This is a genomic window from Roseburia sp. AF25-13LB (assembly GCF_003478915.1).
Classification (GTDB): Bacteria; Bacillota; Clostridia; order Lachnospirales; family Lachnospiraceae; genus Roseburia_C; species Roseburia_C amylophila.
Window position 1 is genome coordinate 57,672 of the sequence record NZ_QUFO01000005.1, and the last position, 57,671, is coordinate 115,342.

Below are 57,671 nucleotides of genomic sequence, written 5' to 3' on the forward strand. Positions count from 1 at the left end.
CGAGAAAAATCTGGGAGAAAAGAAGGAGCCAAGCTCGCTTTGGCGAACTTCTTTTCTGTTCAGATTTGGCGAGCACCGCGATAACTCGAGAAACTCGCTAAGCGTGTTTCCCGTAGTTACGCGAGTAGAAGGTAAGGAGAATTACATGGAACAGACCAATGACAGAACATTTTTAGAAACAGAACTGGTAGGAAAGCTGTTATTAAAGCTGGCATTGCCTACCGTTGCAGCCCAGTTGATTAATATGATGTATAACATAGTAGACCGTATGTACATCGGCCATATTCCGGGGGATGGTGCAATGGCACTGACCGGAGTCGGTGTATGCATGCCGCTTATTATGGTAGTATCTGCGTTTGCAGCACTGATTAGCAATGGTGGTGCTCCACGGGCAACCATATTTATGGGAAAAGGAGAGAAGGACAAGGCGGAAAAAACGCTGGGGAACTGTTTTTGCACCCAGATTATTGTATCGCTGATACTGACTGCATTTCTGCTGGCTGGAAACAGAGGCTTTCTTCTGGCATTTGGAGCCAGCGAAAATACGATTTCTTTTGCTGCTGATTATATGAATATTTATGCTATAGGAACGATTTTTGTGCAGTTGACCCTGGGGATGAATGCATTTATTACAGCGCAGGGATTTGCCAGAACCAGTATGCTGTCGGTACTGATTGGTGCAGTGATTAACATTGTGCTGGATCCGGTATTTATCTTTGGATTTGGAATGGGTGTAAAAGGAGCAGCGCTGGCAACGGTTCTTTCCCAGGCATGTTCCTGTATCTGGGTGCTGGCTTTTTTATGCGGAAAGAAAACGCATCTTCGCCTGAAAGGAAAAAATATGGTTTTGCAGGCAAATATTGTTTGGCCGAGTATTGCACTTGGAACAGCAATGTTTATTATGCAGGCAAGCGAGAGTGTGATTTCGGTCTGCTTTAATTCTTCGTTATTACGATATGGCGGAGATATGGCAGTAGGAGCCATGACCATATTAACCAGTGTCATGCAGTTTGCACTACTTCCGTTACAGGGATTGGGTCAGGGAGCGCAGCCGATTATCAGCTATAATTATGGAGCCAAAAGAGCAGACAGGGTAAAAGAAGCCTATTTCTTATTATTGAAAATTGATGTTGGATTTTCCTTTGTTTTGTGGGCACTGGTGATGGCATTTCCAAGAGCATTTGCAGCCATGTTTACCTCAGATGCGGCACTGATTGCGTATACTGGAAATGCACTCCGGATTTATCTTATGGCAATTATGATATTCGGAATCCAGATGGCGTGTCAGATGGCATTTACATCACTGGGAAAAGCAGTATCTTCTATTATTGTAGCGGTCATGCGTAAATTCGTATTATTACTGCCGCTTATTTATATTATGCCACACATTTTTACCGGCAATCAGGCAATGGCAGTTTATATGGCAGAGCCGGTAGCGGATGTGCTGGCGGTAAGCTTTACGTCTGTACTGTTCTATTTCCAGTTCCGCAAGGTGCTGCGTCAGATAGAAGAATAGTTCAAAAAGAGCCTTTTGAGGCTCTTTTTCGTTGACAATAAGTTATCATATATGATAACATAGAGACAGTTGTTGAGGTGAGAAATGGAGAAGAATAAGAGCAGGGAGCAGTCGACGCGTTCGGATGTGGTGCGTCAGTTGAAGGCGGTGCGCAAGGAACAGCATATTACCCAGGAAGTGCTTGCAGAGCGGGCAGGCACGAAGAAATCCAATATTTCCAGATTGGAGAGCGGAAGATATAATCCAAGTCTGGATTTTCTGGTGAAGGTAGCAGGCTGTCTGGGGAAGACCGTAGAGATTCAGATTATGGACAAATAGAAGGAGACAGGGTATTATTATGAAGAAGAACAAACCGAAGACCATGGGGAAAAATATTGACCGGGATGTGGAATTATGCAGAACTACCAATGCCAGAGTCAGCAGTCAGATGATGCGGACACTGGTAAGCCATGAGATTCCGTTTACACAGAACTGGGTGAGAGTTCCATTTTATAAGAGAGTTGCTTATAATGGGGCGAAGGAAGTCTGCGTTATCAGCACACATTATAACCAGTATCAGCGGGCGAGAAGAGTATTAGACCATATGGAAGTGGTATATCGGGAACGCATGATTTTGCATGCGGTATAAGACAGGAGGAAAAAGAGATGGAGAGCTTAACAAAGCAGTTTCCGGATAAGGAGACCTTTGACAAATTCTTTGTAGAGAATTTCAAGACCATGACTTACGAAGATGTAAAAGAAGGCTTAGAGGAATTAGTCAAGGCAGAAGGATTAAATATATTTCAGGATGATTATGTGAAAAATGTACGGAAAGAGGATTTTAAAGAGCATCTTTCCAAGGGCGCACGATTTGAATTTGAAAATGCCATGACAGAAGCATTTTACGATAAGAATCCGGAAGTATATGAGGCGGCATTTGGACTTTACGAAGAAGTACCAAAGCAGGCAATGGCAATTACTGAGACTTTTCACCGCACGTATCAGGAGATATATGAAGAAAGTTTAAATTGTATGTTTGATGCAGTGATAGCTCCGTTGTTATAAGAAAAAATTTTTCGGATATTTGAATGTATAATCCACTTTTTTAGAATAGCAGATTCTGACTGTGATTCTAAGAAAGTGGATTTTTTCGTTGTCAGGCATTCATAAGAAAATGCTGGTGGCAGGTTTTGTAGGTGTAATTTGGAAAGCGTACTTCCTGACTTTAGAAAAATTTAATTTCAAAAAGTGAAAAGATTGTGCTACCATTACAATAAGCAGGTAACAGGTGATTGTGAAGGGGATAGATTTTGTCCTGAAAATATTACGGGATGCACAGAGGGATTATCTTTATTCGATATGAAATGCCAATCGTTCTTAGAATGCGTGTTTTTCTTGTTTGTAAACTGTCTTTCCGGTTGCTTTGGCGGAATAGCTGCACTGTCCGTCGAAGGCAGATGCCACATAATGCCTGCAAGGGACACTGGGAATTTCGATATTATATGTAATCGCATCTGGCAACCGGCACAAATTCACATCCTTGTTCAGTTGTGCCTCGCTGGTGCATCCGTGCACCAGCGTTGCCTGTTGCCAGACGAAATTCCAAGTGTCCCTAAACAGCCCTTATCAGGCATCTGTATTTCGACGAACCGTGTAGCTCTTCTGACAAACATTGGAAAGACGGTTTTTATAACAACAAGGAAAACACGTATTTTAGAACCATGGCATTTCATAGCGGAAGATAATCCCCTGCGCATCAGCGTAATATAATTGGAACAAAGTTCGCTATCCCGTTTGCACAATCACCTGAATAACCAGAATAAAAGGAGGAAGCTATCAAATGGCATTTGTATCCTTTCAGAATGTAAGTAAAGTATATAAAACCGGAGAAGTTACGATAGAAGCATTACATGATGTGAATTTTGAAATAGAAAAGGGAGAATTCTGCGTTATCGTAGGAGCGTCCGGAGCAGGAAAGACAACAATATTAAATATATTGGGAGGAATGGATTATCTGACCACCGGAAAAGTATATCTGGATGGAGAAGAAGTCTCAGCATATAATAAGCGGCAGCTTACCAGTTACCGGAGATATGATGTGGGATTTGTATTCCAGTTTTATAATCTGGTGCAGAATCTTACAGCATTGGAAAATGTTGAACTTGCAGCACAGATTTGCAAGGAACCGTTAGATGCAGCAACAGTTTTAGAAGAGGTGGGCTTAAGTGAACGGAAAGCCAATTTCCCGGCACAGCTATCCGGTGGAGAACAGCAGAGAGTGGCAATTGCGAGAGCACTGGCAAAGAATCCGAAGGTGCTGCTTTGTGATGAACCGACAGGCGCACTGGATTATAATACCGGAAAAGCCGTTTTAAAACTGCTGCAGAACACCTGCAGAAAACAGGGCAAAACCGTCATTGTAATTACACATAATCAGGCACTGACTGCAATGGCAGACCGTGTCATTACCGTAAAGAGCGGAACCATTCAAAAGATAGAGAAAAATGAACATATCGTGGATGTCGATGAGATTGAATGGTAGTCCATGTGGAAAAGAAAGGGTTTGAAATATGAAATCCATGATGAAGAGAAATACATTTCGTGAGATAAAGAAAAGCTTTGGAAGATATTTTGCTATCCTTGCCATTATTGCACTGGGTGTTGCATTTTTTTCCGGCCTTAAGATTACCCAGTCGGTCATGGTGCATTCTGCGGATGTCTATTTAAAGGATTTGCAATTCTATGATTATCGTCTGGTATCCACACTTGGCTTTACAGAAGAAAATGTAGAAGCACTGGCAGAAAAAGAAGATGTCCGGGCGGCAGAGGGTGCCATATCGGCAGAGGTTCTTTATAAGGATGCCGGAGAAAATGAGCGCGTTATCAAGATGCATTCCATCACAGAGAAGGTCAATAAACTGAAGCTGATTGCCGGAGAAATGCCGCAGTCCGCTGATGAATGTGTGGTAGATTCCGCACTTTTTTCAGAAGATGCCATTGGAAGCAAGCTGGTTCTTTCGGAAAATAATACAACAGATGATTTAGATAAATTTGCATACAAAGAATATACGATTACCGGACTGGTACAGTCACCGTGCTATATCCAGTTTGAACGTGGCAATACATCCATTGGAAATGGCAGAATCAGCGGATTTGCCTATATATTAAAAGATGGATTTGCAGTAGATTATGACACAGAAATCTATATTAAATTTGATGAAGATTATGACATCTATTCCGATGAGTATGATTCCTATATGGACGCAAAGGAAGCAGACTGGGAGGCCTATACAAAGGAACAGGCAGATATCCGTTATGAAAAGATTGTAAAAGACGCACAGGACGAACTGGATGAGAAGAAGGAAGAGTTAGAGGAAAAGCGGGCAGAAGCGGAAGTGGAATTAGAATCGGCAAAGCAGCAGCTTACGGATGGAGAAACAGAGATCTCCGATGGAAAAAATCAGATTGCTTCTGCAAAGACCGAGCTTTCTGCTAAAGCATCGGAGTTGCAGTCCGGGAAGGATGCATTGTCTTCTAAGGCGGCAGAATTAGAGAGCGCATCGCAGCAGATTTCCGGGCAGGAAAGTGCACTGGCAGCAAAAAAGGCAGAGTATGAGCAGGGATTGAATGCTTATTTGGCAGCAAAGCAGCAGGTGACAGATCAGAGAAACAGCCTTGAGGCTGCAAAAGCACAGTTGACGGAAAATACTCCGGGCTATGAAGAGATGCTGGCACAGATTGAAGCTGGTTTAACGGAGGTTGCCGGTGCAGAAGCAGAATTAAATGCAAAGAATGCGGAATTAGAAGCAGCCGCAGGTCAGCTTTCTTCTGCGGAAAGCCAGCTGGCAGCCGCAAAGCAGCAGATAGAAGATGGAAAAAATGCACTGGCAGCTGCCGAGGCAGAGCTTACGGATGGGGAGAAGCAGCTTGCGGCAGCAAAAGAACAGATAGAAGAAAAAGAAGATCAGCTTGAGGCTGCAGAAACAGAGCTGGCAGACGGCTTATTGCAGTATCAGGAGAATCAGAGTGAATTTGATGAGCAGATGCAGGATGCGGATGACCAGATAGCAGATGCACAGAGTAAGATAGATGAAATCGAGAAACCAGAGACTTATGTACTGGACCGGAATACCAATGTGGGTTATGTGTGCCTGAAAAATGATTCCGGTGTAGTAAAAGGAATTGCCAATGTATTTCCTGTATTCTTCTTTCTGGTGGCAGCGTTAATCTGCATGACGACCATGAATCGTATGGTAGAAGAACAGCGGACACAGATTGGAGTATTAAAGGCACTGGGTTTTAGTGAAGGAAAGATAATGGGAAAATATCTTTTCTATTCCGGCTCTGCAGCCATCAGCGGAACGTTAATCGGCTATGTGCTGGGAATCCATTTCTTCCCGTTAGTCATCATAACCGCCTATGGAATTGTCTATAAAATGGGTGGGATTTATTATGTGTCTGACCTGCCGCTGGCACTGGTTTCACTTACCGTTGCAGTACTTTGCTCCGTTGGGACGACCTGGCTGTCCTGCCATAAAGAGTTAAAAGAAGTGGCGGCAGATTTGATGCGGCCGAAAGCACCAAAAGCCGGAAAACGTGTATTCTTAGAGCATGTACCATTTATCTGGAAGAGACTTAAATTCTTGCAGAAGGTATCCGTAAGAAATATTGTCCGCTATAAGAAGCGTTTCTTTATGATGGTAATCGGAATCAGCGGCTGTACGGCATTGTTGGTGATGGGCTTTGGTGTAAGGGATTCTGTAGTGGCAGTGGCAGACCAGCAGTATGAAGAAATCCAGCTTTACGACATCGGAGTTACATTAAAAGATGGAAAGATGCCGGGAGAGACCGGTCTTAAATCTTTAGATTCTGTATTGGAAAAGGAAAATGCAGCAGGCATGTATGCCATGGAAAAGACCATTGACCTGGTGACAGATAAAGGAACTAAGTCGATTCATATGGTGGCAGTGGAAAATCCGGATGAAGTAGGAGACTTTATTTCACTGCATACAAAGAAACAGGAGCCGATTGCTTATCCAAAAGAAGGAGAAGCAGTACTTTCAAAGAAAGTAGCAGAAACCTATGCAGTCAAAAAAGGCGATACGATTCTGCTGCGTGACAGTGACAACAATGAGATGCACTTAAAAGTCACCGGAATCTGTGAGAATCATATTTATAATTATGTATACATTGCACCGGAATCCTATGAAAAACAGATTGGGGATGTGGTATTTAAAAATGTGTATGTGAGACTGCCGGATGCGTCAGATATTCATGAAGTGAGTGCGGCACTGATGAAAGCAGATGGTGTGACGGCAGTAACCGTTAATTCCGATATGTTAAGCCGGATTTCACAGATGATGTCCTGTATGAATTATATTGTCATTATCATTATTATCTGTGCCGGAGCACTGGCATTTATCGTATTATATAATCTTAATAATATCAATATTACGGAACGGGTGAGGGAGATAGCTACCATTAAAGTATTAGGCTTCTATCCAAAGGAAACGGCATCTTATGTGTTTCGGGAGAATATGGTCTTAACTGCTATCGGCTGCGGACTGGGACTGATTTTAGGAAAATGGTTCCATCGTTTTGTAATGGGTGAGATACAGATTGATATGGTATCCTTTAATGTACAGATTAATGCAGTAAGTTATCTCTTTAGTGTTTTGCTGACGATGGGCTTTGCATGGATTGTAAACTGTATGATGACAGGCAAATTAGAACGTATCAACATGGCAGAATCCTTAAAATCAATAGACTAAAGCAGACTGTTTTTTTGCGATTTTTTTCTGGTAAACCGAAGGAGCGCAAGAAAGGATAAAAAAGTAGTCAGCAGTTCGCCTGCAAGCATGCCATAGAGGTAGCAGCGGATGCCATATGTTGGAATCAGTGCATAGATAAAGAAAATGCGTAAAGTGCAGCCGCTCATATTAATGTAGAACGCACGCCCCGGTTTCCCTAGACCGTGAAGAACGGAAGTAAGGGTGGTGGACAGATAGAGGAAAGGGCAGATCCAGCTTAATATGAGTATGAAACTGCCGGCTAATGTGTTCTGGAAAATGAATTGTCCAATCCATTTTCCGGTCAGAAGAAAACCGAAGGTACAGGAAAAGCCAAGAAGCAGACAATAAAACACCGTTTTTTTAATAGTAAGGCGGATTAAGTGAAAATCCTTTCTTGCATAGGCTTCTGAAATAGCAGGCATCAGCAGCACCGAGACAGAATTTACAAGGACATTGGGAAAAAGAATCATTGGCATTGCCATTCCGGTAAAAATGCCGAAGACGCTCAAGGCATCCTGATTGCTGTAGCCATATTTTTTTAAGCAGATGGGAATCAGAATGGCTTCGATACTGGAAAATAAGTGATATGCTACATGATTGGTGGTAAGGGGCAGCGCAAAGAGGGAAAGTTCCTTAAAAATTCTTTTTATATGCCTGCTGCACTTTTTGAAATGAAGGCAGCTTACGGAAAAGAGTGAAGAAGCCAGTTCACCGCAGACAATACCCCAGACAGCAATGGATGGCGTGATGGGATAACTTTTTTCCAGGCAGATAAGATAAAGTGTATAGACACTTAAGACCCGGACAACCTGCTCCATAAGCTGGCTTACGGATGGCACCAGAGTTTTCTTCTTCCCATAATAATAACCATTGATACAGGCATGGACACTGGCAGGAATCAGGCAGTAGGAAAGAATAACAAGGAGTGGAGCACAACGGGCTTCATCTAAAATATGAATAGCAATAAAATCAGAATAAGAAATCAGAATAACAGTAAGTGAGAGTGCAATTCCCACAGAAAGAACCAGACCGGCATAGAGGTAACTCATGCCGGTATTTTTATGGTCGGCTGCAGCAACAAAGCGGGAGACAGCGGTCTGGATGCCTGAGGAACTGAAGGCAATACAGAGGGCAAAAACCGGAAAAATAAGCTGATAAATTCCAAGACCTTCTGCACCAATTATGCGGGAGAGGAATATTCTATAGAAGAAACCGATTACTCTGCTGGAAAGTCCGGTCACAGTAAGCAGGAGAGTACCGGCAATCAGTGGATTTGAAATGGATTTCAACGGTTTCAATTGGAGCCTCCATGAAAAAGCAGATTTGTCAAAAGTATATGATAAATCAGAGGCAGAAAGAACTATTCTCAGAGGGAAAGAAGCATGAAGAAAATGATTTATCTTGATAATGCAGCAACAACACCGACAGCACCGGAAGTAATCGAAGCAATGCTGCCCTTTTATGAGCGTCGTTATGGAAACCCATCTGCCCTGTATGATCTGGGGCAAAAAAGTCATGATGCCATAGAAGAAAGCCGGCAGATCATTGCGCAGAGCATCGGGGCGCAGCCGGAGGAAATATATTTCACAGCCGGAGGAAGTGAATCTGATAACTGGGCATTGAAATGTACCGCAGAAAGTATGGTTATGCGAGGCCGGCATATCATTACCACGAAAATAGAGCATCATGCCATTTTAAGAACCTGCGGATATCTGGAACAGAATGGTTATGAGATTACTTACCTTCCGGTAGATGACAAGGGAACGGTTTCCTTGGAGCAGGTGCGGCGGGCAATCCGGCCGGATACCATATTGATTTCTGTTATGATGGCAAATAATGAAATTGGCACCATAGAACCTATAACAAGAATCGGTATGCTTGCCAGGAGATATGGAATCTGTTTTCATACGGATGCCGTACAGGCATATGGACATATTCCCATTGATGTCAACAGAATGAATATTGATATGATGAGTGCCAGCGCACATAAATTCAACGGACCTAAGGGAACCGGATTTTTATATGTGCGAAAGAAAAAGAGGATACCTCCTTTTATCCATGGAGGAGGCCAGGAAAGCGGTGTCCGGGCAGGAACTGAGAATGTGCCGGGAATTGTAGGCATGGGAAAAGCGGCAGCCATGGCAATGGAAAGCTTAAAAGAGCGGATGGAAATCGAGACAAGGATGCGGGATTACTTGATTTATTCAGTATTAAAGCAGGTGCCGAAGGTAAGGCTGAATGGGGAATGGAACAACCGCCTTCCGAATAATGTGGACTTTTGTTTTGATGAGTTAGAAGGTGGGAATCTTTTGGTTATGCTGGATATGGATGGAATCTGTGCATCGGCAGGTTCAGCGTGTTCTTCCGGAGAACATGAGCCATCCCATGTGTTAACAGCCATCGGTGTACCGCCGGAAATTGCAAGGGGAGCATTGCGGCTTACTTTAAATGAAAAAATTACGGCAGAGCAGATTGATTATGTGACTGCCTGCATCAAAAAGAATGTCACAATCCTAAGGGGACAGAAGGAAACCGTAAAATTCACTTGACGGATGCTGACAGTGTGGGTAAACTGTGAGTGCAGCTAAAAATTTGCCTGTAGGATAGGATTAAATATATGAAGGAAAAAGTAGTAGTTGGAATGTCCGGCGGAGTGGATTCTTCCGTTGCGGCATATCTTTTAAAGGAACAGGGCTATGATGTGATTGGTGTAACCATGCAGATCTGGCAGGATGAGGAAGAGACACAGCAGCAGGAAAATGGTGGCTGCTGTGGCCTAAGTGCCGTGGATGATGCCAGAAGAGTGGCTGACCGGTTGGAAATACCATATTATGTGATGAACTTTAAACAGGAATTTAAACAGTATGTAATGGATTATTTTGTGGCAGAATATTTGGCAGGAAGAACGCCGAATCCATGCATTGCCTGTAACCGTTATGTGAAATGGGAGTCACTTCTTGCCAGAAGCTTAAGCATCGGAGCAGATTATATTGCAACCGGACATTATGCAAGAATTGCAAAATGTGACAACGGACGTTTCGCAGTGGCAAAATCTGTAACAGCAGCCAAGGATCAGACCTATGCATTATATAACCTGACACAGGAGCAGTTATCCCATACATTGATGCCGGTAGGTGCTTATCATAAAGATGAAATCCGCAAAATTGCAGAAGAGGTGGGACTTCCGGTGGCTCATAAGAGAGACAGCCAGGAAATCTGCTTTATCCCGGATAATGACTATGCAGGTTTTATTGACCGTGAGGTTGGAGATGCAGTTCCGGGAGAGGGAAACTTTGTGACAAAAGATGGTGAAATTATCGGACGGCACAAAGGAATTACCCACTATACCGTAGGACAGCGCCGTGGCTTGAATATACCATATGGCAAACGGATTTTTGTAACAGAAATAAGACCGGAAACCAATGAAGTAGTGGTAGGTTCGCCAGAGGATGTATTTACGGATACACTGGTTGCAGACCATGTCAATTATATGGGACTTACCGATTTTGATGGCAGACGTCTCTTAGGTAAAATCCGTTATGGACATGCAGGAGCCATGTGTACCGTGGAAAATATCGGAGAGGGCAGGATCCGCTGTCATTTTGAAGAACCGGTCCGTGCTGTGACACCGGGTCAGGCGGTGGTATTTTATGATGGGGAATTTGTCGCAGGCGGTGGAATCATTATAGGAAAATAGTGAATTGTGCACAAAAATGAAATGATAAAATTATATATTATATACGAAGTTTACATTCCGGACTTGACGTTTCTGATAAAATATAGTACATTTGTAATGTAATAAGCAGGGACGCAAACCGGATTGTTACTAGAGATAGGCAAGACTGGATTGCACTTTAAGATAATTGTTAGGTCGGATTATTTAGAGTGTAATGCAGCTTTTTTTATATCATAAACAGGTGAAACGTAATGCAGATTATCAAAGTAATTAACAATAATGTAATCAGTTCCGAGGACGATAAAGGTAAAGAAATCATCGTTATGGGAAAGGGCATAGGCTTCGGAAAGAAAGCCGGAGAAGAAATAGATGAGACAAAGATAGAAAAAGTATTCTCCCTTCCGGACGAAAGTACCAGCCAGTTCATGCAGGTGGTAAAGGACATGCCGTATGAATATATCCGGACAGCCGAGCTGGTTATCGCATATGCCAGAGAAACATTAGGTTATCATTTAAGTAAAAATATTTATGTGACATTAACAGACCACTTGGGATACGCCATAGAGAGAAAGCAGCAGGGCATCGTTGTTGCGAATGAGCTTTCCTGGGAGATGAAGAAATTCTACAATGCAGAATTTCAGGTGGGATTGAAAGCCTTAGATATTGTAAAACAGGAACTAGACGTGGAGCTGCCGGAGGATGAAGCTGGATTTATTGCGATGCATCTGGTAAATGCACAGATGGGCGGTCAGATGAATCAGTCCAGGAACATGCCGGCAATGATAAAGGATATACTCAATATAGTCAGATATACCTTTCAGGTGGAATTGGATGAAAAGAGCCTGTCCTATGAGCGTTTTGTAACGCATTTAAGATTCTTTGTACAGCGGGTAATCAGTCGGGAAGACAGTGAACGTAATGATGAAGAATTTGACCAGTTGATTGCGGATCGTTTCCCGCGTTCCTACGAATGTGCACAGAAGATAAAGAGTTACATGAAGAAGAAGCTTGATTATGAAGTCTCGGATGTAGAGATTTCCTATCTGGCAGTACACATTCATCGTGTGATTCACAGTATGAATAAGTAAATACCCTTTCGGCAAGGGATTGTTACGTTAAGACGGCAAAACCCAGACGAATAAGACTCATAGGAAGAGTTTTATTTGTTTGGGCTTTTTTAATTTACAGGAAATTGCTTTCCTGTAAATTAAAAAACGCTCCGCGAGGATGCACACTGCGGCGTATAAGGTAGATGTCGCAAGCGACCGCCGCAGGCGCGAGAATGTGCCAAGGCACATTCGTTGTTTTTAACAAAATGAATAAAACACAAGAGTGTTTTAGATAAAAATGAACATGCTATAAAAAATAAAAATGGAGGGATTGTTATGGCAAGTAAGTATGATGGACTGGCAAGAATTATTATCCAGAACGTAGGCGGCAGGGAGAATATCATAAGCCTTGCGCACTGTGTTACCAGACTTCGTTTTAAATTAAAAGACGAGTCCAAGGCTAACACCGAAGTATTAAAAGCAACGGAAGGAATTGTGACAGTAATGAAATCCGGCGGACAGTATCAGATAGTAATCGGAAATCATGTACCGGATGTCTATGATGTGGTTTGTGAACATGCACATCTGGCCGGAAACGGAGCTGTTTCCGAGGATGCAGAAGACAGCGGAGAGAAGATGGGGCTTGGTGCAAGACTCATTGATTTGATTTCCGGTGTATTCCAGCCATTCCTTGGTGTGCTTTGTGCAGCAGGTATTATCAAAGGTCTTTTGGCGCTGTGGTCTTTTATCGCAAGTCAGTCAGGAATTGATGTTACCACAAGCGGAGCATATCAGCTCTGGTATTCCATTGGAGACGGATTCTTCTATTTCCTGCCGATTATCTTAGGATATACTGCAGCAAAGAAATTTAAGATGAATGAATTTATCGGAATGGCACTTGGTATATCACTTACCTATCCGGCACTGGTTAATCTGACTTCAGGAGAACTGATAGGTTCCCTGTTTGCAGGAACTTCCTTTGAAATGAATTATTATACAACCTTTTTTGGAATTCCTGTTATTATGCCATCCAGTGGTTATACTTCTTCAGTAGTACCAATTGTTATTGCAGTGGCTTGTGCTGCCTGGCTGGAAAAGAGATTAAAGAAAGTAATTCCGGACGTTATTAAAACATTTATCGTTCCGGTTGTAACTTTGGCAGTAATGGTTCCACTTACCTATCTGGTAATCGGACCGGTATCTACTTTCCTTTGCAACATTATCGGTATTATTTTCGGAGCAATCTATAACCTTCCGGTTGTAGGAGGTCTTGTAGCAGGTATCTTAGTCGGAGCATTCTGGCAGGTACTGGTAATCTTCGGATTACATTGGGGACTTGTTCCACTGGCAATGATTAATTATGGAACTTTAGGATATGACTTCATCCTTTCTCCATATTTCGCAGCATCTTTTGCGCAGTCCATGGTTGTACTGGCAATTGTATTAAAGACAAAAGATAAGAAACTTAGAAATATTGCATTACCGGCGTTTATCTCAGGACTCTTTGGTGTAACAGAGCCATGTATTTATGGTATTACACTTCCAAAGAAAAAACCATTCGTAATTTCCTGTATTGCATCCGCTATTGGTGGTGGAATCATAGGATTTGCCGGAGTTAAAACTTATATGATGGGGGGTCTTGGATTCTTCGGACTTCCGGCATTCATCGATGGTGAGTCAAAGAGCGTTTACAGTTTGATCTGGGTATTAATCGGTATGGCAGTAGCTATGGTAGTTGCATTCGTAGCAACTTACATTACCTATCATGATGATGCTCCACAGAATGATGAAGCAAAAATAGAAAAGAAAGGCACAAAAACCGCAGCAAACCAGGTAATTGCATCTCCTCTTACCGGAGAAGTAAAAGCCTTGGAAGAAGTAGAAGATGAAGCATTTTCAAGCGGAGCATTAGGTCAGGGTGTTGCTATTCTCCCGTCCGAAGGCAAATTATATGCACCATGTGATGGCGAAGTAGTAACCTTCTTCCCAACCGGTCATGCCATTGGAATAGTATCCGATGGCGGAGCAGAAATCCTGATTCATGTGGGCATGGATACCGTGAAATTAGATGGAGAAGGATTTACACCGAAGGTAGCACAGGGAGCCAAAGTAAAGAAAGGTGACCTTTTATTGGAATTTGATATTGCAAAGATTACAGGAGCAGGATATTCCGTTCTGACTCCGGTTATCATCAGCAACACAGCAGATTACGCAGATGTAGTTCCGACAGATGCAAAGAAAGTTGCAGCGTTGGACGCATTGATTACCGTTTTATAAATTAGTTTTCCATAGTTTTTTATACCTAAGGGTGCGGGCTCTGATAAAGGGCTCGTGCTCTATCCAACAAAATCAGAAGCCTTATTGCAGGGCAGAATGAGAAAAGAAAAATATAAAAACAGAAATTATAAATTTTTACAAATAAAAATAATAAGAAGCAGGAGGAAAAAGCAATGAAGACATTTCGTAAAGATTTTCTCTGGGGCGGTGCAACCGCAGCCAATCAGTTTGAGGGAGCATGGGATGTAGATGGAAAAGGAGCATCTGTTTCTGATATGTGTACGAATGGTTCCCATACCGAGCCGAAAAAGGTAACAAGAACCATTCATCCGGAATATCTCTATCCGAGCCACGAAGCAATTGATTTCTATCATCATTACAAAGAGGATATTGCATTATTTGCAGAAATGGGATTTAAAGTATTCCGTTTATCCATTGCATGGACAAGAATTTTCCCGACCGGAATGGAGAATGAACCAAACGAAGCAGGACTGGCATTCTACGATAAAGTATTTGATGAGTGTTTAAAATATGGCATTGAGCCGCTGGTAACCATTTCCCATTATGAAATGCCATATGCACTGATTGAAAAATACAATGGCTGGGAAGCCAGAGAATGTATTGATTATTTTTTGAATTACTGCAAGGCAATTTTCGAAAGATATCAGGGCAAAGTAAAATACTGGCTGACCTTCAATGAAATCAATGGTGGAACCACACCGCTTGGCAACCTGCTTTCCCTTGGAACCGTAAAAGGCTATGAGGGAAAAATTACTGAGATTCCGGATGACCCGAAGGTTCGTTTCCAGGCATTACATCATCAGTTTGTTGCCAGCGCAAAAGCAGTAAAATTAGCACATGAAAAATATCCGGAATATCTTATCGGTGATATGAATGTCTTTATGACCAAGTATCCATTTACCTGCAATCCGGAGGATGTGTTAGCAACACAGAAGGAAATGCGGATTATGAACTGGTTCTGTTCCGATGTGCAGGTAAGAGGAGAATATCCGGCGTATATGGAGCGGTATTTTGAAGAAAATAATATTCATGTTAAAATGGAACCGGGCGATGAAGAAATTCTGCGGGAAGGCTGTGTGGATTTCTATACCCTCAGCTATTATATGAGCAGTTGTGTATCAAAAGATCCAAATGGCGAGCAGACGGATGGAAACCTGATTGCCGGTCTTAAGAATCCATATCTTAAGGCAAGTGACTGGGGCTGGCAGATTGACCCACAGGGCTTACATTATTCCTTAAATGAAATTTATGACCGTTATCAGATTCCGGTTATGGTAGTAGAAAATGGCCTTGGCGCTTATGACAAATTAGAAGAAGATGGAAGCATTCAGGATGATTACCGTATCGACTATCTGCGGGATCATATCAAAGAGATGAAAGAAGCGGTAAAAGATGGCGTTGACCTGATGGGATATACACCATGGGGATGCATTGATTTAGTAAGTGCATCCACCGGAGAAATGGCAAAGAGATATGGCTTCATCTATGTAGAAAAATATGATGATGGAACCGGAACTCTTGCAAGAAGAAAGAAAAAATCCTTCGACTGGTATAAAGAAGTAATTGCTTCAAATGGAGAAAACTTATAAAAGAAAGAAGGTATGGACTATGGAAAAGTTTAATGGAAAAAAGGTATTCAGCGGTATTGCAATCGGAAAGGTAAAACTCCTTTTAAAAGCTGAAAATCAGGTGGTAAGAAAGAGAATAGAAGACCCGGCAGCAGAGATTGCCCGCTATGAAGCAGCAAAGCAGACTGCAATTGAACAGCTCCACAAGCTTTACAAGAAAGCATTAAAAGAAGTGGGTGAAGTAAATGCACAGATTTTTGATGTGCATGCCATGATGTTAGAGGATGGAGATTATAATGATTCCGTTCACAATCTTATTGAGAGTCAGAGCGTAAATGCAGAGTATGCGGTAGGTGTTACCGGAGATAACTTTGCAGAAGTATTTGCAAATATGGATGACGAGTATTTCAAAGCCCGTTCCATTGATATGAAGGATATTTCTGAGCGTGTCATCAATGTATTATGTGGAAATGATATGGGAAGCGACCTTGGGGATGAGCCGGTTATTATCGTAGCAAAGGATTTAGCTCCGAGTGAAACCGTACAGATGGATAAAAGTAAGCTGCTGGCATTTGTAACACAGCTTGGCTCTACGAATTCCCATACTGCAATTTTAGCAAGAACTATGGGCATCCCGGCACTGATTGGTGTGGAAATCAAGGAAGAGTGGAACGGAAAACAGGCAATTGTGGATGGCTATACCGGAACTCTTATCATTGAACCGGATGAAGCAACTTTGGCAGAATATAAGAAAAAAGCAGAAGAGGATGCAAAACAGAAGGAATTACTGCTGACTTTAAAGGGAAAAGAAAATGTGACAAAGAGTGGTCAGAAAATCAATCTGTATGCCAACATCGGAAATGTCTCTGACTTAGCGGCAGTACTTAAAAATGATGCCGGTGGAATCGGACTTTTCCGTAGTGAATTTCTTTATCTTGAAAAAGATACCTTTCCAACAGAAGAAGAACAGTTTGCAGCTTATAAGCAGGTCGCAGAGACCATGGCAGGAAAGAAGGTTATTATCCGTACCCTGGATATCGGAGCCGATAAGCAGGTGGACTACTTTAACCTCGACAAAGAAGACAATCCGGCAATGGGATATCGTGCCATCCGGATCTGCCTGACCCGGCCGGAAATTTTTAAGACCCAGCTCCGTGCTTTATTCCGCGCAAGCAATTACGGAAATATTGCAATTATGTATCCGATGATTATTTCGGTAGATGAAGTGCGTAAGATTAAAGCAATTTCAGAAGAAGTGAAAGAAGAACTTACAAAGGAAGGGATTCCTTTTGGAAATGTGGAGCAGGGTATCATGATTGAAACTCCTGCAGCAGCAGTAATGAGTGATGAACTGGCAAAAGAGGTTGATTTCTTCAGTATCGGAACCAACGACCTGACCCAGTATACACTGGCAATTGACCGTCAGAATGCAAAGCTTGACAGCTTCTATAATCCGCATCATGAAGCAGTGCTCCGGCTGATTCAGATGACCGTGGAAAATGCACACAAGGCAGGCATCTGGGCAGGAATATGTGGAGAACTTGGGGCAGATACAACTCTGACCCAGCGTTTCTTAGAGATGGGGGTAGATGAATTATCTGTTTCTCCTGGCTGTGTTCTTCCGGTTCGAAAAGCGATTCGGGACGCAGAATAATGAGCCGTAAACTGATTTTTTTGGATGTAGACGGAACCCTGGTGGATTTCACCATGCACATGCCGGAATCTGCCAGGGAAGCATTAAGCATGGCCAGAAAGCGGGGACATCTGATTTCGTTATGTACCGGAAGAACTGTAACGAATGTGTATCCATGGCTTTTAGAGTTTGGATTTGATGCCATTGTGGCTTCGGCAGGTGCTTATGTGTCTGCAAATGATAAGGTGATTTACCATAGCGTTCTGGCAAATGATAAGGTGCAGGATATGGTAGAGGTGCTGAAGGAGCACGGTGCATGCTTTATGCTGCAGGGAATCAACGGACGTTATGTGGATGAAGAGAATGCAAAGAAAATGAGAGAACGCTGTATGCGGCTTGGACTTGATATTGACGGTGCTCTAAACGGATTGACGCTTGTTGAACATCCGGAACAGATGCCGGCTCTTGAAAGTGGAATGTATTTTGATGCCGATATTCCGGTGGATGTGATGCAGAAGGAAGTCGGAAATTATATCAAGATAACCGGAGCAAGCTTTGGCAAGGATCGTCAGATGTCCGGTGAAATGACGAAGATGGGAGTCAACAAGGCAACCGGAATGCAGCGGCTTATGGATGAGTTAAAGATAGGCAGGGAAGATACCATTGCTTTTGGTGATGGACCAAATGATGTGGAAATGCTGCAATTTGCAGGAACAGGAGTGGCAATGGGAAATGCGATTCCGGTAGTAAAACAGTATGCGGATATGGTTACAGATAAGATTGATGAAGACGGACTGTATCATGCATTCGAACGGCTGCATCTGCTGGGGTAGGATTTGAAGTAAAAACAATTTTCTTATGATAGAAAAGGCGGCGTGGTTCGTCAACTTAGGAGACATGATAAGTGCCCTTTACTGTATTTATGTTGTTTCCGCAGTTGACGAACCGCGCCGTTACTTTTGCATACACAGGAAAAATCGCGTGCCTGCATACAGATTTGGTGAACACCGCAATAAGAAGAGAAATTCGTAAAGCGTGATTCCCATAGTTTACAACGGAAGAAAAGCCGGTTTTCTCTTTTCGAATACAGTAAAATACTGAAAGCCTGCGGCCTTTAAAATATCCGGTACTTTTGCAAAATCAAATGCAACATGCTCCGGTTTGTGGGCATCGGCACCGATGGTAATGATTTCACCGCCTAGTTCGTGATAACGTTTTATAATATCTTCTGTTGGATTCGGATGTCCCAGACCATATTTGAAACCACCGGTATTGATTTCAATTCCTTTTCCCATATCAATGAGCTTTTCTAAAATCGCATCAATGACATCGGCATATTTCTGATAAGAATATTTAAGGTTCCGGTTTGGACCGTAGCGTACCACATAATCGATATGTCCATATACATCAAAATTATCAAATACCGCAAGATTTTCCAGGATAGATTCAAAATATTCCAGATAAGCCTGCTGTTCGGTTTTTCCTTCAAAAAAGCGGGAGTAGTAAGGGTCTTTGCCGTGGATTACATGGGAAGAGCCGATGACAAAATCAAAGTCATACCGGCTTATCAGTTCCTGATGTTTCGCTGCAAGATGAGGCTGCAATCCAAGCTCAATGCCGGTCAGCACTTTTATTTTATCTTTGTATTGCTGTCCCAGCTTCTGGATAGTTGGGAAGTAGACCGGAGTGTCTAAGATAAATTCCGGTTCATCCTCCGGATGTTCTTTTGGATAATCATAATCCATATGGTCGGTAATGCAGATTCCGCCAAGTCCCAGTTCAATAGATGCTTCAATCATGGATTCCGGTGAGGCCTCACTGTCGGTAGAAAAAGCAGTGTGCATATGTGTGTCCCAAAGCATAGTGTACTCCTTTCTGTGGGGTGTATGGCGGGTAAGGTTGTGCAGGTGGGGAACTGGATGAGAAAGCTTCTTCCCAAAAGCACCGGAACGCTTTTATGTAAGAAGCCGGCACTTCAACCTGCAGTATTTTTCTTTCTTTTATAATAAGCAGTCTTTCCAATGTTTGACAGTATACTGCATTTTGTCTGCCAGCGTGCGGATACCGTGAACAGCGTCTGTTAGGGACTCTTAGAATTCCCTTTGCAACCCGGCAACGCTGGTACATGGATGTACCAGCGAGGCACAATCTGAATATGGATATGAATTTGTGCCGGTTGCCGCAAATCAAATATCTTTGCAGGAATTCTTAGAGTCCCTTCAGACAAAGTGTGGTATCCGCTGCTGGCAGACAAAAGCAGTATCCGGTCAAAGCAGCCGGAAAGACAGCCTAATTTCAAGAAAAATACTGCCCGTAAAGTGCTGCGGATTCTCACATCATAACTGTTCCAGTGTTTTCGGGAAGAAGCTTTCCCATTCCTTTCGCCTACATATTGCACAAACCTTACCCGGTGTTTACACATTTCTACTAAGAAAAATGTTACATTTTCACAAGTATAGTAAAATCTTTGTATATAATACACAGAATACTATAATAGAAATTTGACAATCTGTCAAAAGACAGTATGAAAAATGGAAAAGCTATTGTAACATTTGTTTGAAAATGAGAAAGAAGAAATAAAAATAGTGAAAAAATTAACAAAGTGATGGGAACTACTTGAACTTTCGACAAAAATTGGTTAGAATAATACCAGATTGGGTACAATCCCAAATAAAGATATTTTATATTAAATTTCTAGGAGGAATTAATAATGGCAGTAAGAGTAGCAATTAATGGATTCGGCCGTATTGGTCGTCTGGCATTCAGACAGATGTTTGGTGCTGAAGGATACGAAGTAGTAGCAATCAACGATTTAACAAGCCCTAAAATGTTAGCACACTTGTTAAAATATGATTCTTCTCAGGGTAAATATGAGCATGCTGATGAAGTATCCTGCACAGATGATTCTATCATCGTATGTGGAAAAGAAATCAAAATCTATGCATTCCCAGATGCAAACAACTGCCCATGGGGTGAATTAAAAGTTGACGTTGTATTAGAGTGTTCAGGTTTCTATACAAGCAAAGAGAAAGCACAGGCACACATCAATGCAGGTGCTCGTAAAGTTGTTATTTCTGCTCCAGCAGGTAATGACCTTCCTACAATCGTATACAACACAAACCATGAGACATTAAAAGCATCTGATACAATCATTTCAGCAGCTTCTTGTACAACAAACTGCTTAGCTCCTATGGCTGATGCATTAAATAAATATGCTCCAATCCAGTCTGGTATCATGGTAACAATCCATGCTTACACAGGTGATCAGATGACTCTTGATGGACCACAGAGAAAAGGTGATTTAAGAAGATCTCGTGCAGCAGCAGTTAACATCGTTCCAAACAGCACTGGTGCAGCAAAAGCTATCGGACTTGTTATCCCAGAACTGAACGGAAAATTAATCGGATCTGCTCAGCGTGTTCCAACCCCTACAGGATCTACAACAATCTTAACAGCAGTTGTTAAGAAAGCTGGCGTTACAAAAGAAGATATCAATGCAGCTATGAAAGCAGCAGCTAACGAGTCCTTCGGATACAATGAAGACGAAATCGTATCTTCTGATATCGTTGGAATGAGATTCGGTTCTCTGTTCGATGCAACACAGACCATGGTTAACCAGGTATCTGATGATCTGTACGAAGTACAGGTTGTTTCTTGGTATGATAACGAGAACAGCTACACATCTCAGATGGTTCGTACAATCAAATACTTCAGCGAGTTAGCATAATTTACGAGAGAAACCCGCAAAGCGTGTTTCCCGTAGTTTAACGAACAATCACTGCACGGTAGACTACTTTTTTAAGCGACAGGCTGCCAGAGTGCAGATAAGACTCAGGAAAAGGGTCCGGTCTTTTGGGACCGGGCTCTTTCTTGCTATTAGAAATAAAATTTAAAGGAGACTACTTAATATGTCATTAAATAAAAAATCTATAGATGATATTAATGTAAAAGGACTTCGCGTTCTTTGCAGATGTGATTTCAACGTACCATTAAAAGAAGGAAAGATTACAGACGAGAACCGTCTGGTTGCAGCACTTCCTACAATCAAGAAATTAATCGCTGATGGTGGAAAGGTTATCCTTTGCTCCCATTTAGGAAAAGTAAAAACAGAAGAAGATAAACAGACCAAAACTCTTGCACCAGTAGCAGCAAGACTTACAGAGTTATTAGGACAGGAAGTTAAATTCGTTGTTGACCCTGAAGTTGTTGGTGAGAACGTAAGAGCAGCAGTAGCAGCTATGAACGATGGCGATGTTATCTTGCTTGAGAATACACGTTTCAGACCAGAAGAGACAAAGAACGGAGAAGCTTTCTCTAAAGACCTTGCTTCTATCTGTGATGTATTTGTAAATGATGCATTCGGAACAGCTCACAGAGCACATTGTTCTAACGTAGGTGTTGCACAGTTAGTTGACACTGCAGTAGTTGGATACTTAATGCAGAAAGAAATCGACTTCCTTGGAAATGCAGTAGAGAATCCGGTAAGACCATTCGTTGCAATTCTTGGTGGTGCAAAAGTTGCTGATAAATTAAATGTAATCAACAACTTACTTGAGAAATGTGATACCTTAATCATCGGTGGTGGTATGGCTTACACATTCTTAAAAGCAAAAGGATATGAAATCGGAATCTCTTTAGTAGATGATACTAAGATCGATTATTGTAAAGAAATGATGGCAAAGGCAGAGAAACTTGGAAAGAAACTTCTTCTTCCGGTAGATGCTGTAACGATCAAAGATTTCCCAAATCCTATCGATGCTCCAGTTGAAGTAGAAACTTATGATGCAGACAAGATGCCGGCAGACAGAGAAGGCTGTGATATCGGACCTAAGACACAGACACTTTTCGCAGATGCTGTTAAGACTGCTAAGACTGTTGTTTGGAACGGACCTATGGGTGTATTCGAGAACCCAACTCTTGCAGCAGGTACTATCGCTGTAGCAAAAGCTTTAGCAGATACAGATGCAACAACCATCATCGGTGGTGGAGATTCTGCAGCAGCAGTTAACCAGCTTGGATTCGGTGACAAGATGAGCCACATCTCAACAGGTGGTGGAGCATCCTTAGAGTTCTTAGAGGGTAAAGAGCTTCCAGGCGTTGCAGCAGCAAACGATAAATAAGTAATCAAAGCACATGCCTGTATGCAGGCAAAAGCTTATATATTTAAGAAAGAAGGACATTTTAAAATGGCAAGAAAGAAAATTATTGCCGGCAACTGGAAAATGAATAAAACTCCTAGCGAGGCAGTTGCACTGGTAAATGAATTAAAACCATTAGTAGCAAATGAAGACGTAGATGTAGTATTCTGCGTACCAGCAATTGATATTATTCCAGCAATGGAAGCAGCAAAAGGTTCTAACATCTGCATCGGTGCAGAGAACATGTATTTTGAAGAGAGCGGAGCATACACAGGAGAAATCTCTCCGGCAATGCTTACAGATGCTGGCGTAAAATACGTTGTATTAGGACATTCTGAGAGAAGAGAGTACTTCGCAGAGACAGATGAAACTGTAAATAAGAAAGTATTAAAAGCTTTCGAACATGGTATTACACCAATCATCTGCTGTGGAGAGACTTTAACACAGAGAAAACAGGGTATCTACCTTGACTGGATCCGTATGCAGATTAAGATTGCATTCCAGAACGTAACAGCAGAGCAGGCTGCAACAGCAGTTATTGCATACGAGCCAATCTGGGCAATCGGAACTGGTGAAACAGCTACTTCTGATCAGGCAGAAGAAGTTTGTGGCGCAATCCGTGCATGCATCCGTGAAGTATATGATGAAGCAACAGCTGAGTCTATCCGTATCCAGTACGGCGGATCTGTAAATGCAGGAAATGCAGCAGAGCTGTTCGCAAAAGCTGATATCGATGGTGGTCTGGTAGGAGGAGCTTCCTTAAAGGCTGACTTCGGAAAAATTGTAAATTACAATAAATAAGCTTTTCGGAAAATAGAATATTTTCATAAGAAATAAGAAACGTCACGAAATGCATTATGACATTGGTAGTATTTACCGGTGAAATGCATTTGGTGGCGTTTTTTTGTTCCCCGAAAAGAACAAACGAAAACCGATTCGCCCATTGACATAGTAGGCGAATGGGTATATGATGCGAATGAACCAGAAAAGGAGGAATGCAGAGCATGATTTCAACTAAAGGAAGGTATGCATTAAAGGTTATGGTCGAGCTGGCGGAGCATGATGCGGAAGAATATATTCCGTTAAAAGGAATTGCCGAGAAACTGAATATTTCCCAGAAATATTTAGAGAGTATTTCGACCATTCTTTCCAAGGGACATATGATAGAAGGAGTCAGCGGCAAGAAGGGCGGTTATCGTCTGAATCGGAAACCGGAAGAATACAGGGTTGGTGATATCCTGCGGCTGACAGAAGGAACGCTTGCACCGGTATCCTGCTTAAGAGAAGACCAGGAGCCATGTGAAAAATCAGATTCCTGCTGTACACTTCCAATCTGGAAGGGACTGGCAGATTTGATAGATAAATATTTTGATGAAATGACGCTGGCGGATGTTCTGCAGTCGAAGCAGGAAGCGGAGAAGAAAGCAGCGAAGAAGAAACAATAGATGCAGGAGGAAGAAAAATGAGCAAAGAATTACTTTTAGAGGTTAAAAATCTGAATGTCAGTGTAGAAGAAAAACATATTTTACATGACGTAAATCTTGAAATAGGAAGACATGAGACACACGTACTGATGGGACCAAACGGAACCGGTAAATCCACACTGGGTTATACACTGGTTGGTAATCCACGTTATCAGGTAGAGAGCGGAGAAATCTTTTTCCAGGGAAAAAATATTACCGGAGAGCCGGTGAATGAACGCGCAAAGAGCGGCATGTTCTTATCTTTCCAGAACCCACTGGAAGTACCGGGCGTTACCTTAAGTTCCTTTATCCGTAGTGCATTGGAACAGAAGACTGGAAAGAGAGTCCGTTTCTATGATTTTAAGAAAGAACTGGCAGAGAAAATGGAACTTTTACAGATGGATCCGTCTTATGCAGAACGTGATTTGAATGTAGGATTTTCCGGCGGCGAAAAAAAGAAAGCTGAAATTTTACAGATGTTGATGTTAAAGCCGGAGCTTGCGATTCTGGATGAAACCGATTCCGGACTGGATGTAGATGCAGTAAGAACCGTATCAAAGGGAATCGAAGAATACCAGAAGAGCAGTAAGGGAAGCCTTTTGATTATTACACACAGCACCAAGATTTTAGAGGCATTACACGTAGATTTCACGCACATCATGGTGGAAGGACACATTGTTAAGACCGCAGATGCATCCCTGATTGATGAAGTAAACGAGAATGGTTTTGCAAAATACGAGTAAGGAGTGTAAGGAATGGAAGAGAAAAGCTATGTAGAAGATATCGACAGAAGCATATATGATATCCGGGATGATGAGAAGGATGCTTATAAGCTGAAAGAAGGTCTTACTTCTGAAATCGTAGAGCAGATATCAAAAGAGAAAAATGACCCCGTCTGGATGCAGAATTTCCGTTTACAGTCTTTACAGATTTACAATGAAATGGAAGTGCCAGACTGGGGACCATCGATTGAAGGACTGGATATGGAGCATATCGTAACCTATGTCCGCCCAAACACAAGGATGAAGGGAAAATGGTCTGAGGTGCCAAAGGACATTAAAGATACCTTTGAACGTCTTGGAATTCCACAGGCAGAGAGAAAGTCACTGGCAGGTGTTGGCGCACAGTATGATTCCGAACTGGTTTATCATAATGTAAGAGAAGAAGTTGCCGCACAGGGCGTTATTTATACGGATTTGGAAAGTGCAATGCATGGTGAATATGCAGATATGATACAGAAGCACTTTATGAAGCTGGTAAAACCAAATGACCACAAATTTGCAGCATTGCACGGTGCAGTCTGGTCCGGCGGTTCTTTCGTTTATGTGCCAAAGGGTGTGGACGTAGAGATTCCGCTGCAGTCCTATTTCCGACTGAATGCAAAAGGTGCCGGACAGTTTGAACACACATTGATTATCGTAGATGAGGGAGCATCTCTTCATTTCATCGAAGGATGTTCTGCACCAAAATATAATGTGGCCAATCTGCATGCAGGATGCGTGGAATTGTATGTTGGCAAGAATGCAAAACTTCGTTATTCCACCATCGAGAACTGGTCAAAGAATATGTATAACTTAAATACCAAGCGGGCACTGGTAGAAGAGGGCGGAACCATTGAATGGGTATCCGGTTCCTTCGGTTCCCATGTATCTTATCTGTATCCGATGAGTGTCTTAAAAGGAAAGGGTGCCCGCATGGAATTTACCGGTGTAACTTTTGCAGGAAAAGGACAGAACCTTGATACCGGAGCCAAAGTGGTACACTGCGCACCGGACACCAGCTCCTATATGAATACCCGTTCCATTTCCAAGGATGGTGGTATCAGTACTTTCCGTAGTTCCGTTGTGGTAACGAAGGAAGCGAAAGGCACGAAGTCAGCAGTATCCTGTCAGTCTCTGATGTTAGATTCTGAGTCCCGTTCCGATACCATTCCGGCAATGGACATCCGTACCAAGGATGCTAATGTGGGACATGAAGCCCAGATTGGAAGCATCAGTGATGAAGCAATTTTTTATCTTATGTCAAGAGGCATGAGCGAAGAGGACGCAAGAGCCTGCATCGTCAGCGGATTTGCGGATAATGTTTCCAAGGAACTGCCTTTAGAGTACGCACTGGAAATGAACAATTTGATTCGCCTTGAGATGAAGGGCAGCATAGGATAGCAGAAGGGATGTGGAAAGAGCATGGAACAAAATGTAAGTATGAAAATCAATGAATTGCCTTCTCCTACCTGGAACTGGCTGAAGGTAAATGAAACTCCGATAAAATGGAGCAATAAGATAGAACCTTGTGAGATTGCAGCAGAGGGAGATGTAGTAGCTACTGAAACAGAGCAGCTTTCGGACATTGAAACCGGTGCCGGAAGAGAAGCAGATGCAATCTTTACAACAGAAAATACTGCAAAATATCAGATTCTTGCAGATAATGCAGGACAGGATAAAACCGTAAGACTGCACATTTCCGGCAAAAAAGATGCACATACGGCAGGCTGTGTAGAGATAGTTGCAAAAGAAAACAGTACACTTACTGTTGTGATGGACAGCCGTGTGGCTCCGGATGCCACAAAAGAGGAAGACAGTACCGCAGAAGCATCTCTGGCAGTCCGTGTCAGAATGAAAGTCGAGAGCGGTGCATCTGTAAGATTAGTTCAGGTTCAGATGCCGCAGGAGCATGAGACTTTATTAAGTGATATAGGCGGCAATTTAATTGGCGAAGGAGCAAAGGTGGAATATATCCAGTTGTTCCTTGGAAAAGGAAATCTCTATTCCGGATGCCGCATGGATTTGAATGGAAAAGAAAGTAATTTTGCCACAGAGACCGGATATCTTGGTCAGGCACAGCAGATTTTAGACTATAATATGGTAGCCAATCATTTTGGCGAGAAAACCATGAGCTATATTAATTCTGACGGAGCTCTTCGCGGACAGGCACATAAGGTTTTCCGCGGAACCATTGATTTCAAACGTGGTTCCTCCGGCGCAGAAGGACAGGAAGAGGAAAGCGTACTTCTGCTGGGTGATGATGTGGAAAATAAGACCATTCCGCTGATTTTATGTGCACAGGAAGACGTAAAAGGAAATCACGGAGCAACCATTGGAGAATTAGATGAAGATACCATGTTCTATTTTGGGGCAAGAGGTATTGATAAGGAAGCTGCAGAACGTATTGTGACAGGTGCAAAATTGGAGCATATCTGTGATTTGATGAAGGATGAAGTAACAGAAAAAATTGCGAAGGAAGCGCTGGAAGAGGTGATTTAGGATGTACGATTTTAAGAAGGATTTTCCTCTTTTTAAAGACCGGGATGTCATCTATCTTGACAATGCGGCAACCGCACAGAAGCCGGCATGCGTCATTGAGGCGGAAAAGGAATTTTATGAAAAACATAATGCCAATCCGCTGCGTGGATTCTATCCTTTGAGCCTGGAAGCAACCGATGCCTATGAGGCAGCGAGAAAAACAGTTCAGCAGTTTATCCATGCTGCATCTGAGACAGAAATTATATTTACCAGAAATACCACAGAGAGCCTGAATTTAGTAGCGTACAGCTATGGCTTAAATAATCTTTGTCCGGAGGACGAAATTGTGGTTTCCATTATGGAACATCACAGCAATATGCTGCCGTGGCAGATGGTGGCAAAACAGACCGGCGCAAAGCTTATTTATCTGGAATGTGAAAAGGACGGTAGTTTAAGCGAAGCAAAGCTAGACGAAGCTTTCTCCGATAAAACAAGACTGGTGGCAATCACACAGGTGTCCAATGTGCTGGGACGTCCAACACCGGTAGAGGAAATTGTGCGAAGAGCAAGAAAGAGCAATGCGGTAGTCGTGCTGGATGCCGCCCAGAGCTCCCCACATATGCCGATTGATGTGCAGAAGTTGGATGTGGATTTTCTGGCATTTTCCGGTCACAAGTTAATGGGACCGATGGGAATCGGTGTCTTATATGGAAAGAAAAAACTTTTAAAGGCAATGCCGCCATTCCTTACCGGAGGAGAAATGATAGATTCTGTAACAAGAGACGGTGCAAAATATGCAGAGCTTCCGCACAAGTTTGAGGCAGGAACCGTCAATGCAGCAGGCGCAGTGGGACTGGCTGCCGCCATTGATTATATTAACAAAATCGGTTTTGAAACCATGCAGGAGCGTGAACTTGCACTTACGAAAAAAGCCTTGGAAGGACTGAAAGCAATTCCGAAGGTTCATGTGCTGGGTTCGGAACTGGCAGAAGAACATACCGGAATCCTGACATTTACCATTGAAGACGTGCATCCGCATGATGTCAGTGCGGTATTGGAATCCGACGGTGTGGCTGTCCGTGCAGGACATCATTGTGCACAGCCGCTGTTAGAGTATCTGGGCGTCCGCTCCGCTACAAGAGCAAGCCTGATGTTTTACAATACAGAAGAAGAAGTCGATGCGCTGGTGAAAAGCGTAGCAGGAGTCAGAAGGAGAATGGGATATGGAGAGTAGAAGTTTTTATAATGAAATCCTTACCGAACACAATATTCACCCGGAGTTCAAGCATGACCTTCCAGATGCCGACCTGGTGTTGGAAGGCGTGAATCCAAACTGCGGGGATGACATTTTTTTAAAATTAAAATTAGATGGTGATGAAATCGTAGACGGTGCATTTGTAGGAGATGGCTGTGCTATTTCCCAGGCATCTGCCGATATTATGCTGGGCATGATTGTCGGAAAGAAGAAAGAGGAAGCGCTGCATTTAGGAGAATTATTCTTAAAAATGATAAAAGGAGAAGCTTCGGATGAAGAAATTGACGAGCTGGAAGAAGCTTCGGCATTAAAGGATATTTCCCATATGCCGGCAAGAGTAAAGTGCGCCGTATTAGGCTGGCATACCTTAGAAGAAATGTTAAATGATGAAGCTTGACAAAATGGTTAGTCTATACTAACATAACGAGTGTTATGGGTGAGAATGAAAGAAATAGAGAACAGACAAGATTACGTTTCATCAAAGCAGGAAAAGCAGAATTTTTAGAAAAGGGTTATACGCAGGCGTGTCTTAGGGACATCTGCAAGCGGGCAAATGTGACCACCGGAGCCTTTTACTTTTCCTTTGCCAATAAGGAAGCATTGCTTCATGCAATCTTAGGACCGGCAGTGGAACAGTATCAGAAGCTGATGCAGGAATTATATGTAAGAGAGGCAGCAAATCCTGAGACAGCAATCGAAAATGACAGGATGCCTTCTGGATGTAAATCTGGAGGGTGTCCTTTTTTCTTTACCATAACAGAATATAACTTTTGTTATGGTGCGAAAGGAGAGCACACATGAAGAAAATTGAAATGACCGGAGTACCGGAAACCATGATTCAGACACTCTATGCAAGAGCCATGGAGTCTGAAAGAGAGGGACATCTTATCTATGATAAGAAGGCAATGGAAATCGTAAAAGAGATGGACTATGATTTCACAAAGGCAAAGGAAGATGCCATGATGCAAAATGGCGTTGTGGCACGAACCATTGTACTGGATGAACTGGTACAAAACTATGTCACAGCACATCCGAATGCTGTTGTAATTAATATTGCCTGTGGTCTGGATACCAGATTTTATCGGGTAGATAACGGGAAATTACGCTGGTTTAATCTGGACTTGCCAGTGACCATAGAAGTGCGTAAAAAATTCTTAGAAGAAACTGGGCGGGTATCCGTCCTTCCTTATTCTGCGATGGATGAGGCGTGGGCAGAAGAGGTTCATAAGACACTTGATGCTGAGACCGATTTACACAATGAAACACGTCCGACTCTTGTGATTATCGAAGGGCTGACCATGTATCTTTCCAAGGAGAATGTGCAGAAGATATTTACAATTATCCGAAAACATTTTACCGATGCAACTGTACTGGTGGAAACCATGTCTCCATTTGTAGTAAAACACATCAAAGAAAAATCCATAGAAGCCAGCAAAGCGAAATTTACCTGGGGTGTAAAGAACGGACGCATACTGGCAAAAGAATTGCCGGGTTTTGAACCGGTAAAGGACGTAAGCCTGGTGGAGGGTATGAAAAAGCTCTATCCAATCTATGGAATAATTGGGAAAATACCGGCAGTCCGCAACATATCGAACCAAATCATAGAGTTAAAAGAAGTGTGATATTTTTGAAGCCTAATAGTAGAATTTTGAAAATCGAATTCTGGTATACAGCAAACTATCTGTGCGGGTCATTCGTCGGCAAGCCTTGTAAGGGCTGTTAGGGGTACTTGGAATTTCCTATACAATTTAGCAACGCAGGCACAGGGATGTACCTGCGAGGTGCATCTGAGCATGGATGCGAATATGCACCGGTTGCGGGAAGAAAAGGCGTATAGAGGAAATTCTTAGTACCCCTTTCTGCCCTTACGTGGCATTGTCGACGAACGACCTGCACAGATAATTTAGTCTATACCAGAATACGCTTGCAAAATAAGGATTGTTAGAAAAAGAAAGATAGTGTATAATGTTATCGGCAATAAAGCAGGGCATACAAGAGAGAAAAGAGGAGTTGGGCGAGGATACCGGTTTGAGAAGAAAAACTTTGCAGATAGCAGGGCTGACAATATTATTGTTTGGAATGATTTGCAGCGGATGCCGGCAGAAGACGGCAGTAAATGCAGAACAGAAAGACAGTGAACAAATAGAATATGCAGCAACAGAATCTACAGAAACAGCTTCGGAATCAGAGAAGCAGGAGACGAAGAAGCTGGTAATAGAAGATCTGGATGATGCATACGAGGCATTATTAGATTCCTGCAGTAAAGAGTTTATCGGGGATTACCGGATTGATGAGAGCTTTCTGAACTGGATTTATGCCAACTACGGAAAAGATGCAGTGCTTAATATTGCAAAAGAGTCCCAGGAAGAACAGGATGTAAATATCTGGTATAAAGAGACCGGAAATTCGATTCATGTGTTGTGGCTTCTTTATTGTCAGGCAACAGGAATGAATGAAGAGGATCTGCAGCAGGTTTACTGGAAAACATGCAATTCGCCAGATGAGATCGTGCTGGATTTTACCGGCGATATTAATTTCGCAGAAGGCTGGGGCACGACAGAGCATATGGACGGGCAGCCAAATGGAATCTATGACTGTTTTTCTGCTGATTTGTTACAGGAAATGAATGACGCTGACATAATGATGATAAACAATGAGTTCACCTACAGTACAAGGGGGGAACCTTTAGCTGGCAAGGATTATACTTTCCGGGCAGATCCAAAGCGTGTCGACTTGTTAGAAACATTTGGAACAGATATTGTCAGTCTTGCCAATAATCATGTCTATGACTATGGCGAAGCTGCATTGATTGATACCATAGATACACTGGAAGAGGCAGGAATTCCGTATGTAGGAGCAGGAAAAGATTTAAAGGATGCCATGCGTCCGGTATATTTTGTGGCAAATGGAAAGAAAATAGCAATTGTATCAGCTACACAGATTGAACGCTCTTTAAATTATACGAAGGAAGCAACTGAGACGACACCGGGCGTGTTAAAGACCTTAAATCCGGACAAGTTTCTGAAAGTAATAGAAGAAGCAAGAGACAACAGCGATTATGTGATTGCTTTTGTACACTGGGGAACAGAAGGAAATAACTATTTTGGTTCTGACCAGGTGGCTCTTGCAAAACAGTTTGTGGAAGCCGGTGTGGATGTCATTATCGGCGGACATACCCATTGCCTGCAGGGCATGGAATATATGGATGGCGTGCCGATTATCTATAGCCTTGGCAATTTCTGGTTTTCGGCGTCAACATTAGATACCGGCTTATCCCAGGTAATCATCCGGGATGACGGAACTATTGATTTCCGGTTTCTGCCGTGTATACAGAAGAATTACAAGACCTCACTGGTGACAGATGAAAGTGAGAAAAGACGTATTTTTGATTTTATGGAATCCCTTTCCGTGGGAATTACCATAGATGATGATGGATATGTGACAGCAACGGAGTAATCCGTTTCAATAGAAGATTTTAAAGAAAAGAGGAAAAAACATGAGTAAAAAACCAACCGTATTGATGATTTTAGATGGTTTTGGTCTGAATGACAAAACTGAGGGTAATGCAGTAGCCCAGGCAAACAAGCCAAACATTGATGCACTGATGAAAGATTATCCATGGGTAAAAGGAAATGCCAGCGGACTTGCCGTAGGACTTCCGGATGGACAGATGGGTAACTCCGAAGTAGGACATATGAACATGGGTGCAGGAAGAATTGTATACCAGGAATTAACCAGAATTACCAAAGAAATCGAAGATGGAGATTTCTTTAAAAACGAAGTATTGCTTGCCGGCATGAAAAATGTAAAAGACAACGGTTCTGCACTTCATTTATATGGATTATTATCCGATGGTGGAGTTCACAGCCACATTACACATTTATTCGGACTTCTGGAAATGGCAAAAAAAGAAGGTTTAGACAAAGTATATGTACACTGCTTCTTAGACGGCCGTGATACCGCACCTACTTCCGGAAAAGGATTTATCGAAGAGCTGGAAGCAAAAATGAAAGAAATCGGTGTTGGTGAAATTGCAACCATCAACGGACGTTACTATGCAATGGACCGTGACAACCGTTGGGATCGTGTAGAAAAAGCATATAAAGCAATTACAGAAGGTGTTGGCGAGACAGCAGACAGCGCTGTTGCAGCAATTGATGCATCTTATGCAAAAGATGTAACAGACGAGTTCGTAGTTCCGACTGTAATTATGAAAAATGGTGCTCCAACTGCAACCGTACAGGATAACGATACCATTATCTTCTTTAACTTCCGTCCTGACCGTGCAAGAGAGATTACCAGAGCATTCTGTGCAGATGAGTTCGACGGATTTGACAGAGGCGCAAGAAAGAACGTAACTTATGTATGTTTCACAGAATACGATGGAACCATTCCAAACAAAACCGTTGCATTCCACAAGGTAGAACTTACCAATACATTTGGACAGTTCCTTGCAGACAATGGCAAGACTCAGGCAAGAATCGCTGAGACTGAGAAATATGCTCATGTAACCTTCTTCTTCAACGGCGGTGTAGAGGAGCCAAACAAAGGTGAAGAAAGAATTCTGGTAAAATCTCCAAAGGTAGCAACCTATGATTTGAAACCGGAAATGAGTGCATACGAAGTATGTGATAAATTAGTAGATGCCATCAAATCTGAAAAATATGATGTAATCATAATCAACTTTGCTAACCCGGATATGGTTGGACATACCGGAGTTCAGGCTGCAGCAATCAAGGCAGTAGAAGCAGTTGATGAGTGCGTAGGCAAAGCTGTTGCAGCATTAAAAGAGGTTGACGGACAGATGTTCATCTGCGCAGACCACGGAAATGCAGAGCAGTTAATCGATTATGAAACAGGCGAACCATTTACAGCACATACTACCAATCCGGTACCATTCATTCTGGTAAATGCAGACCCTGCATACGGTTTAAGAGAGGGTGGATGTCTTGCAGATATCGCTCCTACATTAATCGAGCTGATGGGAATGGAACAGCCAAAAGAAATGACAGGGAAATCTTTGTTAATCAAAAAATAAGACCGTAAGGGCGAAATACTAACTACGAGAAACACGCTTTGCGAGTTCCTCGAGTTATCGCGGTGCTCGCCAAAATCTGCTGAGAAAAGAAGCTCGCTCAGGCAAGCCTGGCTCCTTCTTTTCTCGCAGATTTTTTCTCGCTACTCGCGTAAATAAAAAGATTCTGTATCTCAAGTGTAAGGTACAGAATCTTTTGCTATAGATAAGTATTTTCCGGCACATATATTAATAATACTTATAAATAGAAAATATTAGACAAAAAAACTAATAAATTTCGCTCATTTTTCTATATGGGGCAAAAGGCGCACTTCGCCCAAATTCATTGACTTTCTAAAAGGCACTGTATTATAATTTTCCAGTAGTGTTTTTTATCACAACAAAAATTTGCGAAAGCATAAAATGGAGGACAAAAGCAGTATGCAGGAATTTAAACCATTTAAAGAAGGAAAAGTAAGAGAAGTATATGATAATGGAGAAAGCCTTATCATTGTTGCAACAGACAGAATTTCAGCGTTTGACCATATTTTAAAGAACAAGGTTACCAATAAGGGCGCAATTCTGACACAGATGTCCAGATTCTGGTTCGATTTTACAAAGGATATCGTGCCAAACCATATGCTTTCCGTTGATGTAAAAGATATGCCGGAATTTTTCCAGAATGAGAAATATGATGGCAACAGCATGATGTGCAAGAAACTGGAAATGATTCCAATCGAATGTATTGTTCGTGGATATATTACCGGAAGTGGCTGGGCAAGCTACAAAGAGAACGGAACCGTCTGCGGAATCAAATTACCGGAAGGACTTGTAGAATCCGATAAATTACCTGAGCCGATTTACACACCAAGTACCAAAGCTGAGATTGGTGACCATGACGAGAATATTTCTTTTGAACAGAGTATTGACGTATTAGAGAAAGCATTCCCGGGCAAGGGTGCTGAGTACGCAGAAAAGATTAAAGAATATACCATCGCACTTTACAAGAAATGTGCGGAATATGCATTAAGCAAAGGAATCATCATTGCAGATACCAAGTTTGAATTTGGTCTCGATGAGAATGGAAATGTAGTTTTAGGTGATGAGATGCTGACACCGGACAGCTCCCGTTTCTGGCCATTAGAAGGATATAAACCGGGACAGGGACAGCCTTCTTATGACAAACAGTTTGTAAGAGACTGGTTAAAAGCAAATCCAGACAGTGATTATCTCCTTCCGGATGAAGTAATCGAGAAGACAATTGAGAAATACGAAGAAGCATTTGAATTACTGACCGGTAAGAAATTTGCTTAAAAATATAGTCAGGAGAACCCTATGAATAACAATGAATTAAAGGAAAGCCCATGGGACGGACTGCATGAAGAATGTGGCGTCTTCGGCATGTATGATTTTGACGGAAATGATGTGGCTTCCAGTATTTATTATGGTCTGTTTGCATTACAGCACAGAGGACAGGAGAGCTGTGGTATTGCAGTAAGTGAGACAAACGGACCGAAGGGAAAAGTTACTTCCTATAAAGATATGGGACTGGTAAACGAAGTATTTACCGGAAAACAGTTAGAAGCAATGAAAGGTGATATCGGAGTCGGTCATGTCCGCTATTCCACCGCAGGTTCCTCCACCCGTGAGAATGCACAGCCGCTGGTATTGAATTATGTAAAAGGTACGCTGGCATTGGCACACAACGGAAACCTCATCAATGCGAAGGAGCTTCGCAAAGATTTGGAATATACCGGAGCAATTTTCCAGACCACCATTGATTCTGAGGTAATTGCTTACCACATTGCAAGAGAGCGTCTGAATTCCAAGACAGCCGAGGAAGCAGTACGCAGAGCCTGCCAGAAGTTAAAAGGAGCTTATGCTCTGGTTGTAGCCAGCCCTCGTAAGCTGATTGGCGCAAGAGACCCATATGGCTTCAAACCCCTTGTAATCGGAAAACGTGACAATGCTTATATCATTACTTCTGAGACCTGTGCCTTGGAGACCATTGATGCGGAGTATGTCAGAGACGTATTGCCGGGAGAAGTGGTAACAATTTCACCGGAAGGCGGCATTCAGTCTGATATGACTATGTGTCTTCCAAAAGAACAGGAAGCACGTTGTATTTTTGAATACATATATTTTGCGAGACCGGACAGCCATATTGACGGGGTCAGCGTTTATGCATCCCGTATCCAGGCAGGACGTTTCCTTGCAATGGATTCACCGGTAGATGCAGACCTGGTAGTAGGAGTACCGGAGTCAGGAAATGCAGCAGCTCAGGGTTATGCCCTGCAGTCCGGAATTCCATATGGAACTGCTTTTGTAAAAAATGGTTATGTGGGACGAACCTTCATCAAACCGAAGCAGAGCAGCAGAGAATCCAGCGTAAGAGTAAAATTAAATGTACTTGCAGAATCAGTCCGTGGCAAGCGTGTTATTATGATTGACGATTCCATCGTGCGTGGAACCACATCTGACCGTATTGTAAATATGTTAAAAGAAGCTGGTGCCACAGAAGTGCATGTAAGAATCAGTTCTCCGCCATTCTTATGGCCATGTTATTTTGGAACAGATATTCCGGAACGGGAGCAGCTGATCGCATATAACCGCACCATAGAAGATATTCGCAAAATCATCGGAGCAGATTCATTAGGTTATTTAAAGATAGAGCGTTTAGAGCAGCTGGTTGGAGGGCTTCCAATCTGTAAAGGATGCTTTACTGGAAAATATCCAATGGAGCCGCCAAAAGAGGATATCCGTGGTGACTATGAGCGATAAGCAGACTGGCACAGCGGCTAATTCTTATAGCCGTACCGGCTGTCATGCTTGCATGAACCAGCCGGTATGGCTGTAAGGATTGTACGGTGCACGAAGGTGCAACGGACAACGAGGAAGCGAAGCTTCCGAGTGGAGCGAAACTTTTGAGTGGAGCTGAGTCTGCAATTATGAATATAAAAAATAAAAAGGAGCACACATATGAGTACTGATAGATATAACAGTCCATTATCTGAGCGTTATGCAAGCAAGGAAATGCAGTATATTTTTTCTCCGGACATGAAATTCCGTACCTGGAGAAGACTCTGGATTGCATTAGCAGAGACCGAGAAAGAACTGGGACTTGATATTACCCAGGAACAGATTGATGAATTAAAAGCACACAAGGATGACATCAACTATGATGTGGCAAAGGCAAGAGAAAAAGAAGTCCGTCATGATGTTATGTCCCATGTATATGCTTACGGCGTACAGTGTCCGAAAGCAAAAGGAATCATCCATTTAGGAGCAACCTCCTGCTACGTTGGAGATAATACTGATATCATCATTATGTCAGAGGCATTAAAACTGGTTCGTAAGAAATTAGTAAATGTCATTGCAGAACTGGCAAAATTTGCAGATAAATATAAGAATCAGCCGACACTGGCATTTACCCATTTCCAGCCGGCACAGCCTACAACCGTAGGAAAACGTGCAACACTGTGGTGCCAGGAATTCATTATGGATTTGGAAGACCTAGATTATGTATTAGGCAGCCTGAAGCTTTTAGGCTCTAAAGGAACCACAGGAACACAGGCAAGCTTCCAGGAGCTTTTTGATGGGGACCAGGAAACCATTGATAAGATTGATCCGATGATTGCACAGAAAATGGGATTCAAAGAATGCTATGCAGTATCCGGACAGACCTATTCCAGAAAAGTGGATACCAGAGTAGCAAATATTTTAGCAGGCATTGCAGCAAGTGCACATAAAATGTCTAACGACATCCGTCTGCTGCAGCACCTGAAAGAAGTAGAAGAACCATTTGAGAAGAGCCAGATTGGTTCCTCTGCAATGGCCTATAAGAGAAATCCGATGCGTAGTGAACGTATTGCATCTCTTTCCCGTTATGTCATGATTGATGCATTGAATCCGGCAATTACATCCGCAACCCAGTGGTTTGAAAGAACTCTGGATGATTCTGCCAACAAGCGTCTTTCTATTCCAGAGGGATTCCTTGCAATCGATGGAATCTTAGACCTTTGCTTAAATGTGGTAGATGGACTTGTAGTATATGAGAAAGTTATTTACAAACATATGATGAGCGAACTTCCGTTTATGGCAACCGAAAATATTATGATGGATGCTGTAAAAGCTGGTGGCGACCGTCAGGAATTACATGAGAAGATTCGTGTACTTTCCATGGAAGCAGGCAAAAATGTAAAACAGGAGGGTAAAGAGAACAATCTTCTTGAGCTGATTGCAGCAGAACCTGCATTCCATACAACCTTAGAAGAGTTGAAGCAGAATATGGACCCTGCAAAATATGTGGGAAGAGCACCAATTCAGGTAGATGCTTTCTTAAAGAATGTGGTACAGCCAATTTTGGATGACAATAAAGAGATTCTTGGTATGACAGCTGAGATTAACGTATAATCGAATTGTTTCGAAAGAATAAAAAATCTTCTTTTGGAGATACTGAACTATTAATTCAGAATATTTTCAAAAGGAGATTTTTTTTATGGCTGTAAAAATGACGATTACACGAATTCATGCAAGAGAAATATTAGATTCCAGAGGAAATCCCACAATAGAAACAGAAGTAACTGTGGAGACAGAGACAACCGGAAAGAAGTCGACTGCCCGGGCGGCAGCACCTTCCGGAGCCAGTACAGGAGAATTTGAAGCCATTGAATTAAGAGACGGCGGCGAGCGTTATGGTGGAAATGGTGTGCAGCAGGCGGTAGAAAATGTAAATACAAGAATTGCAAAAGCACTGATAGGCAGAAACGTATTGCGGCAGGAAAATTTAGATGCGCTGATGCTGGAGCTGGATGGAACAGAAAATAAAGGAAAGCTTGGTGCCAATGCAATCTTAAGTGTGTCCTTAGCTTGTGCCAAAGCAGCAGCAAAAGCATTGCAGATGCCGCTTTACCGCTATGTGGGCGGCGTAAATGCAGTAACAATTCCGGTGCCGATGATGAATATTTTAAATGGCGGTGCACATTCCGATAACAATCTGGATGTTCAGGAATTTATGATACTTCCAATTGGAGCCGACAGCATTACGGAAGGAATCCGCTGGTGTGCAGAAGTCTATCATCATTTGAAAAAAATATTAAAGAACCGTGGACTGTCTGTGGCAGTGGGAGATGAAGGCGGTTTTGCCCCAGACATTACAAATGAGGAGGAAGCAATCCAGCTTATTATGGAAGCCATTACCAAAGCAGGGTACAGCTGCGGCAGAGGCAAACAGTTTATGATTTCTCTGGATGCGGCTGCCAGTGAATGGAAAGGCAATGCACCGGGAGAATATTATCTGCCAAAATCCGGCAAGCGTTATACCACGGATGAACTGATTGTTCATTGGGAAAAGATGATTCGCCGTTTCCCGATTTATTCCATTGAAGACCCGTTGGACGAAGAGGATTGGGATGGCTGGAAACGTCTGACAGAAAAAGTGGGAGATAAAGTGATTCTGGTAGGCGATGATTTATTTGTTACGAATCCGGTGCGCCTGAATAAAGGAATTTCCATGGGATGCGGTAATGCGATTTTGATTAAGCCAAACCAGATTGGAACGCTCTCAGAAACTATGGAAGCCATCCGCATGGCAAAAGAACATGGTTATGAGACCATCATGTCCCACCGGAGCGGCGAGACCGAGGATACGACCATAGCGGATTTGTCAGTAGGGCTTGGCAGTGATCTGATTAAAACCGGAGCACCGTGCCGTGGCGAGCGGACGGCAAAATATAATCGTCTGATTCGGATCGAAGAATCGTAATAGATTTCAGCAAAAATTTCAATACAAATGCGAAATAAGTGGTTGTAATTTGTCCTTGTGTATGATATACTGTCAAAGTTACGAGTATTATAAATCCACAGGAGGTGTCATTCGTGGCAGTTTTAAAAACGGTTTTAACAGTTGTATTTATTATTATATCTATCGCATTGACAGTAATTATTCTTCTTCAGGAAGGTAAGTCTGCAGGACTTGGAGCAATCAGCGGAGCAGCTGATACTTATTGGGGCAAGAATAAAGGTCGTTCTATGGAAGGAATGTTGGTAAAGGTAACCAGAGTACTGGTAATCCTATTCCTGTTAATTTCCATCGTACTGAATATTGGAAGTTTCTAAGAACCAAAGAGCTGTCGTGTGAACGACAGCTTTTTTTACTTTACAGGAATTGCTTTCCTGTAAAGTAAAAAAGCTCCGCGAGGATGCACACTGCGGTGTATAAGGTAGATGCCGCAGGCGACCGCCGCAAGTGACCGCCGCAGGCGCAAGAAAAGTGTAAAGCAGTTTCTTGAAGTTATGTGAGCAGCAAGAAAAAATAGGAAAGAAAAGAATGGATAGAGAAGCACTGGAAAAAAGAAAGAAAATTGTATATGAGTTTATCTGTGATGACTTATATGTCCCGATGAAAGCCAAAGAGATTGCAATGATTCTGCAGGTATCCAAAGAGCAGCGGGAAGAGCTGCATGCGGTTTTGGATGCTTTGCTGGAAGAAGGCAAGGTAGAGCTGACCCAGAAGGGCAAATATGTAAAGGCTTCCGGAAGATTCTTAACCGGTGTTTATACCGGAAACAGCAGAGGCTTTGGCTTTGTGACGGTAGAGGGTGAAGAGGAAGATATCTATATCCCGGAGGAGAATACCAACGGAGCCATGCATATGGACACTGTATCTGTTGCAGTAAATCCGCAGAAGACCGGAAAACGCCGGGAAGGCAGAATTATAAAAATTATATCCAGAGGTCTGCATCAGATTGTCGGAACTTATCAGAGCAGTAAGAACTTCGGATTTGTGGTGCCGGATAACCAGAAGCTGGCGCAGGATATTTTTATTCCAATCGAACGTTCCAAAGGAGCAGTAGATGGACACAAAGTTGTCGTTGAGATTACTGATTATGGTAAAAACGGTAAGAAACCGGAAGGAAAAATTGTTGAAATACTTGGTCATATCAATGACCCGGGAACAGATATTTTATCCATTGTAAGAGGCTTTGACCTGCCGACAGAATTTGCACCGAAGATTATGAAACAGGTGGAAAATGTAGCTAAAGAAGTCAGTGAGGCTGATATGGCAGGCAGGGAAGATTTGCGGGACTGGCAGATGGTGACAATTGATGGAGAAGACTCCAAAGATTTGGATGATGCGGTATCCCTTACCATGAATGGAGAAAATTATATTCTGGGCGTTCACATTGCAGATGTGTCCAATTATGTGCAGGAGCACAGCGCATTGGATGTAGAGGCACTGAACCGCGGAACCAGTGTATATCTCGTTGACCGCGTGATTCCGATGCTGCCCCATGCATTGTCCAATGGAATCTGTTCCCTGAATGCAGGAGAGAACCGGCTGGCATTGAGCTGCATCATGACCATTAACCCCAAGGGCAAAGTCATTGACCATAAAATTGTAGAGTCGGTGGTAAAAATTGACCGCAGAATGACTTATACAGCAGTAAAAGAAATTTTAGAAGACCATAACGAAGAAACAATTGCAGAGTATCGGGAACTGGTTCCGATGTTTGAAAAAATGGGAGAGCTGGCAGCACTGCTTCGTAAGAATCGTATGAAACGCGGCTCGATTGATTTTGATTTCCCGGAAACGAAAATCCTTTTGGATAAAAATGGAAGACCATTGGAAATCAAGCCATACGACAGAAATACAGCTACGAAATTAATTGAAGATTTCATGCTGATTGCCAATGAGACGGTGGCGCAGGAATTTTTCTGGCAGGAGATACCATTTCTCTATCGTACCCATGAGACACCGGACGAAGAAAAAATCCGAAAACTTGCAACGTTAATTGGAAATTTCGGATATACACTGCATATCAGCCAGGAGGAAATTCACCCGAAGGAATTGCAGAAGCTGTTAGGAAAAATCGAAGGAACACCGGAGGAAGCATTAATCAGCCGGCTGACCCTCCGTTCCATGAAACAGGCAAAATATACCACAGAAAACACCGGACATTTCGGACTGGCAGCAAGCTGTTATTGCCATTTTACATCGCCGATTCGTCGTTATCCTGATTTACAGATACACCGTATTATCAAGGAAACATTGCGGGGCAGGATGAATCATAAGCGGATGGCGCATTATGAAACGATTCTGCCGGAAGTAGCCAAGCATTCCAGCGAGACAGAACGTCGGGCAGATGAGGCAGAGCGTGAGACTGAGAAGCTGAAAAAAGCACAGTATATGGCAGAGCATATCGGAGAAGTCTATGAAGGCGTTATTTCAGGGGTGGCATCCTATGGAATGTATGTCGAGCTGCCAAATACGGTAGAGGGTCTTGTGCATGTAACCAGTCTTACCGATGATTACTATCAGTATTTTGAAGACACTTTTGAACTGGTTGGCGAAGTAACGAACCGCCATTATAAGCTGGGACAGAAAGTATATATCCGGGTAATCGGTGTGGATGAGATTGTAAGAACCATCGATTTTGAATTGACAGAGGCAACAGGAACAGGAGAAATGAAGAATGGGAAAAGAATCGATTAAGATGATTGCCAATAATAAGAAGGCAAGACATGATTATTTCTTGGAAGAACTTTATGAGGCAGGAATCAGCCTGCATGGAACAGAAGTAAAATCACTCCGTATGGGAAAATGCAGTATCAAGGAGTCTTTCATACACATTGAACATGGGGAAGTCATCATATATGGTATGCATATCAGCCCATATGAAAAGGGAAACATTTTTAACCGTGATCCGCTTCGTCCGAAGAAGCTTCTGATGCACAAAAACGAGATTCGTAAATTAGAGCAGAAGATTAAGGAAAAAGGTTATACCATTGTTCCGGTGGAAGTATATTTCAAGGGAAGTCTGGTAAAAGTCCAGATTGCGCTTGCAAAAGGTAAGAAGCTTTATGATAAGCGGAATGATATTGCAAAGAAGGATATGCGCCGTGAAGCAGAGCGGGATTTCAAAGTAAGAAATCTTGGTTAATAGGCGGATAAAAATTGTCAGTTAATGGCAATACAAACAGTGGTTCTATCTTTGCCTCTTGCAGGAATAGCGGAGGCAGGTTATAATAGAATAAATATATAAGGGCTAGTAAAGGTTTCGACAGGGATTATGAAGCTGGAGAAGCGAGCCGCAGGGTGATGCGTTAAATTCCAAACTTAAAATTAAACGCTAACGATAATAAATTAGCTTACGCTGCCTAATGGCAGCAGTCTGACCTAGAGCACTCACACTTTAGGACCCAGGCTTCGACTATGTGAGAAACGACACGGGCAAAGCTTTGAACCCGTGGGCGTATGATGAAGCTACTGAAACAGTTACGGTGTTCATACCGGAATTGCAGAGGGAATGTCAAATTATGAACTACGCTCGTAGAAGGACAGGGGATTGGTTTTTGGACACGGGTTCGACTCCCGTCTAGTCCACTAAACGTGAACGTAGGCGAACCCTGACACGTATAACGGAAGAGTTCCAATCAGCAGACAATATGGTTGCTGGTTGGAACTTTTTTTACTTTACAGGAAATTGCTTTCCTGTAAAGTAAAAAACGCTCCGCGAGAATATGCACTGCGGCGTATAAGGTAGATGTCGCAAGCGACCGCTGCAGGCACATTCTTTGTTCTGATTGTCAGATATTAGTGAGAAGTCACTGGTGACACTTTCTGTAGGTGTTAGAGAAAAGGAATGTTGCTATTATAAAAATGATAGAATATAATAGTTATAATTTAAATATTAGGGGGTGCTTTAATGGCAGAGAAAATGGAAATATTAGTTGAAAAGCGAAGACGCGGAGCTAGGAGTAATCAAAAGCTTAAGATACTGTATCTTGCAAAAATTCTTCTGGACAATACAGATGCTAATCATGATATTACATTACAGGAGATTATAGATAAACTGTCTGCAAATAATGTCACGGCAGAACGAAAAAGTTTGTATGATGATATTGCCCGGCTTGATGAATTCGGAATAAAGATAAAAAAGACGCAGTATGGAAAAACATATCATTATCAGGTTGTTAAGCGAGATTTTGAATTGGCAGAATTAAAACTTCTTGTAGATTCTGTTGCAGCGGCGAAGTTTATTACAGAAGAAAAATCAAATGAGTTGATTAAAAAAATAGAACATTTGACGAGTAAACATAATGCCACTATGTTGCAGCGTCAGGTATATGTAGCAGGGCGTGTAAAATCAATGAACAATGGAATAATGGAAAATGTCGATGCAATTCATACGGCTATAGCTGAGAATTCAAAGATATCTTTTCAGTACTTTCAGTGGAATGTGAAAAAGGAGGCGGAGCTTAAGCGGGATGGTAAGAGATATGAAGTCAGTCCATGGGGGTTATTATGGGATGATGAGTATTACTATCTGATTGGATATGATTCAGATGCAGGAATTATTAAGCATTATCGTGTAGATAAAATGCTTAGTATAAAAGTAGAAAATAAAGTTCGTGAAGGCAGATGTAAATTCAAAGAACCTGATATGGTAACATATGACAAAAAGATGTTTAATATGTTTAATGGGGAAGAGCGGAATGTGGAAATTCTGTGCGAAAATAGTTTGGCAGGAGTTATGATAGATCGTTTTGGAAAAGATGTAAGAATAACCAAAGTGGACAATGGACATTTTCGAGTTGTGGTAAAAGTAGCTGCCAGCATGCATTTTGTACATTGGATTATGGCATTGGGTGATGGAGTGAAGATTGTTGCACCGGATAGCTTGGTAGAACAGATACGAGAGGAAATTAATCGATTGGCGAACGAGTATAGTAAATGATAGAACAAAGATTCGATAAAAAATGAAATTCAAGTGGAGATTTATGGACTTGTAATTTGGCATAATAGAATTATCTAACAGAGGGACACGGAGGAATGTTGCAGAGAAAAATTATAAAGGCAATAAAAAAAGACCATTAGGTCTTGATTTAATCTGCACCATGCAGAGTCAAAAGACGATGCCGGATAAACCTTATTTGCACTCGCTTTGTTAATTCTCTTTTATTATAGCATGTAAACAAATTTAGTCAACAAAAAAATGATAAAAAATCAGGAGGAAATTTTATGACAGCATTCAAGTATTATTTGGGATTGGATATGGGAACTAATTCTGTGGGTTGGGCAGCAACTGATCCAGAGTACAGATTGTTGAAAGCAAAAGGAAAAGATTTATGGGGAATACGTGAATTTAATGAGGCATCTGGTGCAGTTGAAAGGCGTACACACAGAATAAGCAGAAGGAGAAGACAAAGAGAGCAGGTTAGAATTGGCATTTTAAAAGACTATTTTCATGATGCCATATGTGAAGTGGACCCTAGTTTCTTTCGAAGATTAGAGAATAGTAAATATCATGAGGAAGATAAGGATGTTGAAGTAAGATATAAAAATAATATTTTTAATGATGGCAATTATACGGACAAGGATTATTTTAATGAGTATCCAACCATATATCATTTGAGAAATGAATTAATAAGCAGTACAGAAAAACATGATGTCAGGCTTGTTTTTTTAGCACTGCTGAATATGTTTAAACACCGTGGTCATTTCTTAAATGCAGGATTAGGTGAAAATAACGGTGAAAGTAATATTGATAATGCGTATTTTGAATTAACAGAATTACTTTCAGAATTAACAGAATATCATTTGAGTCAGGATATAGATTGTAAGCAAATAGAAGCAATTTTGTCCCGCAGAGATATGAGCAGAACGCATAAAGCGGAAGAACTTGCAGGGGTATTGCACGTAGATTTAAAGAACAAGCCATATAAGGAATTAATAAGAGGATTATGTGGTTTAAAATTCAATGCATGTGTTGTTTTTCCAGATGTACAGAGTGAAGAAGTGACTAAACTTGATATCTGTCTTTCAGAATCTACTTTTGATGAAAAATCAGATGAAATTGCCAATATAATCGGTGAAGATTATTTTGAAATTATTATGGCTATGAAAGAAATGTTCGATATTGGATCTTTAGCAAGTATTATGAAAGGACATAATTACTTATCACAGGCAAGAGTTGCGTCATATACAAAGCATAAAGAAGATTTGAAACTTTTAAAAGAGGTTATAAAGAAATATTGCGGTAAGAAGGAATATGATAAGTTCTTTAATAGTGATGCAGATGGTTCCTATGCATCATATGTAGGATCTTATAACTCAAAAAATAAGGAAAGAAGAGTTGGAAATAAAAGAACTTCGGAAGAATTGTATAAGGAAATTAAGAAACTTTTGAAAGATGCTCAAAAAGAAGATGAGAATGTACAGAAAATACTTACATCTATTGAAAATGAAACATTTTTACCGAAACAGCTGACAGCATCTAACGGAGTAATTCCAAATCAGGTGCATGCAAGAGAAATGAAGAAAATACTTTCAAATGCAGAAAATTATCTTCCATTTTTAACGGAAAAGGATGAAACAGGGTTGTCGGTATCAGAAAGAATATTAAAACTCTTTACATTTCAAATACCGTATTATGTAGGACCAACATCAGAAAACAGTGGCAAAAATGGAGGAAATGGTTGGGTTGTAAGACGAGAAGATGGACAGGTTTTACCATGGAATATTGATGAGAAGATAGATATGAAAGCGACATCAGAAGCATTTATATCACGGATGGTGCGGCGTTGCACATATATTAGCGGAGAACAGGTATTGCCGAAAGCTTCACTGGAATATCAAAGCTATTGCGTTCTTAATGAAATTAATAATATTAAGATTGATGGGGAGAGAATCTCGGTTGAGTTAAAGCAGGATATATACAAAGCTGTATTTCAAAAAGGGAAAAAAGTAACAAAGAAGCAGTTATGTAAATACTTATATACAAGAGGAATTATTGAAACAGAAGAGCAGGTTACAGGAGTGGATGTTTCAATAAATAGTGCATTAACAACATATGGTAAATTCAAACCGATATTTGGTGAGGATATTTCTAAAGACAGTGTTCAGAAAATGATAGAGGACATAGTATTTTGGTGTACGGTCTATGGAGATTCTAGAAAATTCCTGAAAGCTAGAATAGAAGAAAAATATGGAAATAAACTTTCGGAAGAGCAGATTAAAAGAATTTTAGGATTTAAATTCAAAGATTGGGGTAATTTATCAAAGAAATTTTTAGAACTTAATGGAGCAGATACTTCAACAGGGGAATCAATAAGTATTATCAGAGCACTATGGAACAATAATCTGAATTTAATGGAGCTTATAAATAGCAGTTTATATAACTATAAAGAATGCCTGGCAGAATATCAAAATACAATGCTGAAAACATTATCTGAGATTGAAGCGGAAGATTTGAATGAATATTATTTTTCTGCTCCGGTAAGGAGAATGATTTGGCAGACAATTCTCGTGATTAAAGAGTTGGTTAAAGTATTGGGCTGCGAACCAGAGCGTATATTTGTTGAAATGACAAGAAAACCGGATGAACATAAAACCCGGACTTCAAGCAGACGTAATAAATTTGAAGAATTATATAAAAAAGTAAAAGATGAAACTACTGATTGGATGCAGGTGATTGCTAATGCAGAGGAAGATGGAAAAATCAGAAGTAAAAAAATGTATCTTTACCTCACTCAAAAAGGAAGATGTATGTATACTGGAAAGCATATAGAATTGGATGATTTATTCGATAATAATCTGTATGATATAGACCATATTTATCCAAGGCATTTTGTGAAAGATGATAATATTGATAATAATCTGGTTTTAGTCTGCAAAGAAAAGAATGCGCATAAGAGTGATCATTACCCAATAGAGGAGGAAATCTTTTTATCACAGAAAAAAATGTGGCTGGAGCTTAGAAAATCTGGATTTATTACAGAAGAAAAATATAATCGTCTTATGGATAGAAATCCATTTAGTGATGAACAAAAAGCGGGATTTATTGCAAGACAGCTGGTAGAAACCAGCCAGGGAACAAAAGGTGTAGCAAATATACTGCGACAACTTTTACCGGGCAGTAAGATTGTTTATGCAAAGGCGTCAAATGTATCTGAATTTAGGCATACAAGGGATGATATTCCGAAGAGCCGTCTGGTTAATGATTTCCATCATGCTCATGACGCATATCTTAATATTGTAGTTGGAAATGTATATTATGTGAAATTTACTCAAAATCCGCTTAACTTTATAAAAAAAGATTATGATAATTATAAAGAAGATTATAATTTGTCAAAAATGTTTGACTGGGATGTAAAACGTAATGGTGAAGTGGCATGGATTGCACAGAGAAAGGATGGAGAGGCAGGAACAATAACTACCGTAAAGAAGATGTTAAGCAGAAATACCCCGTTGATGACCCGATATAGTTTTGAAGGAAAAGGCGGATTGGCAAATGAGACTCTTTACAGTGCTAAAAAAGCTAAAGGTGAGGGATATATTCCGTTTAAGTCATCAGATGATAAAATGCAGGATGTTACAAAATATGGAGGATTTACGAAGGTAGCCGGTGCATATTTCTTTTTAGTAGAACATACTGAAAAGAAGAAACGAATCCGGACAATTGAATCGGTGCCGGTGTATTTGACCCGAAAGATAGAACAGAAACCGGGCGAATTAAAAAAATACTGTGACGAAATATTGGGACTTGTTGATGCAGATATAAGGCTTAAAAAGATAAAAATAGGCTCTTTAATAAAGAGGAATGGTTATTTCTGTTATATTACCGGGAAAACAGGAAATCAATTAAGTGTGCGGAATGCAGTAAATTTATGCTTAAAAAATGAGTGGATAAAATATATTTCAAAGCTGGAAAAAGTCAAAGAAAAAGATACTATAGATAAGATTATCACAAAAGAAAAGAATGAGGTTTTGTATTCAGAACTTATACAGAAATTTAAACATTGTATTTTTTCAAAAAGACCAAATCCTGTTGGAGATAAGCTGGAAAAAGGCAGTGAAAAGTTTAGCAATTTATCAATCAAAGAGCAATGTGCGGTATTGTGTCAAATATTACAATTAGCGGCTGTTTTAGGAAGTGAATGTGATATGACATTATTGGGCGAATCTGCACATTGTGGAAAAATGTTGATAAGTAAGAAAATTGGAGATGAAGAAATATATCTGATTAATCAATCTGTAACAGGATTGTATGAAAAGAAAATCAATCTCCATACGGTATGAGCTGGCGGACTGTTGTCATCTCAAGCAGTGCGAAGTTAGATTATCAGATGGGTTATTTGATAGTGAGAAATCAGGATGTTGTCAAAATACATATTAGTGAAATTTCTATATTGATGATTGAAACGACATCCGTTTCTCTTACTGCAGCATTACTTTGTGAGTTGACGAAAAAGAAAATAAAAGTGGTATTTTGTGATGAAAAAAGAAATCCTTCCTCTGAATTAATTCCATATTACGGAAGCCATGACACGAGTATGAAAGTGCGGAAACAAATTGCGTGGTCGGAGGATATAAAAACATCGGTATGGACGGAAATAGTTACTGAGAAAATCAGAAAACAGGCTGAAAATCTTGAAAGATGGGATAGAACGGAAGCTCAGATGCTTTATGAATATATTACACAGATTGAGTTTGGTGACGCAACAAACAGAGAGGGGCATGCAGCAAAAGTTTATTTTAATGCATTGTTTGGTTTGGATTTTACAAGGACAGCTGAAAACAGTATAAATGCTGCATTGAATTATGGCTACAGTTTACTACTTTCTACTTGTGCTAGAGAAACAGCCCTAAATGGGTATATTACGCAGATTGGATTATTTCATGATAATATTTTTAATCAATTTAATTTGGCATCTGATTTAATGGAACCATTTCGACCGATAGTGGATAATCTTGTAAAAACGATGCATCCAGATAAGTTTGAACATGATGAAAAAGTTGAAATATTAAAAATGCTGCAAAAAGAGGTGATAATAGCAGGACGAAAGGAGTGCGTGAACAATGCAATGAAAATATACTGCCGGAGTATTTTTGATGCATTAAATGAGGGCGATATTTCATTGATTAAGTTCTATAAAGATGAGTTATAGGTATATGAGAATAATGGTTTTGTTTGATCTTCCGGTACTAACTGAAAAACAGCGCAGGGATTATAGAGAATTTAGAAAGTACTTGTTAAAAGCAGGTTTTTTTATGATGCAGGAATCGGTGTATTGCAAATTAGTTCAAAATACAGGAGTAGCAGAGGTTGTTCAGGAGAGTATCCGGAAGAATAAACCGGGAGAAGGACTGGTGCAAATATTAAGAGTGACTGAAAAGCAGTTTGCAAAGATGGAATATGTGGTAGGAGAAAATAAGTCTCTGGTATTGGATACGGACGAAAGGCTGGTGATTTTATGAAGTTAGTAAATACTTTATATAATCTGGAATTTGATTTAATGGAGAATCAGATACTGGTTTTATCAATAGAGAATCATTTGACGTATAGAAATATTCTGGAAGAATTGTGGAAACAGTATAAAGGAGAAACGGGAAATTTTATTTTGTCAGATGGGGATAAGGAACTGAAAATGTCACAGAGGATAGAGTGCATTTATAATATTTTTAATATTAATACCAATGATCGTAAAATTATCTCCAAATTGTATCAGGAACTTACATATCAAAATGATGCACTATTACAAGAAGAAAGCATACGTTTTAAACAGGAATTGATGGAATATTTTGATAAACTCATTTCTACGGTACCATATAATCTAAAATATAATTTTGAAGTTGATTTATCAAGCTTAATGAAAGCGATATCAGTAGAAACGGATGTGGAATGTGACTCGTTACTTGAAAAAATGCTCCAATATATAAAACTCATGAATCAAATATGTGGAATTGATATATTTGTGATTCCGAATTTGAAGTACTATTTTTCAACGGAAGAGACCATGCAATTTTATCAGTTTGCAATGTATAATAAAATTTATATAGTTGTCATAGAACCAACACTATCACCGCATATGGAAGGTGAAAAAGGCTGGATAATTGATGATGATTTATGTATAATTGAATTGTAAGAATTAACACTATATTCGCAATATAGTATAAGCTCGGAGATGACCTTAAAGCAATTTGAGGTTTGAGAGCTTTGTTAATTCAGAAAGATGTAAAACAGTTTATTAATTTTATTGAATGGGCGGTTGTTTGAGAGCTTTGTTAATTCAGAAAGATGTAAAACTACCACTGATATTACTAGGATAACCTTTGAGTTTGAGAGCTTTGTTAATTCAGAAAGATGTAAAACTGAAATTATGGATATATCCTAAATCCGTATGTTTGAGAGCTTTGTTAATTCAGAAAGATGTAAAACGGATTTGTTAATTGATTTACTTTCTATGATGTTTGAGAGCTTTGTTAATTCAGAAAGATGTAAAACCAAGCGTCCTTGTCATAAAGGACACCAACAAGTTTGAGAGCTTTGTTAATTCAGAAAGATGTAAAACCCCATCTTTTTCTATGTCATTAGGACCAATGTTTGAGAGCTTTGTTAATTCAGAAAGATGTAAAACTGATGCTTTAGCGTGGCGGTTTGCGTCTTAGTTTGAGAGCTTTGTTAATTCAGAAAGATGTAAAACTGGCTTCTTGTGGCATTTCTGCCCCTGTGAGTTTGAGAGCTTTGTTAATTCAGAAAGATGTAAAACGTTAAGTCCATATGTTGCAATAAGGTTTAAGTTTGAGAGCTTTGTTAATTCAGAAAGATGTAAAACTGGAGATTGGCAGTGTGATAGAGAATGCAGTTTGAGAGCTTTGTTAATTCAGAAAGATGTAAAACTCATGGTAATTTGTAATAAAACCACATTCCGTTTGAGAGCTTTGTTAATTCAGAAAGATGTAAAACTGTTACATATTTTTTACCAGTCTTATCAATGTTTGAGAGCTTTGTTAATTCAGAAAGATGTAAAACCAGAGCTTCTGATACATGATTCCATTATTGGTTTGAGAGCTTTGTTAATTCAGAAAGATGTAAAACTACTTCCCATACCGCCTGTTCCTCTTAATTGTTTGAGAGCTTTGTTAATTCAGAAAGATGTAAAACATCATATTGGTAAACCTGTCCATTGCCTTCGTTTGAGAGCTTTGTTAATTCAGAAAGATGTAAAACTCTCTTATCATAAAATCACCTCATATATATGTTTGAGAGCTTTGTTAATTCAGAAAGATGTAAAACGATGATATAACCATCAATGGATGGTCTGGAGTTTGAGAGCTTTGTTAATTCAGAAAGATGTAAAACGAAAATAACGGTGATTGCGAATGTGGTGCGTTTGAGAGCTTTGTTAATTCAGAAAGATGTAAAACTGCCTTTTCTTTCCGGTACAACTTTGATAGTTTGAGAGCTTTGTTAATTCAGAAAGATGTAAAACAGTGCGTTAACACGTTAACACTTTACCACGGTTTGAGAGCTTTGTTAATTCAGAAAGATGTAAAACTATGATATATATAATGCGGATGGAACGCTAGTTTGAGAGCTTTGTTAATTCAGAAAGATGTAAAACTTTTGAATCCAACAAAAGCGAAGTTTTCAAGTTTGAGAGCTTTGTTAATTCAGAAAGATGTAAAACACGGAGCGTGGCATATTCACGGATTGTTAGTTTGAGAGCTTTGTTAATTCAGAAAGATGTAAAACGCACAAATGGAACAAATCAAAGCTAAATATGTTTGAGAGCTTTGTTAATTCAGAAAGATGTAAAACACATGAGGTTTGATATGCTTTCGCCGCTTTGTTTGAGAGCTTTGTTAATTCAGAAAGATGTAAAACTTTACTGCATTAATAGACCCGGACGAAGTAGTTTGAGAGCTTTGTTAATTCAGAAAGATGTAAAACTTTACTGCATTAATAGACCCGGACGAAGTAGTTTGAGAGCTTTGTTAATTCAGAAAGATGTAAAACTTTACTGCATTAATAGACCCGGACGAAGTAGTTTGAGAGCTTTGTTAATTCAGAAAGATGTAAAACCTCTCTCTGCTCTCTTCTCTCCCTTGGCTCGTTTGAGAGCTTTGTTAATTCAGAAAGATGTAAAACAGTGGATGAATTGCAATTGACATTACACCTGTTTGAGAGCTTTGTTAATTTGTAGAGTTATAAAACAAAGTACCTTATTATGCCGATACCCTGATTTGAGAACTTTGCTGTTGGGTGATATAAAAAACGAAAGGTGGTGGTAATAAGTGAGTAATGAACATAAGGCAATTTTTAAAGCTTATCTGCGAAATCTTATGAGACAATTAGAGGCAATGGAAAAGGAATTTGAGAATAATGACATTGAAAATGCTAAAAAAATTCTCAGCGATTTAATCCAAGATACAAAAGATAGTATAGAAGATTAGTAATTGAAATTATGTGGAAATGAGAATGGCGAAAGTTGTTCTCATTTTGCGTTTTGTTACATGATTGCTTTTATTAATTAAAATATACACATAAAAGTCAAGGAGAACAATATGCCAATAGAATATAAAAGACTTACAGAAAAAGAACTTAACATTTTTATCAATATGAGAATAAATCAGCTAAGAGAAGAAGGAGCAAAAGAGAAAATAGATTTGTTTCCTGCGCTGAAAGAGTACTATACGCGTCATATGAAGGATGGAACATTTGTATCATGGCTTGCGTTTGATGGGGAAAATATTGTTGGAACAAGTGGAATGTCATTCGTAGAGAAACCGCCATATTTCGGATGCCCTAGTGGCAAAATTGGTTTATTGTCCAGTATGTTTACGAATCCGGATTATAGAAGAAAGGGGATAGCTAAGGAATTGTTATCCCGTGTTGTAAATGATGCCAGGGAATATGGATGTGGAACAGTACAAATTACGGCATCTGATATGGTAGTCAAGTTATATACCGATTTTGGATTTGTGCATAATGACAATTTCATGCAGTATAAAATTTAAATAAACATGCCAATATAATTCAGAAAAGAATACAAAATATTAATCTACAGAACCTGCATGGGCAGCTTCTTATGGATGCTTGGCAACAGCAATAAGAGTGGTTTCACAGACTGCTCTTATTTTTTTTGAAAATTTTTTGAAAATTTAAATCTTTTTTCCACTCCCTCCTGTCTTACTTAATAGAAGGGAGGAAGGACAGATGAAAAACATAATAAAATGGTTTGTGCTGCTGATGCATAAGGACATGCAGAATTTTGAAATGAATGAGGATACGGATTGCTCGGTTCGCAAACAGATTATGAACAGAACAAATCACAAAAAGGAAGGTGAAAGATTAGGATGAAAATGAGAACACCTGGATATATTGCACTTGCTGTCCTGATGGCAGCAACAATCGCTTTAACAGGATGTAGCAATGTAACAGAAGCAAAGGGAAGTCCGACTACGGAAAAAGAAAAAGTAGCAGTGAAAACACCACAGAAGAGGGTGAAAGTTATAGTAGAAAATGCTGCAGAAACAGCTATTGAAACAGTCAGATTGGCGCAGAAGACAGAAGGAACTGAAAATTTAGAACCGGAACATGGGGTAGAAGAAGATACAGCGGGAGAAAATACAGAGGGAGAAAATGAGACGGGAACAAAGCAAGGAAAGACAGAGGAGACAGACCAGTCAGATAAAAATAAAAGCGGTAAGAAAAAGAATACAACAGTAGCAGATACAACCGATTCAAATAAGCCGCCACATGACGGAATGATATATGATGTCAATGAAGGAACATGGATTGATATGCCGGAGGTTCATCCGGATGGTTTTGACAGAAGTGCGGCCGAAGAGGTGTGGTCTTATGTGAATGCAGAGAGAATAGCAGCAGGCCTCAATGCACTTACCTGGGATGAGGACATATACAATTTTGCATGCCAGAGAGCACAGGCAATTGTATCAGATTTTTCCCATAATGGCTGTGGCAATTATGGAGAAAACATAGCATTAAATTCTGCGGGAAGCGCATATAGAATCCACATGCAGTGGAAAATTTTGCACTGGAAGAAAGTGAAAACAGCGATGGAACGTTATCCTGCAATGCCTATGGACCGGAGGCAGAAGCAGCTTTAAATGAGTATATTGACAGTCATGACTGGTGAGAATAGAAGATGGAAATGTGCTTTCGGTGGAAGAGCTGTTTCTGTTAAAATTTTAAGAAATCAGGCATTATAGGAAAAACACATGAGAAATAAGGAAGAAAGAAGGAAAAGAAAATGACATATACACAGGCAGTTGAAAAAGCATGTAATGGAGATTCGATGGGATTTGAATTTCTTTATGATACAACAAAAAATAATAAATATTATCTGGCTTTAAAATATGTGAAAGATGAAGAGGCAGCAAAAGATGTTTTGCAGGAAGCATACATACGGGCGTGGAAAAATCTGGATAAACTAAAAGAACCGGAAAAGTTTGATTCCTGGTTAGCACAGATTGTGGTAAATACAGCAAAAAATGAACTGGAAAAACGCAATCATACACCGCTTGATTTACGCATGGAAAGTGGTGAGGAAGAAGATGCAGAAATCATGGATCAGGCAGTAAGCGTCTGGGAAAATGAGCCGGAATTAGAATATACGAAAGAAGAGACCAGACAGCTGGTGCATGAGCTGATCGATGCATTGTCTGACGAGCAGCGTCTGGTGGTAATTGCCTTTGAATTAGAGGGACTTACCACAAAAGAAATTGCAGAACAGCTGGGCTGCCCGGAAGCTACAGTGAAATCAAGACTGCGTTATGGCAGGAATAATATCAAGACAAAGGCAGAGGAACTGCAGAAGAAGGGATACAAGCTTTACAGTATTGCACCAATGCCGTTACTGCTGTATCTGTTGAAAAAGGAAATGGTTGTATCTGCGGCGGAGCCATCCACCCAGCTTTTATTAAGTGAATGTAGAAAAAGTATAGCAAAGAGTACATATGGTGCAGGAAAAACTGCAGCCTCAACAGCGGTAAAAGCCGCAGGCACAGCAAGAAAGATATCATTTTTGTCAACTGCAGCTGGAAAAGCGGTAATTGGAATCGTGGCAACGGCATCTATAGCAAGTGCAGTGACAGTTGGTGTCATCAGCTACAATAAATCAAATGATAAAAATACGACCGCACAGGAAAATGTTCCGGCAGTAGAAGAAGTTCCGGTAAATGCAGACCAGCCAATAGATGGCGTGGGTGAGGATACAGAGACAACGGATGCACCAGAGGATGAAAATGGAAGTGAAAAATATGCTGATATTCCGGAATCTGTGCTTCCAAGTTCCGTGCGTAATGATAAAGACTATTTTGAATTCTGGGACGAGCCAGTAAAGGCAACCTGCTGGATTGACGGTGTCAAGGGAACGATTTATGCAGACTGGGATATGACACAGATTATTAAAGAAGTTACCTATGATGTAGATGGTTATGAGGATGAGCTTCTTATCATTGGCTCTACACTGGATGGCGGTACCCATGCCATTGCAATTTATAACGGACAGTATGTTGTGGTAAATGATGCCATGTGGGATCATTGGTATAATGGAAAGAGTTCTGCTTTTGATTAATACGAAAACTTAAGATTTCGTTAAATTTATGGAACTGATTCTTAAGGTTGTCTGTGAGACATTGACCAACCAATTCCAGTAAGATATATTTGAATTAATAGGCTGCGGAAAAACAGTCCGGATTAAGGAGTATAAGTATATCAAAGTAAGGAGGAACTATGGGCATGGAAAAGCAGAAGGCGAAGACAGGTCCGAAAAAGAAGGTTGGAAAAAAGCAGAGAAGAAAGAGAAAACTGATACTTTTTATTGTAGAAGTATTAGTGATACTCATTTTGCTGGTAGTATTTTATGTAATGAGTAAGCTGAATAAAATCAATAATACCGGTTCCTTAGACGCGAAGAAGCTGAATATTAATATAGACAGCGAGACCCAGGAAGTGTTAGATAATTATACCAATATAGCTATCTTTGGAATTGACAACCGGAGCAGTGGAAATTATGAAAGTGGAAACAGCGACTGTATCATGATTGCCAGTATCAATGATGATACCAAGGAAGTGAAGCTTGTATCCGTATACCGGGATTCCTTTCTGGCAGTAGATGATAAAGACAGCCTGCGGAAACTGAATGCAGCTTATGCCAAGGGAGGACCGACCGGTGCAGTAGCGGCGTTAAATAAGAATCTGGATTTGAATATTACCGAATATGTATCCGTAGACTTCAATGCGGTAATGGAAGTTGTGGATGCATTAGGTGGAATAGAGTTGGATATTACCAAGGAAGAAGCCAGCAATATGCATATCTGGATTGATGAAATGAATGAAGTCATGGGAACCCATGGCAAGCCGGTTTCCGGACCGGGCGTGCAGCAGGTCAATGGAATACAGGCACTTGCCTATTGCCGCGACCGAATGAGCGGCGGAGACGATTTCCGTCGGACCGAGCGCCAGCGTATTGTAGTAGGAAAGATTGTAGAAAAAGCAAAGCAGGCAGACATCCTTACTTTAAATGATTTGGTAGACAAGCTGTTTCCGGACATTTCTACCAGCCTTTCTACCACAGAGATATTGGGACTTGCAGCCCATGTCAAAGAGTATGAGCTTGCAGATACCCAGGGCTGGCCATTCCAGTTAGACACCAAGATGATGGAAAAATCCATCGGAGCAGTAGTTGTACCAACGGATTTGGAGACTAATGTAGATTTGCTGCACCGCTATTTATTTGATGTAGAGGATTATGAAACGACAGATAAGGTGAAAGAAATCAGCAAGGCAGTAAGCAACAGGACAGGAAAGACGGCGGCAGATACTACCCGGGATACGAATCCGCTGGTGCAGGATGCGGCTGCTGCTGAAACAACAAAGTAAGAGGAAAATATAACCAAATTTTATAAAAATTTCACAAAAAATAAGAAAAATCCAGTTACCTTTTGTATATTATTGTGTTATGATAAAAATATATCAGTAAATATACAATGATTATCAAGGAGGTATTACGAATGCAGAGATTTACATTACCAAGAGATTTATACCACGGCAAAGGTGCATTGGAGGCACTGAAGAACTTCGAAGGAAAGCGCGCAATGATCTGTGTTGGTGGAGGCTCCATGAAACGGTTTGGTTTCCTGGATAAAGCAGAGGCATATCTGAAAGAAGCAGGTATGGAAGTGGAACTGTTTGAAGGAATTGAACCGGATCCATCTGTTGAGACCGTGATGAAGGGTGC

The 57,671-nt window shown here is 40.8% G+C and carries 47 protein-coding genes, 1 other RNA gene and 1 CRISPR repeat array (1 of these 49 only partly in view); of the genes, 46 read left to right on the top strand and 2 right to left on the bottom strand.

The features are described from left to right. Window positions 1–145: 145 nt before the first annotated feature. The 6 genes from DWY37_RS08775 (at window position 146) to DWY37_RS08805 (ending at window position 7,266) form a co-directional block, all read left to right on the top strand. Window positions 146–1,516 (top strand): MATE family efflux transporter, encoded by a 1,371-nt coding sequence (locus DWY37_RS08775; protein ID WP_118541380.1) that lies wholly within the window; start codon window positions 146–148, stop codon window positions 1,514–1,516. Window positions 1,517–1,600: 84 nt separating this feature from the next. Continuing rightward, complete coding sequence (locus DWY37_RS08780; RefSeq protein WP_022242419.1) at window positions 1,601–1,834, top strand: helix-turn-helix domain-containing protein; 234 nt, start codon at window positions 1,601–1,603, stop codon at window positions 1,832–1,834. Window positions 1,835–1,853: 19 nt separating this feature from the next. Then, the gene (locus DWY37_RS08785; protein WP_022242418.1) at window positions 1,854–2,144 is read left to right on the top strand and encodes a hypothetical protein; all 291 of its coding nucleotides are present in this window, start codon (window positions 1,854–1,856) and stop codon (window positions 2,142–2,144) included. Window positions 2,145–2,161: 17 nt separating this feature from the next. Continuing rightward, window positions 2,162–2,560 carry a hypothetical protein gene (locus DWY37_RS08790; protein WP_022242417.1) on the top strand — a complete coding sequence of 133 codons (399 nt, stop codon included), beginning with the start codon at window positions 2,162–2,164 and terminating at the stop codon, window positions 2,558–2,560. A gap of 775 nt (window positions 2,561–3,335) precedes the next feature. Continuing rightward, window positions 3,336–4,037: an ABC transporter ATP-binding protein gene (locus DWY37_RS08800; RefSeq protein ID WP_118056922.1), complete on the top strand. Its 702-nt coding sequence runs from the start codon at window positions 3,336–3,338 to the stop codon at window positions 4,035–4,037. Window positions 4,038–4,065: 28 nt separating this feature from the next. Continuing rightward, window positions 4,066–7,266 carry an ABC transporter permease gene (locus tag DWY37_RS08805; protein WP_243092104.1) on the top strand — a complete coding sequence of 1,067 codons (3,201 nt, stop codon included), beginning with the start codon at window positions 4,066–4,068 and terminating at the stop codon, window positions 7,264–7,266. Here DWY37_RS08805 and DWY37_RS08810 read toward each other — a convergent pair. Continuing rightward, the gene (locus DWY37_RS08810; RefSeq protein WP_118541374.1) at window positions 7,263–8,585 is read right to left on the bottom strand and encodes a polysaccharide biosynthesis protein; all 1,323 of its coding nucleotides are present in this window, start codon (window positions 8,583–8,585) and stop codon (window positions 7,263–7,265) included. The two genes, DWY37_RS08805 and DWY37_RS08810, sit on opposite strands and share 4 nt — an antisense overlap. Before the next feature lie 84 nt (window positions 8,586–8,669). Between DWY37_RS08810 and DWY37_RS08815 the strand changes: the two genes are divergently transcribed. The 7 genes from DWY37_RS08815 (at window position 8,670) to DWY37_RS08845 (ending at window position 18,344) form a co-directional block, all read left to right on the top strand. Next, window positions 8,670–9,836, top strand: a complete 1,167-nt coding sequence (locus DWY37_RS08815) for a cysteine desulfurase family protein (protein ID WP_118056920.1) — start codon at window positions 8,670–8,672, stop codon at window positions 9,834–9,836. A gap of 68 nt (window positions 9,837–9,904) precedes the next feature. Then, window positions 9,905–10,984 carry a tRNA 2-thiouridine(34) synthase MnmA gene (gene mnmA, locus DWY37_RS08820; protein ID WP_022242412.1) on the top strand — a complete coding sequence of 360 codons (1,080 nt, stop codon included), beginning with the start codon at window positions 9,905–9,907 and terminating at the stop codon, window positions 10,982–10,984. A gap of 230 nt (window positions 10,985–11,214) precedes the next feature. Continuing rightward, window positions 11,215–12,051, top strand: coding sequence for a BglG family transcription antiterminator LicT (gene licT / locus DWY37_RS08825; RefSeq protein WP_022242411.1), 837 nt, complete (start codon window positions 11,215–11,217; stop codon window positions 12,049–12,051). Window positions 12,052–12,348: 297 nt separating this feature from the next. Further along, window positions 12,349–14,289 (top strand): beta-glucoside-specific PTS transporter subunit IIABC, encoded by a 1,941-nt coding sequence (locus DWY37_RS08830; RefSeq protein ID WP_118541372.1) that lies wholly within the window; start codon window positions 12,349–12,351, stop codon window positions 14,287–14,289. A 173-nt stretch (window positions 14,290–14,462) separates the two neighbouring features. Continuing rightward, window positions 14,463–15,899 (top strand): glycoside hydrolase family 1 protein, encoded by a 1,437-nt coding sequence (locus DWY37_RS08835; protein ID WP_022242409.1) that lies wholly within the window; start codon window positions 14,463–14,465, stop codon window positions 15,897–15,899. 19 nt (window positions 15,900–15,918) lie between these two features. Continuing rightward, a complete protein-coding gene (gene ptsP, locus DWY37_RS08840; RefSeq protein ID WP_117696963.1) occupies window positions 15,919–17,532 on the top strand; it encodes a phosphoenolpyruvate--protein phosphotransferase in 1,614 nt (537 codons plus the stop codon). Beyond that, window positions 17,532–18,344, top strand: coding sequence for an HAD family hydrolase (locus DWY37_RS08845; protein ID WP_117696906.1), 813 nt, complete (start codon window positions 17,532–17,534; stop codon window positions 18,342–18,344). Before ptsP ends, DWY37_RS08845 begins: the two co-directional genes overlap by 1 nt. Before the next feature lie 216 nt (window positions 18,345–18,560). Here DWY37_RS08845 and DWY37_RS08850 read toward each other — a convergent pair whose 3' ends face one another. After that, complete coding sequence (locus tag DWY37_RS08850; protein WP_117696909.1) at window positions 18,561–19,373, bottom strand: histidinol-phosphatase HisJ family protein; 813 nt, start codon at window positions 19,371–19,373, stop codon at window positions 18,561–18,563. 848 nt (window positions 19,374–20,221) lie between these two features. Here DWY37_RS08850 and gap point away from each other — a divergent pair. The 33 genes from gap to DWY37_RS09005 form a co-directional block, all read left to right on the top strand. Beyond that, window positions 20,222–21,238: a type I glyceraldehyde-3-phosphate dehydrogenase gene (gap, locus tag DWY37_RS08855; RefSeq protein ID WP_022242405.1), complete on the top strand. Its 1,017-nt coding sequence runs from the start codon at window positions 20,222–20,224 to the stop codon at window positions 21,236–21,238. A gap of 181 nt (window positions 21,239–21,419) precedes the next feature. Beyond that, entirely contained in the window at window positions 21,420–22,631 is a 1,212-nt protein-coding gene (locus DWY37_RS08860) for a phosphoglycerate kinase (RefSeq protein WP_022242404.1), read from the top strand. A gap of 66 nt (window positions 22,632–22,697) precedes the next feature. Next, window positions 22,698–23,450, top strand: coding sequence for a triose-phosphate isomerase (gene tpiA, locus DWY37_RS08865; RefSeq protein WP_022242403.1), 753 nt, complete (start codon window positions 22,698–22,700; stop codon window positions 23,448–23,450). Between the two features lie 203 nt (window positions 23,451–23,653). Continuing rightward, window positions 23,654–24,094, top strand: coding sequence for an RrF2 family transcriptional regulator (locus DWY37_RS08870; RefSeq protein ID WP_118177223.1), 441 nt, complete (start codon window positions 23,654–23,656; stop codon window positions 24,092–24,094). Between the two features lie 17 nt (window positions 24,095–24,111). Beyond that, window positions 24,112–24,855 (top strand): Fe-S cluster assembly ATPase SufC, encoded by a 744-nt coding sequence (gene sufC / locus DWY37_RS08875; protein ID WP_117840780.1) that lies wholly within the window; start codon window positions 24,112–24,114, stop codon window positions 24,853–24,855. A 12-nt stretch (window positions 24,856–24,867) separates the two neighbouring features. Continuing rightward, a complete protein-coding gene (gene sufB / locus DWY37_RS08880; protein ID WP_118541368.1) occupies window positions 24,868–26,274 on the top strand; it encodes a Fe-S cluster assembly protein SufB in 1,407 nt (468 codons plus the stop codon). A 21-nt stretch (window positions 26,275–26,295) separates the two neighbouring features. Beyond that, the gene (locus tag DWY37_RS08885) at window positions 26,296–27,372 is read left to right on the top strand and encodes a SufB/SufD family protein (protein ID WP_118541366.1); all 1,077 of its coding nucleotides are present in this window, start codon (window positions 26,296–26,298) and stop codon (window positions 27,370–27,372) included. A gap of 1 nt (window position 27,373) precedes the next feature. Continuing rightward, window positions 27,374–28,585, top strand: a complete 1,212-nt coding sequence (locus tag DWY37_RS08890) for an aminotransferase class V-fold PLP-dependent enzyme (RefSeq protein WP_118544491.1) — start codon at window positions 27,374–27,376, stop codon at window positions 28,583–28,585. Further along, window positions 28,575–29,003, top strand: a complete 429-nt coding sequence (sufU, locus tag DWY37_RS08895) for a Fe-S cluster assembly sulfur transfer protein SufU (RefSeq protein ID WP_117696924.1) — start codon at window positions 28,575–28,577, stop codon at window positions 29,001–29,003. Before DWY37_RS08890 ends, sufU begins: the two co-directional genes overlap by 11 nt. A 35-nt stretch (window positions 29,004–29,038) precedes the next feature. Beyond that, window positions 29,039–29,407 (top strand): TetR/AcrR family transcriptional regulator, encoded by a 369-nt coding sequence (locus DWY37_RS08900; RefSeq protein WP_117696926.1) that lies wholly within the window; start codon window positions 29,039–29,041, stop codon window positions 29,405–29,407. Next, window positions 29,404–30,228, top strand: a complete 825-nt coding sequence (locus DWY37_RS08905) for a class I SAM-dependent methyltransferase (protein ID WP_117696929.1) — start codon at window positions 29,404–29,406, stop codon at window positions 30,226–30,228. Before DWY37_RS08900 ends, DWY37_RS08905 begins: the two co-directional genes overlap by 4 nt. A 343-nt stretch (window positions 30,229–30,571) precedes the next feature. Next, window positions 30,572–32,062 (top strand): CapA family protein, encoded by a 1,491-nt coding sequence (locus DWY37_RS08910; protein WP_117696932.1) that lies wholly within the window; start codon window positions 30,572–30,574, stop codon window positions 32,060–32,062. A 40-nt stretch (window positions 32,063–32,102) separates the two neighbouring features. After that, window positions 32,103–33,644, top strand: a complete 1,542-nt coding sequence (gene gpmI / locus DWY37_RS08915) for a 2,3-bisphosphoglycerate-independent phosphoglycerate mutase (protein ID WP_117696935.1) — start codon at window positions 32,103–32,105, stop codon at window positions 33,642–33,644. A 417-nt stretch (window positions 33,645–34,061) separates the two neighbouring features. Next, window positions 34,062–34,934, top strand: coding sequence for a phosphoribosylaminoimidazolesuccinocarboxamide synthase (locus DWY37_RS08920; RefSeq protein WP_117696937.1), 873 nt, complete (start codon window positions 34,062–34,064; stop codon window positions 34,932–34,934). Window positions 34,935–34,955: 21 nt separating this feature from the next. Then, on the top strand, window positions 34,956–36,401 hold the full coding sequence (purF, locus tag DWY37_RS08925; RefSeq protein WP_022242393.1) for an amidophosphoribosyltransferase: 1,446 nt from the start codon (window positions 34,956–34,958) through the stop codon (window positions 36,399–36,401). A 198-nt stretch (window positions 36,402–36,599) separates the two neighbouring features. Then, window positions 36,600–38,033, top strand: coding sequence for an adenylosuccinate lyase (gene purB, locus DWY37_RS08930; protein WP_022242392.1), 1,434 nt, complete (start codon window positions 36,600–36,602; stop codon window positions 38,031–38,033). A gap of 85 nt (window positions 38,034–38,118) precedes the next feature. After that, window positions 38,119–39,384: a phosphopyruvate hydratase gene (gene eno, locus DWY37_RS08935; RefSeq protein ID WP_117696939.1), complete on the top strand. Its 1,266-nt coding sequence runs from the start codon at window positions 38,119–38,121 to the stop codon at window positions 39,382–39,384. Window positions 39,385–39,497: 113 nt separating this feature from the next. Beyond that, entirely contained in the window at window positions 39,498–39,737 is a 240-nt protein-coding gene (secG, locus tag DWY37_RS08940) for a preprotein translocase subunit SecG (protein WP_117696942.1), read from the top strand. A gap of 211 nt (window positions 39,738–39,948) precedes the next feature. Next, a complete protein-coding gene (rnr, locus tag DWY37_RS08945) occupies window positions 39,949–42,114 on the top strand; it encodes a ribonuclease R (RefSeq protein WP_117696944.1) in 2,166 nt (721 codons plus the stop codon). Next, on the top strand, window positions 42,095–42,562 hold the full coding sequence (smpB, locus tag DWY37_RS08950) for an SsrA-binding protein SmpB (RefSeq protein WP_022242388.1): 468 nt from the start codon (window positions 42,095–42,097) through the stop codon (window positions 42,560–42,562). Before rnr ends, smpB begins: the two co-directional genes overlap by 20 nt. A gap of 102 nt (window positions 42,563–42,664) precedes the next feature. Beyond that, window positions 42,665–43,008, top strand: a transfer-messenger RNA (tmRNA) gene (gene ssrA / locus DWY37_RS08955). Between the two features lie 319 nt (window positions 43,009–43,327). After that, window positions 43,328–44,359, top strand: a complete 1,032-nt coding sequence (locus DWY37_RS08960) for a helix-turn-helix transcriptional regulator (RefSeq protein WP_117696947.1) — start codon at window positions 43,328–43,330, stop codon at window positions 44,357–44,359. Between the two features lie 284 nt (window positions 44,360–44,643). Beyond that, window positions 44,644–48,702 carry a type II CRISPR RNA-guided endonuclease Cas9 gene (gene cas9, locus DWY37_RS08965; protein WP_118544490.1) on the top strand — a complete coding sequence of 1,353 codons (4,059 nt, stop codon included), beginning with the start codon at window positions 44,644–44,646 and terminating at the stop codon, window positions 48,700–48,702. Then, window positions 48,699–49,571 (top strand): type II CRISPR-associated endonuclease Cas1, encoded by an 873-nt coding sequence (gene cas1 / locus DWY37_RS08970; protein ID WP_118542448.1) that lies wholly within the window; start codon window positions 48,699–48,701, stop codon window positions 49,569–49,571. The genes cas9 and cas1 overlap by 4 nt, the downstream gene beginning before the upstream one ends. A gap of 13 nt (window positions 49,572–49,584) precedes the next feature. Further along, the gene (gene cas2, locus DWY37_RS08975) at window positions 49,585–49,881 is read left to right on the top strand and encodes a CRISPR-associated endonuclease Cas2 (protein ID WP_243092107.1); all 297 of its coding nucleotides are present in this window, start codon (window positions 49,585–49,587) and stop codon (window positions 49,879–49,881) included. Further along, window positions 49,878–50,549 (top strand): type II-A CRISPR-associated protein Csn2, encoded by a 672-nt coding sequence (gene csn2 / locus DWY37_RS08980; protein ID WP_118544489.1) that lies wholly within the window; start codon window positions 49,878–49,880, stop codon window positions 50,547–50,549. Before cas2 ends, csn2 begins: the two co-directional genes overlap by 4 nt. A gap of 60 nt (window positions 50,550–50,609) precedes the next feature. After that, window positions 50,610–52,621: direct repeats of the CRISPR family, unit length 36 nt; unit sequence GTTTGAGAGCTTTGTTAATTCAGAAAGATGTAAAAC. An 80-nt stretch (window positions 52,622–52,701) separates the two neighbouring features. Then, on the top strand, window positions 52,702–52,860 hold the full coding sequence (locus DWY37_RS15810) for a hypothetical protein (RefSeq protein ID WP_158552139.1): 159 nt from the start codon (window positions 52,702–52,704) through the stop codon (window positions 52,858–52,860). A gap of 111 nt (window positions 52,861–52,971) precedes the next feature. Then, window positions 52,972–53,424 carry a GNAT family N-acetyltransferase gene (locus DWY37_RS08985; protein WP_117698223.1) on the top strand — a complete coding sequence of 151 codons (453 nt, stop codon included), beginning with the start codon at window positions 52,972–52,974 and terminating at the stop codon, window positions 53,422–53,424. Between the two features lie 199 nt (window positions 53,425–53,623). Then, complete coding sequence (locus tag DWY37_RS15815) at window positions 53,624–53,767, top strand: hypothetical protein (RefSeq protein WP_158552062.1); 144 nt, start codon at window positions 53,624–53,626, stop codon at window positions 53,765–53,767. Next, window positions 53,764–54,537: a CAP domain-containing protein gene (locus DWY37_RS08990; protein WP_117698222.1), complete on the top strand. Its 774-nt coding sequence runs from the start codon at window positions 53,764–53,766 to the stop codon at window positions 54,535–54,537. Before DWY37_RS15815 ends, DWY37_RS08990 begins: the two co-directional genes overlap by 4 nt. A 143-nt stretch (window positions 54,538–54,680) precedes the next feature. After that, window positions 54,681–56,006: an RNA polymerase sigma factor gene (locus tag DWY37_RS08995; protein WP_118541283.1), complete on the top strand. Its 1,326-nt coding sequence runs from the start codon at window positions 54,681–54,683 to the stop codon at window positions 56,004–56,006. 164 nt (window positions 56,007–56,170) lie between these two features. After that, window positions 56,171–57,313, top strand: a complete 1,143-nt coding sequence (locus DWY37_RS09000) for an LCP family protein (RefSeq protein ID WP_242986147.1) — start codon at window positions 56,171–56,173, stop codon at window positions 57,311–57,313. A gap of 131 nt (window positions 57,314–57,444) precedes the next feature. Continuing rightward, a protein-coding gene (locus tag DWY37_RS09005; protein WP_117698218.1) for an iron-containing alcohol dehydrogenase crosses the window boundary here: on the top strand, window positions 57,445–57,671 show its 5' portion. It continues 991 nt past the right edge of the window; the window shows 227 of its 1,218 coding nt (coding positions 1–227); the start codon lies at window positions 57,445–57,447; the stop codon falls past the right edge of the window.

Bases quoted from the DNA above. Each gene is read 5' to 3' on its own strand.
- DWY37_RS08775 (WP_118541380.1), top strand. From the start codon at position 146: ATGGAACAGACCAATGACAGAACATTTTTAGAAACAGAACTGGTAGGA.
- DWY37_RS08780 (WP_022242419.1), top strand. From the start codon at position 1,601: ATGGAGAAGAATAAGAGCAGGGAGCAGTCGACGCGTTCGGATGTGGTG.
- DWY37_RS08785 (WP_022242418.1), top strand. From the start codon at position 1,854: ATGAAGAAGAACAAACCGAAGACCATGGGGAAAAATATTGACCGGGAT.
- DWY37_RS08790 (WP_022242417.1), top strand. From the start codon at position 2,162: ATGGAGAGCTTAACAAAGCAGTTTCCGGATAAGGAGACCTTTGACAAA.
- DWY37_RS08800 (WP_118056922.1), top strand. From the start codon at position 3,336: ATGGCATTTGTATCCTTTCAGAATGTAAGTAAAGTATATAAAACCGGA.
- DWY37_RS08805 (WP_243092104.1), top strand. From the start codon at position 4,066: ATGAAATCCATGATGAAGAGAAATACATTTCGTGAGATAAAGAAAAGC.
- DWY37_RS08815 (WP_118056920.1), top strand. From the start codon at position 8,670: ATGAAGAAAATGATTTATCTTGATAATGCAGCAACAACACCGACAGCA.
- mnmA (WP_022242412.1), top strand. From the start codon at position 9,905: ATGAAGGAAAAAGTAGTAGTTGGAATGTCCGGCGGAGTGGATTCTTCC.
- licT (WP_022242411.1), top strand. From the start codon at position 11,215: ATGCAGATTATCAAAGTAATTAACAATAATGTAATCAGTTCCGAGGAC.
- DWY37_RS08830 (WP_118541372.1), top strand. From the start codon at position 12,349: ATGGCAAGTAAGTATGATGGACTGGCAAGAATTATTATCCAGAACGTA.
- DWY37_RS08835 (WP_022242409.1), top strand. From the start codon at position 14,463: ATGAAGACATTTCGTAAAGATTTTCTCTGGGGCGGTGCAACCGCAGCC.
- ptsP (WP_117696963.1), top strand. From the start codon at position 15,919: ATGGAAAAGTTTAATGGAAAAAAGGTATTCAGCGGTATTGCAATCGGA.
- DWY37_RS08845 (WP_117696906.1), top strand. From the start codon at position 17,532: ATGAGCCGTAAACTGATTTTTTTGGATGTAGACGGAACCCTGGTGGAT.
- DWY37_RS08850 (WP_117696909.1), bottom strand. From the start codon at position 19,373: ATGCTTTGGGACACACATATGCACACTGCTTTTTCTACCGACAGTGAG.
- gap (WP_022242405.1), top strand. From the start codon at position 20,222: ATGGCAGTAAGAGTAGCAATTAATGGATTCGGCCGTATTGGTCGTCTG.
- DWY37_RS08860 (WP_022242404.1), top strand. From the start codon at position 21,420: ATGTCATTAAATAAAAAATCTATAGATGATATTAATGTAAAAGGACTT.
- tpiA (WP_022242403.1), top strand. From the start codon at position 22,698: ATGGCAAGAAAGAAAATTATTGCCGGCAACTGGAAAATGAATAAAACT.
- DWY37_RS08870 (WP_118177223.1), top strand. From the start codon at position 23,654: ATGATTTCAACTAAAGGAAGGTATGCATTAAAGGTTATGGTCGAGCTG.
- sufC (WP_117840780.1), top strand. From the start codon at position 24,112: ATGAGCAAAGAATTACTTTTAGAGGTTAAAAATCTGAATGTCAGTGTA.
- sufB (WP_118541368.1), top strand. From the start codon at position 24,868: ATGGAAGAGAAAAGCTATGTAGAAGATATCGACAGAAGCATATATGAT.
- DWY37_RS08885 (WP_118541366.1), top strand. From the start codon at position 26,296: ATGGAACAAAATGTAAGTATGAAAATCAATGAATTGCCTTCTCCTACC.
- DWY37_RS08890 (WP_118544491.1), top strand. From the start codon at position 27,374: ATGTACGATTTTAAGAAGGATTTTCCTCTTTTTAAAGACCGGGATGTC.
- sufU (WP_117696924.1), top strand. From the start codon at position 28,575: ATGGAGAGTAGAAGTTTTTATAATGAAATCCTTACCGAACACAATATT.
- DWY37_RS08900 (WP_117696926.1), top strand. From the start codon at position 29,039: ATGGGTGAGAATGAAAGAAATAGAGAACAGACAAGATTACGTTTCATC.
- DWY37_RS08905 (WP_117696929.1), top strand. From the start codon at position 29,404: ATGAAGAAAATTGAAATGACCGGAGTACCGGAAACCATGATTCAGACA.
- DWY37_RS08910 (WP_117696932.1), top strand. From the start codon at position 30,572: ATGTTATCGGCAATAAAGCAGGGCATACAAGAGAGAAAAGAGGAGTTG.
- gpmI (WP_117696935.1), top strand. From the start codon at position 32,103: ATGAGTAAAAAACCAACCGTATTGATGATTTTAGATGGTTTTGGTCTG.
- DWY37_RS08920 (WP_117696937.1), top strand. From the start codon at position 34,062: ATGCAGGAATTTAAACCATTTAAAGAAGGAAAAGTAAGAGAAGTATAT.
- purF (WP_022242393.1), top strand. From the start codon at position 34,956: ATGAATAACAATGAATTAAAGGAAAGCCCATGGGACGGACTGCATGAA.
- purB (WP_022242392.1), top strand. From the start codon at position 36,600: ATGAGTACTGATAGATATAACAGTCCATTATCTGAGCGTTATGCAAGC.
- eno (WP_117696939.1), top strand. From the start codon at position 38,119: ATGGCTGTAAAAATGACGATTACACGAATTCATGCAAGAGAAATATTA.
- rnr (WP_117696944.1), top strand. From the start codon at position 39,949: ATGGATAGAGAAGCACTGGAAAAAAGAAAGAAAATTGTATATGAGTTT.
- smpB (WP_022242388.1), top strand. From the start codon at position 42,095: ATGGGAAAAGAATCGATTAAGATGATTGCCAATAATAAGAAGGCAAGA.
- DWY37_RS08960 (WP_117696947.1), top strand. From the start codon at position 43,328: ATGGCAGAGAAAATGGAAATATTAGTTGAAAAGCGAAGACGCGGAGCT.
- cas9 (WP_118544490.1), top strand. From the start codon at position 44,644: ATGACAGCATTCAAGTATTATTTGGGATTGGATATGGGAACTAATTCT.
- cas1 (WP_118542448.1), top strand. From the start codon at position 48,699: ATGAGCTGGCGGACTGTTGTCATCTCAAGCAGTGCGAAGTTAGATTAT.
- cas2 (WP_243092107.1), top strand. From the start codon at position 49,585: ATGGTTTTGTTTGATCTTCCGGTACTAACTGAAAAACAGCGCAGGGAT.
- csn2 (WP_118544489.1), top strand. From the start codon at position 49,878: ATGAAGTTAGTAAATACTTTATATAATCTGGAATTTGATTTAATGGAG.
- DWY37_RS08985 (WP_117698223.1), top strand. From the start codon at position 52,972: ATGCCAATAGAATATAAAAGACTTACAGAAAAAGAACTTAACATTTTT.
- DWY37_RS15815 (WP_158552062.1), top strand. From the start codon at position 53,624: ATGAAAAACATAATAAAATGGTTTGTGCTGCTGATGCATAAGGACATG.
- DWY37_RS08990 (WP_117698222.1), top strand. From the start codon at position 53,764: ATGAAAATGAGAACACCTGGATATATTGCACTTGCTGTCCTGATGGCA.
- DWY37_RS08995 (WP_118541283.1), top strand. From the start codon at position 54,681: ATGACATATACACAGGCAGTTGAAAAAGCATGTAATGGAGATTCGATG.
- DWY37_RS09000 (WP_242986147.1), top strand. From the start codon at position 56,171: ATGGAAAAGCAGAAGGCGAAGACAGGTCCGAAAAAGAAGGTTGGAAAA.